We start from the raw sequence: 56804 nt of genomic DNA on the forward strand, positions 1-56804 counted from the left end.
CCGTTGGAGAGGGTGAAGGCCAGCTGCGAGATGGGGTTAGCCCCCGCCTCGGCAATGTGGTAGCCGCTGATGGAGACCGAGTAATAGTTCCGCACCTTCTGCTCGATGAAGTACTGCTGGATGTCACCCATCATCCGGAGGGCGAACTCGGTGGAGAAGATGCAGGTGTTCTGCCCCTGGTCCTCCTTGAGGATGTCGGCCTGCACCGTGCCGCGCACCGTCTGGAGGGTACAGCTCCTGATCTCAGCGTACTCGGCGCCGCTGGGCGTGCGGCCGTTCTTCTCCCGGAACGCGGCCACCTGCTGCTCGATGGCGGCGTTGAAGAAGAAGGCCAGCATCATGGGGGCCGGGCCGTTGATGGTGATGGAGACGCTGGTATTGGGGGCGCAGAGGTCGAAGCCGGCGTAGAGCTTCTGCATGTCCTCCACGGTGCAGATGGAGACGCCGCTCTCGCCCACCTTGCCGTAGATGTCGGGGGGATAGTCAGGGTCCTCACCGTAGAGGGTGACGCTGTCGAAGGCGGTGGAGAGCCGCTTGGCGTCGTCGTCTTTGCAGAGGTAGTGGAAGCGGCGGTTGGTCCGCTCCGGAGACCCCTCGCCGGCGAACTGGCGCTTGGGGTCTTCCTCGGCCCGCTTGAAGGGGAAGACCCCGGCGGTGTAGGGGAAGAGTCCCGGTGCGTTTTCCAGCATGGACCAGCGGACGACCTCACCCCAATCGGCAAAATCGGGGAGGCAGACCTTGGGAATCCGGGTGCCGGAGAGGGTGGTGGTGTAGAGGTCGCTGCGAATCTCCTTGTCCCGTACCTTCGTCACCAGCTGATCCTGGCGGTAGGTTTCCTTCAGGCAGGGCCAGTCGGCGAGGATCTTTTTCGGTTCCTCGTGGAGCTTTGCCTCGTGGAGGGCGATCTGCCTCTCCAGTTCCCCCGTGGCCGGCGAATCGCCCACCACTTCCTTCGCCCCCTGCAGTTGGAAGAGCCGCCGGGCAACGCCGGCTTGCTCCTGCACCCGTTTCCGGTAGCCGCGCACCGTCTGCACGATCTCTCCCAGGTAGTGGATCCGGTCCGGCGGGATGATGTACTGCTTGAGGCTCTCCTTCTCGGTGATGACCAGGTTCGACTGGAATCCCGAGCCCGTTTTGGTGTTCAGGGTTTCCATGAGGGCCCGGTAGAGGACGTTGGTGCCGGGGTCGTTGAACTGGGCCGCGATGGTGCCGAACACCGGCAGCTCTTCGTCGGCCGCCTCGAAGAGGTTGCGGTTGCGCCGGTACTGCTTGCGCACGTTGCGCAGGGCATCCTCGGCCCCCTTGCGCTCGAACTTGTTGAGGGCGATGAGATCGGCGAAGTCGAGCATGTCGATCTTCTCCAGTTGGGTCGGAGCGCCGAACTCGCAGGTCATGACGTAGAGGGAGACATCGGCGATCTCCACGATCCGGGCATCCCCCTGACCGATGCCGCTGGTCTCCACGATGACGAGGTCGAAGCCGGCGGCCTTCACCACGTCGATGGCGTCCTTGATGGCTGCCGACAGCTCCGAGTGGGAATCGCGGGTGGCCAGGGAGCGCATGTAGACCTTGCTGGTGTTGATGGCGTTCATCCGGATCCGGTCCCCCAGGAGTGCGCCACCGGTCCGTTGGCGACTCGGGTCCACCGCCAGAATGGCGACGCTCTTCTCCGGGAAATCCCGCAGGAACCGGCGCACCAGCTCGTCGGTGAGGGAGCTCTTGCCGGCGCCGCCCGTACCCGTGACCCCCACCACCGGGGCGGGGCGGGCCATGGTCCTGATCCTCTCCCGCAGGGGGCCGTAGCCGCCGGAATGGTCGTGAACATCCTGCTCCGCCAGGGTGATGAGGGTGTTGACGGCCCGGATATCCTGGTGCTGGAGCTTGTCGATCTCTTCGTCGATGTTCCGCTGGGGCGCGAAATCGCACTCCTTGAGCATGAAGTTGATCATCCCCTGGAGCCCCATGCGTCGGCCGTCCTCGGGGGAAAAAATCTTGGAGATGCCGTAGGACTCCAGTTCCCGGATCTCGTCCGGGATGATGACCCCGCCGCCGCCGCCGAATATCCGCACCTGCTCCGCACCCCGCTCCCGCAGCTGGTCCTTGATGTACTTGAAGAACTCCAGATGCCCCCCCTGGTAGCAGGAGACGGCGATCCCCTGGGCATCCTCCTGGATGGCGGCGGTGACGATCTCGTCCACGGAGCGGTTGTGCCCCAGGTGGATAACCTCGGCCCCGGAGGCCTGCAGTATACGGCGGATGATGTTGGTGGAGGCGTCGTGACCGTCGAAGAGGCTCGTGGCGGTGACGAAGCGGACCTTGTGGGTGGTTTTGCAGGGTTCAGCTGCGGCGGTATGCATGGATAGACCTCCCAGTTTATTTTTCGACCACAAACTCCCAGGCGCACCAGAAGGCGTCGGGGTGTGCATCTGGCGGACAGGCGATGCAGGATGTCCTGATGCGCGGGTCAACGGTTCTTGCGAATTCGGCGTACTCAACGAGGCCGACGCTCTTGCAGGGAAAATCCGGCAGTCCTTTTCGTTTGCGGGCCGACTGGACCCGGCAGTCGAGCATCCTGAAGACGACCCGATCGTCGCTCTGCTCGATGACATCCTGCAGGTTGAGCCGCGCGTACAGGCGGTGCTTGAGGCACTCCACCAGGGCCGGGATGCCGCCGCCGGGCTGAATCCCGAGGCGCTCCATGATCCGCTTCGCCTCGATGACCGTGAAGTAGCGCCATGCTTCGGTATCCGCATCGATGGCCACGTCGATCCCGTAGCGCTTTTCCACCGCCTGGAACCAGAGGCCGTCGTGGGCGAGCCAGTTCTTGGCGTCATCGACGATGATCCGTATCAGCTCTTCCTTGCTCAGCCCCTGCAGGAGCTGTATTCCCTCGTCGCCGGCACCGATGGGTGCCACGCTGTATCGTTTAAAGTCAGTCTCTGAGCTCATTTGAACACCCCATTACGTTTACGTACGATGTTTATTGTGGGTCGGAAAAACCCCGCGCCAGAGCGCGGGGGTGGACAGCCTAGTGATCCGAAGCCTTAGCTATGCCGAGGCCGGTAATCTTGCCACGAGACGAGCAGATTTATTTCTGAATTTATTTGAAACATACATCTGCTTTACGTTCATGTCAACATTATTTAAAACACTTTTATATAATTACATGAAGTGGCTTGAGAACGCGGTTTCTACGGTAATATGTATATTAGTCGGATTCACGGGAATTGACAGGCAGGGGTAATTGGCGTATTGAATGGTTAATAATTCACGTAAAGGGGAGAAACTATGGCTCCCGAACAAGAAGCCGAGCAGTTGATTACGATTGGTGAAGTGGCAAGAATGCTGGATTTGACCACCAGGACCCTCAGGTACTGGGAGGAGATGGGGGTCATCGAGGCCTCACACCGTTCTGAGGGAGGAAACCGTCTCTATACGCCGTACATGGTCCGACGGATGAAGTTCATCATCAAGCTCAAGGAGTTAGGCCTGACGATCAAGGAGATGCAGGAACTCGGCGCGGCGTACGGCGAGGCAAGGAAGACGGAAAACATGATACCGCGCCTGGTCGAAATACTGGACAGTCATATCAACAAGGTCGATGAAAAGATGGCGAATCTTGCTTCCCTTCGTAAGGATATTGTTGATTATCGTCATCGTATGATCGAGAAATTCAATTTCAGCAAAAAATGACCTCTTGCGGCATAGTCCTTAATGTACTCCTTGAAGTCTTGCGAGCCAGGGTGGTATTACCACTCTCGCCATGTTCTGCACCTCCATCCAAACGTTTCGTCGCGTTGAAGCTACAGGTTATCGTGTCGTCCCGGAGTGTTCATGAAGATATGGATTGATGCGGATGCATGCCCGAGGGTTATCAAGGAGATCGTCTTCAGGGCCTCGGAACGGCTCAGGATTCCAGTCTGTCTGGTGGCCAACAAGAATCTCGCCAAGCACGCAACAAACCTGGTCGAATCCATTGTGGTTGGGGAGGGGTTCGATGTTGCCGATGACTACATAGCAGATCATGCTGCCCCCGAAGACCTGGTGATTACCGCGGACATACCGCTGGCTGCCCGAATCGTCGCCATCGGAGGAGTAGCATTGGATCCCCGTGGGGAACTCTACACCGAGGAGAACGTGGGAGAGCGGCTCTCCATGCGGGATCTGATGATGGAACTCCGGGAGGGAGGCCTCGTGCAGGGGGGGCCTTCCCAGTTCAGCCTGACTGACCGTCAACGGTTTGCTTCATCTCTTGATCGCCTGCTTACCCGGCTGATCAGAGATAAGCGGCCAGTATCCTAGAGAGGCATCTTTTCGCAATGGCACTGCCATCGACTATCTACAAAGCGTCCCTTCAGCTTTCGGACATTGACCGCGGCGTTTACGAATCACTGCAGGCAACGGTTGCCAAGCACCCGTCGGAGACCGACGAGCGGCTTGTGGCGAGATTGCTGGCGTGGGCCATCTTCCACGAACCGGAGTTGAGTTTCACGAAGGGGCTCTGTGTGGGTGAGGAGCCGGATCTCTGGGTGAAAGGGCCCGATGGGCGGGTCCGCTTCTGGGTCGAGGTGGGGCTGCCGGAATCCGACCGCATCATCAAGGCGAGCCGCCACACGGAAAAGGTAGCTCTGCTTGCGTGCGGCAGGGCGCTTGCCAACTGGGACCAGCAGCACCTTCCCCGGTTGACGGGGCTTCCCAACCTTACGGTTGTCAGCCTGGATCAGGCGTTCATCACTACACTGGCAGCGCGGCTGGAACGCTCGATCACCTGGTCAGTGACCATCACCGAGGGAACGGTGTATCTGGAAGTTGACGGCGTTACCCACGAAACCGGCATCCGGATCAAAACAGGGGCCTTGCTGTAGGGTAGTCGTCTGAGAAAGAGGATTCCATGAATCACATAAAGCTCGGTACCACCAATATCTCGATCTTCCCACTCGTGTTCGGCACGCTTCCCCTGGGTCCTCTGCAGGCTGGGCTCTCCCCGTCTGAAGGGGGCCGCCTCATCCGCCATGCCCTGGAGCACGGGGTTACCATGATCGACACCGCGACGCTCTATGATACCTACCCCCATGTGCGGGAAGGAATCGCCGGCTGGCAGGGGGACGTCACGATCGTCACCAAGACTCACGCCAACGACGGACCCACGGCTAGAGCCCATGTGGAGAGGGGGCTGCGGGAGTTGGGGCGGGAGCGGCTCGACATCGTCCACCTCCATGGCGCCCGGGTGGCCGATCCGTTTACCGACAGGGCCGACGTGCTGGCGGAACTGCTGCGGATGAAGGATGAGGGGAAGATCGGCCATGTGGGGCTCTCGTCCCACTACATCTGCGCTATCCGGAAGGCGGCTGACCACCCTGAGATCGAGGTTATCCACCCACTCATCAACCGGACCGGCATGGGAATCCTCGACGGCAGCGCGGCGGAGATGGCGGAGGCCATTGCCGCCTGTGCTAGGGCAGGGAAGGGGGTCTATGCCATGAAGGCGCTGGCGGGAGGGAACCTGATCGCCGAGGCCCGCGCGAGCCTCGCGTACGTGCGGGGTCTTGAAGGGGTCCACGGGGTGGCCATCGGCATGCTCTCCGAGGCGGAGGTGGAGGCGAACATCGCCCTCTTTTCCGGCAACGCCCCCGAGGACGTAGTATGGCGGCAGCTCGAAAGCCGCCGCCGGAAGCTGCGGATCATGGAAAACTTCTGCAAGGGGTGCGGCGGTTGTGTCGATGCCTGCGCCAGCGGAGCACTCACGGTCGTCAACGGCAAGGCGGTCCTCGACGAAGCCGCCTGCATCCTCTGCGGTTACTGCGCCGCTTCCTGTCCCGAATTCATCATCCGGGTGGTCTGACAGTCTCCTCGCTTGCGCATGTCTGTCCGGTCCTTGCTGGTGTGCGGCGGTTATGCTGACGGGAAATTCCGCGTCAGGTGGAGCCGGATCAGGTCTTCGAACTCCGCCTCCCGGTCCCCCTTGTAGACCATTGACGATCCGATCTCGGCGGCGAGAATGGCCGAGAGGTACTTCTGGGGAAGCCGGGCAAGGCGCCGGCGGAACCGGGGCTCATCGGCGATGATCCTGGGCAGGTGCGCCAGTACCGCTCGGCGGAAGATGGGCTGGAGCGCGAGCCCAGGACGCCCCTGGAAGAATCTGAAGAGACGCGCATAGTTCGCGTTGATCTCGGTGCTGAGCGAATCGGATATCTCTGTGCAGAGAAGCCCCGGCTGCTCGCGGCGGCGCCTGAGGATGAGCCGCGCCTCGTCGCCGGCACGCTTTTCAAGGATCTGGAGCACATCGGCTACGTAGCGCTCCTTGTGCTCCAGAAACTCCTTCTCCGAGAAGAGCAGGTTGGCGATGATCTCGTAGGATGAGGAGATGACGCCGCACTTGTTGGCCGAGGCGTCGCGCATGATGCTGATCCCCCTCTTCTGGAGTTCGATCCTGGCCGCCGGTGTTATGAATGAGTTGGCCCCCTCCACGATGGCCCGGGCCGACGGCGTGCCGTCGGCAAGAAAAAAGCGTTCCCAGTTGTCCTTGTCGATGGTCTCGGGACGGCCGCCGGCGGGAATGAAAAGATCAGCCGGGACCGTGAAGACCAGCTCCCCGTACTCCTTGGAGAACTCATCCAGGGAAATCCACTCCTCAACAAGCCCCCTGTCGGTTTTCTCCACTCGGCGGAAAAGTTCCCTCAGTCCTTCGCGGCGGCTTCCGGTCCGGAAAAGCATGAACCCGCCGGAATGAAGCGCCGCCGGGTCGAAGCCGTCCAGATCCTGCTTCAGGAGGATGCGCCCCAACTCCCCGTGATCGGCGCCTGCCGGATCGCAGACCGCCGCGGTGCCGTCAAGGATGAGGGCGATGTTCACCTTCGGCGAGCGCTTCAGAAGAATCCGCAAGGCATTGCCGGCCACGTCGCCGTTGGGGCCACCGGTGAGCTTGAGGGTGAACGGGTCTTTGCGGATGTCTATCCCCAGCTCCTTCATGGTAATCTCGGCGAACTTCACGACCCCCGTGGAGGTCACGCCGTACTCCTTGTGATTGATCCCCACCTTCTTGCTCGACATGATTCCGATGCCGAGCATATAGCCCCGTCGCTTCGACATGGCGGCGATGGTCTCGATCATGGTGTCGTGCATGTTCTCGTCAGGTCCCAGCTCGATCGGCTCGTCCTCCCGGTAGTAGTCCACCACGGCCGGATGCTTGGCCACCCCGTTTTCGGTGGTGAAGATGTCGAGGAAGGCGCCGGTGATGCCGAACTGGAGCTTGTAGAGCCGCCAGGTCTCCACCTCCCGTTCCCGTTCACGCTCCCGCATCAGGTCCGAGGCGTCCAGAAGCGTCACCAGTTTCGATCCCCCCTCGTAGATGTCCTTGTTCTTCAGGTGCTGGGTGTGGGCCAGGACAAAATTTTCGCGGAAAAGGGTGTTGGCATTGGTGACGAGATCGTCAGCGGTGCGGCAGATGACGGTGCGCCAGCCGCCCCGGGCGATGTCGGAGAAGCCGATGTGGTAACCGAAGCCGTAGCGGCTGTAGAAGAAGGTGATCCGGAACGGCATGGCCGGCGGCAGATCGGCGGTGAAGTCGGTACCAAGCTCGGCAAGGTAGGCCGGGTCGAGCCGGAAAGCCAAGGCCTGCTTCTCCCGTACGAAAAAGTTTGTCTTCAGGGTGTGGGTTATGAAGGCAAGGCAGCAACGGAAGATGGTTCGCCGCACTTCGTCCAGGTAGCGGTGGCCGGAGTTGTATTCCGTTACCTCGCGCCGGGTATCGGCGAGGATCTTCTCGTGGTCGGCGTCCCGCTCCTCCACGGCCGGATCGAAGCGGGCGCGGAAGAGCCCGGCCAACTGGAGCGCGATTTCCGGGTGCGCCAGGAACGCGTCGCGCACATCGTCGAGACCGAAACGGTCGGGCTGGTTGTGGGCCAGGTTCGAGTGGCAGAAGGCAATGAAGGCGTTGGTAAGGGTAGCGTCCTCGCCGCTCATGAGGCCGGTGGTGACGAACTCCCGATAGGCGTGGGAGCGGGTTGCCAGGAGCTGGGTGTTGGAGAGTTCTCCTTCGAGCCGGCTGAAGGCCTCCGATCCCCTGGCGAGCACGCCGCCGTCGCGGCGTCGCACGTAAAAAGTGCCGAGGAAGTAGGGGTGGACACCGTTGCTGATGGTAAGGCAGTAGGCCCGGTTCACGCCGAGTCCGAGGCGGTTGAAGACCTCCATTATCTGGAGGAGGAAGTCTTTCTGGGGCGGGTTCCCCACAGCGAAGAAAACCCGCGATTCATGACTGGTACCGCTCTTCTCCATCTCTTCCACGTCCAGATAGAGGCCGCCGCGGCGATTTCCCTCCTGGTAGAGGCGAAGCGCCTGGGCCACCCGGCGCGGGGGCGAGATCCGGACGTAGTTCGCATTGTTAAGCCAGAGGATGCGGAGCAGCCGGTCGAAATCGGCCATGTCGAAGTCGGGGTAGTACTTGCGCAACGCCGCAGCCACCGTTCGCCTGATGCCGATCGGTGTCTCCCCGTCCTTGCCGGCGAGGATCTCCTCGTTGCCCCTGCGGTCAAACTCGAAGCGCTGGATCTCTAGGTTCTGGTCCAGACCCGGGATCGGATCGTCCGAGTGGGCGATCATGGCGTAGGATATCTCCCGCTCATGGATGTGGCGCAGGGTATCGTAGAGAGTGCCGGGCTGGTTGACAATCGCCAGGATAAGGGCCTTTTCCCGGTCGGCCAGGATAAGCCGCCGGTTGTGCCGCAGCGTCCCGAGCTCTCGGGTCAATAGTCCCAGGGCCTCCGGTTCGTCCTTCATGGCAATGAAGAAGTAGGGGTTCAGTTGTTCCCGAAGCCAGAGGCGGTTTTCTGCCCGCTCCGCACTCTGGGGTTTTGAGGCTGCCGATGCCGCGGTCATGGTTTCGAACTCCTTCCGTTGTTCGTCGGTAGCGCCCGTAGTGAGCGCAGCCACATGGTATCAGTATACATGGTTTCAGGGGAAGAGGCATTCACGGGACAGCTTCGAGCGACGGGATCGGAATTCCAGGAGGGATGAAGGGGCGGTGAAATGGGAAAGGCCGCAAAATGCGGCCTTTCCCTTGTTGCGCAGAATGTCGGCCGAATCTCAGATGGCCGAATTGTGTTCATTTACCTCATAGGGGTCGTATGGCGCCTTGTCATTGGCGACATGGGACGCTGCCGTCTGGTGCATCAGTTGATGCAGGGCGGCAATGGCCTGGGATATGTTCTGTCCCACCCTTGCGTCATGATTGAGCGCATAGGCCTTTTCCATGGCCTGCAGCGCCGTTCCGAGGTAATACCTCGGCAGTTGGTCGGAATCAAGCATGTTGTTGCCTCCCTTTCCGTTTCGGCATCCCTGTGGGCCGATACAGGTTCAGATATCCCAGTTTGCGATCTTCATGGTGCCGTTCTTGGCCAGGTTCACCTGCATCTTGAAGACCCGGTCAAGGAGCTGCGGTTCGTGGCCGGCTTTGCGGGCCAAACACTCTTTCGTCGCGATTTCGAGGTACTCCCGGAGCAGCGGCTTGTAGTCCGGGTGGGCGCACTTGTCGATGATGAGCTTGGCGCGGCTTTTCGGATCGAGTCCCCTCAGGTCGGCAAGCCCCTGCTCCGTGACCAGCACGTCGAGGTCGTGCTCGGTGTGGTCAACGTGCGGCACGTGCGGCACCACGCAGGTGATGCCGGTCGGGTCGGTCTTGCTGGGGCGGGCCGACGGCGTGTGCATGATGGAGAGATAGGCGTTGCGCAGGAAGTCGCCGGAGCCGCCGATGCCGTTAATCATCCGGGTTCCCCCCACGAGGGTGGAGTTGGCGTGGGCGTAGATGTCGAATTCCACGGGGGTGTTCATGGCGATGCAACCCAGGCGCCGGATCGGCTCGGGGTGGTTGGCGATGGAGAGAGGACGCATGATCACCTTGTTGCTGTACTTCTCCCAGTTGCCATAGAAGCGCTTGAAGCCATCCACCGAGAAGGAGAGGGAGACCGTGGAGGCGAAATCCAGTTTCCCCGAATCGAAGAGGTCGAGCATGGTGTCCTGCAGCACCTCGGTCCAGACCTTGAGACCCGAGAACGGTCCCTTGGCCAAGCCACCGATGACGGCGTTGGCGATGGAACCCACGCCAGACTGGAGCGGCAGGAGGTTTTTCGGCAGGCGGCCTTCCTTTACCTCGAACTGGAAGAAGTCGAGGATGTTGTTGGCGATGGCCGCGGAGGTGTCGTCCTGCTCGCTGAAGGCACGGCCGTTGTCGGGGTGCTGCGATTCGACGATGGCGACGATTTTGTCGGTGTCGATCCGGACATAGGGCGAGCCGGCACGGTCGTCAACCCGGCTGAGGAGGTAGGGGAGGCGGTTGGGGGGATTGACCGGGTCGACGATGTCGTGGAGCCCTTCGTAATTCGGGATGGCGGTGTTGATCTCGATGATGATCCGGTCGGCAATCTGCACGATCTCCGGCACGGCGCCGCAGGAAGCGGTCAGGACGAGGCCGCCGTCCTCGGTGATGGCGGAGCATTCGATGATGCCGATGTCGAGACGGCCGCCATTGTCCTTGGTGTAGAAGCCGTAGCCCAAGTCTTGGGCGAACATGGAGAGGTGCTTGTCCCCCATGCGGATGCGCCCTTCGTTGATGCCGGCCTGGATGTTTTTGCCGGTTTGGTAGGGCCAGCGGCGGTCGATCATGTCAAGGGATGCCCAGCGGTCTTCGGTCTCGACGCCGACGGAGGCGCCGATGAAGAGGTTGAATCTCATCTTCCCCTGAAGCTGGTTCTTCTCCACGTAATCCGCAAGGGCGATGGGTATTGCTTTCGGGTAGCCGGCAGGGGTGAAGCCTGACCAGCCGAGATTCATCCCGTGCTTGAACAGGGGGATGACCTCTTCGACCTTCCTGATTCTGTCGTGCAGACTCTTTCTTCTTATCCTGTTGAGCAATTCAGACATCTACTTACATCCTCCTTCTCCTGGATATTGGTGCCTGGCGTATCAGTGTGAGTGCTGTGCCGGCCCTGAAATCGACAATTGAATGACTGAAAACAAACGTTCGTTCGATACCCATCATAACAGACACGACGATTACGGCGCAATAATTTATGCAGATGTCGTGTCAATTAAATTGGCTTTAGAAAGGGACTTTGCTACTCTTTGCGGCACTCACATCAACACGGGTAGGGAGTGAAATGACAAGACCGGACTGCCGCAGCAAATTGATGGAAGTGGGGACACAGCTCTTTGCCGAACGGGGATTGAACGGCGTCAGCATCAGGGAGCTGTCCCACGGGGCCGGGGCCAGCATCTCCATGGTTTCCTACTATTTCGGCGGGAAGGAAGGGCTGTATTCGGCGGTGTTGCAGGAGCAGTTTGCCTGCTTTGACCAGATCGGGGAAATCATGGAGCAGCATGCAGGCCCCGTGGACAAGATCGAGGCCTACATCCGCTGGACCATCCAGCGGCACCGGAACAACCCCTATCTGCTCCGGTTCTACACCAGCGAACTCACCAACCCAACCTCCTACTTCCCCCGGATCGTTGCGCCGGCAATCGGCAAGGTCATACGGATTCTCGTGAAGGTTGTCGAGGAAGGGATCCGCGAGGGGGTGTTCAGGCAGGATGCCCACGCCGTCAATGCGGCGCTGGCCCTTGCGGGCATGGTCAACTACTATTTTCTCAGTACCCTTGCCACTGAAGATCTCATCAGCCATTCACCCGAGCAGGATGAGCAACTTATTCACCAGTACCGGGAGATTTTCACGCGTGGCATATTGGCTCCCGCACCGTAGGCTGTAGAGAATCACCGCCAGCGGGTTCTGAGCCGGGTCAGTTCGCGGCCGTCGGCCGAGGCTATCCGGTGGATGACAAGAATCCCGTTGTCGTCTTCGGTGTAGGCGCAGCATACGGTTACTTCTTCTCCTGCCAGTGCTTCGGCCCGGTAGCCGATCTCAAGGGAAACCAGTTTGTGGCGCTCCGCCACTTCGTTGGGTACGTCGTCGAGGGCCCAACCGGCATAGACCATGTGGTTAACGTGGTGGTTCAGGTCCAGGTCCGAACGCCGCACCCTGAAGCGTTCCTCGGCCTGGCTTTCTTTGAGCGCGGGGAGCGGCGCGAAGTCGTCGTCAATGGCACGCCGTGGCGTGAGAGGGTAGGGGGGATGACGGTCGACCCGCACCGGCCGCCGGGTTTTGAAGTCGATGACCGCCCACGACGTGGTGGCGCGGGCCATGACAGCCCCCGTCCGGTCCAGCAGCTCGAACTCGCGGCAGGTAAAGCGCCCTTCCCGTAGCGAAGGCCAGGTTCGCACCGTCATCTCATTTCGTACCCTCGGATAACGTTCGATGCTGAGATGGACCCGGGACAACACCCAGGTGAGCCCTTCGGCCATAAGTGACCTGACCGACCCCCCCAGGAGTGTCATGTGCTCCGATGCCGCTTCCTGCAGGTAACCGAGAAGTGTCACGGGGCTTACGAAGCCATGGGGGTCCACGTCGAAGGAGCGGATGGTGAAGGAGGTTTCGAAGATTGAGTTTTCCGTTTTCATAGTGCTCTTTTTCTAGCAGATTCCCTTTGCTCATTCCACCGCTTTTCGCCCCAGTTTGCCCCGCGACCCGAATGCGGTAGACTGTATAACCTGATTGATATTGATTTCCTGGAGGTTGTCATGGAAGAGAAAACCTGGACCCCGGCAGAACTGCTGCAACTCTCCGGGGGCTACTGGAGTGCCTGCGCGCTTCATGCCGCCGTAGCCCTCGATGTGGTGACCCCCCTGGCAGGCGAGACGCTTACCGCTGCCGAGGTGGCCGGGCGTCTCGCCATTGACGTTCGTGGCGTTGCCATGCTCCTCGACGCCCTGGCGGCCATGGCCCTGGTACATAAGCGGGAAGACCGCTACGAAGCCGCACCGTTTGCGACCCGGTATCTCGCCAAGAGTTCGCCGGAGTATCTGGGGTACATCATCATGCATCATCATCACCTCATGGCGGGATGGTCGCAACTCGACGAGGCGGTGCGGCGGGGAGCCCCGGTGCGGGAGAGCGCTTCCCATGGCGACGATGAGGGGGCGCGGGAGAGCTTCCTCATGGGAATGTTCAACCTGGCCATGCAGAGCGCGCCGAAGGTGGTCCCCCTCATTGACCTCACCGGCCGCAAACGCTTGCTGGATCTTGGGGGAGGACCCGGTACCTGGGCAATCCACTTCTGTCTCCAGAATCCGGGTTTGGACGCGATTGTCTATGATCTTCCCACCACCCGCCGCTTTGCCGAGGAGACCGTCGCCCGCTTCGGACTTGCGGATCGGGTAGGGTTCGTGGCTGGGGATTTCCTCGGAAACGATACTCCGAAGGGCTTCGACGTGGTCTGGCTTTCCCAGATCCTCCACGCCTATGGCCCGGACCAGTGCGCCGTGATCCTGGAGAAGGCGGTGGCGGCCCTGGAACCGGGAGGACTTCTCCTCGTACAGGAGTTCATTCTGGACGACACCAGATCCGGTCCCCTCTTTCCGGCGCTCTTTTCCCTGAATATGCTCGTGGGAACCACAGCCGGGCAGTCTTATTCCGAAGGCGAACTCTCTTCCATGCTGGCTGCAGCCGGTCTCCGTGACGTGAGGCGCCTGCCGCTGGAATTGCCGAACGGTGCCGGGATCATTGCCGGGATTGTTCAGCAATGATAGGTATTTTTGTCCATTGGCATCCATTGGTGAATAAATATCTAAAGTCTTTTCATTCAGCCGCCGATACCTATTATTAAGCAGTTAGATAATCACCCGTATGGCGAAGGGGGCGGTGTGGAAGAGGCAGTTTACAAGTTCCCGTTTCTCTCTGTGGCGCAGGTCCATTCTTTTTCAATGGACCGCCCCGTTTCCATTATTTTCGGACCGGACAACATGTACTGGGTGGTTCCCGACGCCGTTGCCCGAGAACTTCATCGCCTCGGCTATCAATTCTGCCAGTGACGATTGCTGTATCCATGTTTAGCCGTTGACTTGCCCTGTTCATTGACGTTAGAATCCGGCCGTTGAACCTGGCCGGATATCCTGAACCTGCCCCAGGTATGCCACAGCACCTGGGGTTTTTGTTTGCACAAATGAGCGAAAAACCAGTCACCATAGTGCCGTGTCCACGCTGCCGGAAGGAAACTCCCTGGCAGGGAAACCCCTTCCGACCCTTCTGCTCCGAGCGGTGCAAGACCATGGATCTTGCCGCCTGGGCCGATGAAGAATACCGCATCGCCAGTGAGGATACCCCTGGCAATGATGAATCTGACGATAACCCGTAAAGGAGTTCTCATGTCCAACATACGTCTCCGCTTCGCACCGAGCCCCACCGGTTATCTCCACGTTGGTGGGGCACGTACCGCGCTTTTCAACTGGCTCCTGTCCCGCAAGGAAAAAGGGACTTTCATCCTCCGCATCGAGGACACCGACGTGGCCCGTTCCACTCAGGAATCGGTGGACGCCATCCTTCAGGGGATGGCCTGGCTTGGCCTCGGCTGGGACGAAGGTCCCTTCTACCAGTCGGAGCGTTTTCCCGTCTACAAGGAGTTCGTGGAGAAGCTCGTGGCCGAGGGTAAGGCATACCGTTGCTACTGCACCCCCGAGGAACTGGAGGCCAAGCGGGAGCTGGCCATGAAGGAGGGGCGCAAGCCCAAGTATGACGGTACCTGTCGCAACGGAGTGGAGGAGCCCGGGGATAAGCCGCACGTAATCCGTTTCAAGGCGCCCCACGAAGGGGTAACGGTCTTCGATGACCTCATCAAGGGGCGGATTGCCTTCAATAACGACGAACTGGACGACCTCATCATCCAGCGCAGTGACGGCACCCCCACCTACAACTTCGTTGTGGTTATCGACGACGCCACCATGGGGATAACCACCGTTATCCGGGGCGATGACCATATCAACAACACCCCTCGCCAGATTCTTCTCTACGAGGCCCTTGGCTATCCCGTGCCCCGCTTCGCCCACGTGCCGATGATCCTCGGCGCCGACAAGACCCGTCTCTCCAAGCGCCACGGCGCCACGAGCGTCATGGCCTACCGGGACATGGGATTCCTTCCCGAGGCCATGGTCAACTACCTGGTGCGGCTCGGCTGGAGCCACGGCGACCAGGAGATCTTCAGCCGGGAGGAACTCATCGAGAAGTTTTCCATCGAGGCGGTGGGGAAATCTGCCGGAGTATTCAATCCTGACAAGCTCCTCTGGCTCAACCATCACTACATCAAGGAGAGCGCTCCCGAACGGCTGGCGGAGCTTTTAGTCCCCTTCATGAAGGAGCGTGGCATCGATCCCGAGTCAGGGCCGGGCCTTTCCCTCGTGGTGAAGACCCTCCAGGAGCGTTCCCGGACCCTCGTGGAGATGGCTGACGGCGCGATTTTTTACTACCGGGGCGATTTTGCCTATGACGAACAGGCCGCAGCCAAGTACCTGGTTCCCGACGCGGCGCCGCTACTCACCGCGTTGGCGGAGAAGCTCGAGGCGCTCGCCGATTTCAGCCAGGCAGGCATAGAGTCTCTGTTCAAGGAGTTCATCGCTGAAAAGGGGATCAAGCTGGGGCAGGTGGGACCGGCGGTTCGTGTCTCCCTCTGTGGCGGCACCGCATCCCCTGGCATCTACGAGGTAATCGAGGCCCTGGGGAAAGAAGAGGCCCTGCGGAGGCTGCGCCGCGCCGTGGCTTTTATCGGGTAACGCGGGAATCCTCACAGGTCATGGGCGAAAATCAAAGGGGCGGCACGATATGATTTCGTGTCGCCCCTTTTTTCGGTTAGGTGGTTACTTGTGACGCTTTGTCAGCTCGAAGGCCCGCTTGACCCGAGTAACAATTCTGATCGGTTGGACCGGTTTGGCGATGAAGTCCAGGAAACCGGCCTCCAACGCCCGTTGTTCATCTTCGCCGGTGGCCTTGGAGGTGATGAGGATGACGGGAATGTCGGCGGTGGCCGGGTTTGCGCGCAGAGCACGCAGGAGGCCGAAGCCATCCATGCGCGGCATGGTTGCGTCGGTTAGAATCATGTCGGGTTTTTCGGTCACGGCCGACTTGAGTCCGTCAACCCCGTCATGGGTCACCAGAACGTCGTACCCTTCTTTCAGAAGCGCCACCTGAATGATGGTAGCCACGGGGAGGGTATCTTCCACCACGAGGACTTTCTGTCGTTGCACGTCCTTCATCTTGCCATGGAGGTAGTGCTTCTCTATGGCGGTCAAAAGCTCCTGCCGCGTGGCAAGGATCGGCACCACTTTGAGCCGGTGCTTCTTGGCCAGGAAATCGACGGTGTCCTGATCAAAGGGATCGTTCAGGGCCAGGGCCAGCATGTTCTCTTTCAGTTTGAGGGGAAAAACAAGCCGCTGTACCGCCATGTCCTGGGGGACGAGGGAGAGCAGCTCCGGCGGAAATGCGTAATCGACAAACCCCTTCACCGTTTTGATGCCGAGTTGCTTCGACAGAGCATCGATCAGTTCCTCACCAGTGATGACCCCCATCTCCTCGAGAACCTGACCAAGTCGTTTGCCGCTCCCCTTCTGGCGCTCCAGGGCCCGCTCAATGGTCTTGACGGTTATGATTCCCGCCTCCACCAGCAGGTCGCCCAGTTGCTTTTTCTGTACCATCAGCAATTCCCTTCACTTCCGGAGATTTGAGAGCTGGATCGCGAACTTCCTGCCATAGTGGCGTATTGACGGAAAACTACACTCATTATATCGGACGCTTTCCCAAATACTTTAGCCAAACAGTAAGAAATTATTCAACTATTCGAATCGGCGTAAAAAAGGCCCCGAAACGGGGCCTTGATAAGGTGACGGGGGGAGAAGATCAGCGCACATGATCCTCTGGATAGGCACCGATTTTGTGAATGGAGAGGTCGGCACCGGCAAACTCCTCCTCGTCCGAGAGTCTGATGCCAACGGTCTTGGAAAGAACGGTGTAGACGAGGAACCCGTTCGCAAGGGCGAAGAGGATGGCGGCGACCGTGCCAAGCAATTGGGAAATGAATGATATGCCACCAATGCCGCCGAGAAGAGGCTGGCCGAAGATCCCGGCGGCAATGCCTCCCCAGGAGCCGATGATGCCGTGAAGGGGCCAGACGCCGAGAACGTCGTCGATCTTGAGTCGCTCCTGCTCGATCTGGAAACCGTAGACGAAGATAACGGAGGCGATAGCGCCGGTAGCGAAGGCCCCCAGAGGGTGCATGATGTCGCTTCCCGCGCAGACGGCGATGAGTCCTGCCAGGGCGCCGTTATGAATGAAACCCGGGTCGTTTTTCCCTGCAAGGAGGGCCGCCAGCACGCCACCAACCATGGCCAGAAGGGAGTTCACCGCAACGAGGCCCGATATCTTGTCCAGGTGGCCGGCGCTCATGACGTTGAAACCGAACCATCCCACCGCCAGGATCCAGGAACCGAGGGCCAGGAAGGGGATGTTGCTGATGGGGATAGGGTGGGATTTACCCCTGATGTACCTTCCCATGCGGGGGCCGAGGGTAAGGACTGCGGGGAGGGCAAGCCAGCCACCCATGGAATGGACCACCACCGAACCGGCGTAGTCATGGAATTCAGCGCCGCCGATACTCTTGAAGAACCCCTGAAGAATTGAAGCGTTCTTTCCCCAGATGAGAGATTCGAAGATGGGATAGGTCAGTGCAGCGAAAAGGGCGCCAGCGAAGACCTGGGGCCAGAACTTGGCCCGTTCGGCAATTCCTCCCGAGATTATGGCCGGGATGCAGGCGGAAAAGCAGAGGAGGAAAAAGTAGTGAACGAGGTCGTACCCCTGGGTGGCTCCCATGAGGTCGCCGGCCGGTACGAGGAAGGATATTCCGTAGGCGATGGGGAAGCCGACCATGAAATACGCGATGGTGGAGACTGACCAGTCGGTCAGGATTTTTACAAACGCGTTGACCTGATTCTTCTTGCGGACTGTTCCCACTTCGAGGAAGGCGAAACCGGCGTGCATTGCAAACACCATGACGGCGCCGAGCATGAGGAAGAGGACATCGGTGCTGTTCTTGAGACCTGTCGCCATCGACAGCTGATCCATGGGCATACCTCCGTTGGCATGTGGTTCGGCCCCCCATTCTCCCGTCGTCGGGAAGGGCCGTTTTCCCTTTAGCAACCTCTTTGCCAATAGTCTAACCCGTTGAAATTGCGCACAAGAAGGTGCACTGAGCGTTTCGAAAGCAATGGTGCTGTCTGTTTATTCATCACCCATGCCCGGGGAATGGGCTGTCTTTGGGCAAATTTGGAGTTGACGCTCGTGTGTCTACGTTGTAAAGTCGCGGCATTAAAAGAAAATCATGCATAACACCGTTGTGACCGGGATGCCGATTGCCTGCCAAGACCGCCCTCATATACTCGAACGACTTCAGCCGGTTCAGTTACGGTGACGACCATCCGTTCAAGATCCAGCGCTTCATTCTTGCCCGCGAGCTCATGGGCATGCTGGGACTCACGGAGTTGCCCGGCGCTTGTATCCATGACTGCCCGCGTGCGGACGAGGCATCCCTTCTCACGTTTCATTCCCCGGACTATCTGCAACGGCTCCGGGAATTCAGCGATTCCGACGAACCCCGCGCTGACTTCCGGTATGGCCTGGGAGATCTGGACAACCCGGTCTTCAAGGGATTCTATGACTGGGCAGTACTCGGCGTCGGAGGGACCATGGAGGCCGCCCGACTCGTGACCGAGGAGGGGTACGACATCGCCTTTACCATGGCAGGGGGGTGGCACCACGCCCACCGGAGCAAAGCATCGGGTTTCTCCTACCTGAACGACGCGGTTGTCGCCATCAACACGCTTGTTGCGAAGGGATTGCGGGTTGCGTACCTGGACATCGACGCCCACCACGGCGACGGGGTTCAGGAGGCCTTTTACGATACCGACCAGGTCCTGACCGTCTCTATCCACGAGAGCGGCATCTATTTTTTCCCCGGCACCGGCTTCGAGGACGAGATCGGTAGGGGGCAGGGGAGGGGATACTCGGTGAATGTTCCCCTCGTGGCCCACACCGACGACGCTCTGTTCATGAAGGCCTTTGACGAAGTGGCCTATCCCCTGATCGCCGCCTACAACCCCGATGTTCTGGTAACCCAGCTCGGCGTCGACACCTTTCGTACCGACCCCCTCACGCGCCTCGAAATAACCACCCACAGCTACACCTATATCCTGCGCAAGCTGAAGGCGCTGAAAATTCCGTGGGTGGCAGTTGGCGGCGGCGGATATAACATGATCAACGTTGCCCGGGGATGGACCCTTGCCTGGGGGATCATGAACGGCGTGGAACTGCCGCCGAAGCTGCCGGCCCAATTCGTGGATATGATCGCGCCCATGGGACATCCGAACCGGATGCTTCTTGACGCCATGCACTGGGCAGAGGAGGATGACCGGAACCGGGCCCTTGACGCGGTGGAGAGGAGTATCGCTGCCATTCGGGAAACGGTCTTTCCCGTGATTATCGGAAATTATGCCGCGGCTGCCGGGGAATAGTGCACTCGTTGACGCTGCCGGACGGGTGCTCCACTCCCTTCGGGAGATCAATTTCCTATCTCCGGTGGAGCGTGAGCGATTCTACGTCGACATACTTCCTCCGCGGCTCTTTGCGTACCTTGGCATCTCGCCGCAAAACCTCTGCGGCGCCGACGGCCTGAGGCGCATCAAGGTCATCGCCCCGGAGGGGATAGGGATTGCGCGGATCGAGGTCAAGGCGCACCCGGCAGACACAGACACAGCCTTTTTTCTGGAACTGGCAGACACCCACTACGGCCAGATGGAGCTTTCATTCTGCATCATCGCCGATCCTGAAGCGCCCCGCTATTACGTGGACAAGGACGCAGCGGGGCGAGACAACTGCTTTACGACCCTGGGCCGCAATATCCCCGAGGAACTCAGGGCCATGGAGGCGGGTCTCTTCCCGAACCAGACGAGACGGGGACTCCACCTTTTCGGGGAGTTCTTCCCCATCTTCGAGCGGTTCGTGGATTCCCTCGGTATGGAGATGATAGTGGCGGAGCCCCTGACCTACGACAATGCCATCCGCTATGAAAAGTACGGTTTCGACTACATAACCGGAAAGCGGCTCATGCTGGAAATAGACCAGGAGTTCCGCCGGGGCGGAATCCTTTTCGGGCGGCTCGACGGTTCTAACCCGTTTCGGATGCCAGGTGCTGAGCGTACGGTGCGGGGGAGGAGTTGGGCCATCCACGACGGGATCATGGACGAACCCTGGGACGAGGTGCGGATCTACAAGACGGTTGGAGAACATGCTGGAATCGACACCTTTCCCGACAGAAACAATGAAGGAGGACACCCCTGACATGCACGCGCAAACGAAAGACCTCACCCCCATCAAGGGAATTCGCTACTATTACCCCCACGATGATGCCGTTCTGGTTTTCAAGGACGAGAAGGAGCGGATACCTTACGGCGGCATGCCGGTGCCGCTGCTGGAGGAGGACTTCGCCAGGCTGGACGGAGAGCCATCCTACGATGAGGTTGGCCGTGGGGTTTACCAGGCCCTTCGGAGCAATCCCGACTGCATCCTCTGCGACAAATATGCGGCACTCCTCAGGGACGCCTATCCCCACTACCTGGCCGAGTTGGCCAGCAATGCCATCATGATCGACAGCAAGGACGTGGAAGTTCCTTATCTCGACCGCAAGATCGCCTGCCTGAAGGTTCTTGCCCTTCTGGAGCCGCAAAATCCGGCTCTCCCCCTTGAGATCGGCAGGGTCTTTCTTGATCGGGGGATGCGGCTTTCGGCCCTCCATCTTTCCACCGTCAGCATCTATCGGGCCGAGCACTTCCTCAACCGGGCCCATACCCTCGCACCGGACGACCGCAACATCAATCGTTACCTGGGAGAGGCGTACTACCTTCTCGGCAAGTACGACGAGGCGGTCGGTTTCTGGCGAAAGGCCGCGACAACTGACGAGCCGGAAGCGGAGCGGCTGCGGGAGCGCGTTGAACGGATTAGCGCCGGGAAAGTTCCCCTGATTCCCCCTGTTGATTATCTGGAAGCAATCGGAGCGGCCTTTGCATGTAACCAGACCGGAGAGTACGAAGAGTCTATTGCCATTCTTCAGGATATCCTGATGGATCCGGTATTTAGCGAGGAGTTTCCCATTCCTGAGATTCACTGCGTCATCGGTAAGGGATTCACGGCCCTCGACATGCCGAAGTACGCCGAGGCGGAATTTCGCCAGGCCCTTGTGATTGATCCGGCTCACGAGGAGGCCCGAGCTCTCCTTGCCACGATCGCTGCTGCGTAGTTAGGGGTGCCCATGTTCGGCTTCAGCATTGCAGACTGGATTTTCATTGGCCTGGTGATGGCAACGATCTTTGCCTGTGTTGCCATCAGCGACATGCGGAGGAAATAACACTGATGCGTGCGGATATTCGGTATGGAAGGTAGCGAAATGACGGATGAGCATGACGAGCGACGACCATTGGGGCTGGTGCTCCTTACCGGGCTCTATCTCTTCTTTTTTGTCGTGACAGTGTCCACGTATGGCAGTCCGTTTCCGTTTCTCGGCAGGATTTACCTCGGGACGGTTGCCAAGGCACTTATCTTTGTCGACAGCCTTGTCTGCCTCTATCTCTTTCTCGGGCTCATGAAACGGCAAAACATGACCTGGTACCTGCTTATCTGCTACAACCTGTTCGAGGTAATCAACACAATCGTTAACCTGACCTTTATCACGCCGGCAGAATTGGAGCGGGTCATCGGAGAACGGATCGACCAGGAGGCGCTCATGGTCAACAACATCGCGAGCGCCCTGGCGATTCTGCTCCTGACCCAGTATATCTACCGGCACAAGCATTACTTCACGAACTCTCGGAAGTATCTCTTCTGACAGGGATTTGACCGGCGCATGCCGAGGTGGGTACCCCGGTATCTGCCGGTCAGATGTGGGCGGCTAAACGTTTTACGGGAGGATAGACGTGTTTTTGAAGTCATTGATGGAGCCAAAGGAGGAAGGTGGGCTTTTCCAGAAGCTCATGCACGGCCTTGCCGGTTCCATCTTCCATGGCGAACAGGCGAATTCCCGGATTGACCTGAGCGATACCCGCGGAGTATCGATCAGGGTCGAGAACCTCAATAAACATTTTGGCGACAAACACGTGCTCAGGGATGTGAACCTGGAGATTCGCTCCGGCGAAACATTCGCCATCATCGGTCCATCGGGAACCGGCAAGAGCGTTCTGCTCCGGCATATCGTCAAACTTGTGCGCCCTGACAGCGGCGAGATTTATATCGACGGGCACCCCATCTTTGCCGCCAATGGCGAGGAAACGACCGCCAATTACCGTTACAGCATGGTCTTTCAGTCATCGGCCCTGTTCAACTCCCTTACCGTGGGAGAGAACGTGGGACTGTGGCTGCGGGAGAAGCGCGTTTGCAAGGAACAGCGGATCGGGGAGATGATCCGCGAGAAACTGGCCATGGTGGGGCTTGAAGGGACTGAAGGGCTCAAAACCTCAGAACTTTCGGGTGGTATGAAAAAGCGTGTCGCCATTGCGCGGTCCCTGGCCATGAATCCAGACCTGATTCTCTATGACGAGCCCACGGCAGAGTTGGATCCGGTTACCACCGACGAGTTGGCAAATACGATTATCAGACTCAAGGAAACGACGAAAAACACCACCGTCATCGTGACTCACGATCTCAATTTCGCCCTCTATGTTGCCGACCGGATCGCCATGATGCACGGGGGAACCATCGTTGGAGCCGGGACTCCTGCCGAGATAAAGGCGAGCGAAAACCCTATAATCAAGGGATTCGTCTATACGACTACCAAAGGGATCAAGGGGTGAGCGCCACTTTGCTGGTTTCCGGCGTACCCGGTCAGGGCAGGAATCCATGAATATGCTCAACACAATTAGTGGTATTTTCACTGCTGCCGTCGTGACGACGGGTGCCCTTCTGCTCTCATCCTGCGCTGAGCTCAAGCAGGACCGTCCCCTGCTGCCGGTCCGCGAATACGAGCGGATGATCGTGGGGCGCCTCGACGCCGAGTATGTGGGAACCGACAACTGCGTCTCCAAATGCCACAAGCACGAGAAGATTGCCGATGATTTCAGGCACAGTCTGCACGGCGAGCAGATAAAACCGGAGACCGGCCTTCCGCTCGTCAACTGCGAGTCGTGTCATGGCCCGGGAAGTCTTGCCATAGAGAAACTCGGCGATAACGTGGAAGAAAATGACGAAAAAAAGGTGAAGTGCGACACAAGCACGTTCCTTGACATCCACAATCTCCCGACACCAGCCCAGTCACTCATCTGCCTCAAATGCCACGCGGCCGCCTCGTCGCCGACCCTGGCCCACTGGACCGGAAGCGTTCATGCCCTGAACGACGTTGGCTGCTTTGACTGCCACAAACTCCACCGAAGCCCCCGCCAGAAGGTGACCAGGGAGGAGACCGCAGAGCTCTGTTATGGCTGCCATACGGAGATCAAAGCCGAGAACAGCCTCTTTTCCCACCATCCGATCAGGGAGAAGAAGATTGCCTGCACTGACTGCCATGATCCCCATGGCTCCGTGCAACCCCATCTCCTCAAGGGAAGCACCCCCAAGGAGCTCTGTACCCGTTGCCACATGGAGAAGCAGGGGCCCTTCGCCTTCGAGCACGGCGATGTGACCGAGAATTGCGCCACCTGCCACTCACCACACGGTTCGGTCAACAACCATCTCCTCAATGCCGCCATGCCGTTTCTCTGCCTCCAGTGCCACGGGGGGCATGTGGTTACGTTGATGCCGAATGATCCTGTAGACAAGCGTCTGTTCAACAACCGCTGTACCGACTGTCACTCACAGATCCATGGTACCGACATACCGGCGGGGGCCAATAATAATAGGGGCAACTTCCTCCGGTAGGCGGAATCAAGGCAACCGTAAGGAGTTTGTATTGTGATAAGGCGGGGATACATTGCAAGATTCGTGATGATGGTGGTGTGTCTTTGGACTGCGACGGCCGTTGCGGCGGGAAACGACGAGGCCGTTTCAGACAGCGGAACTACTGGTCAGCCACCCGCCGTCGAGGATGTGGCCGAAGAGCAGACCTTCGAGGAACCCCACGAGCAACCCCTCCAGGGCATGGAGATCGAGACCCATCGCATTGCGGAGGCTTCAGTCGGCTACCGCTTTGTCGGCACCAGCGACAACGGCGTCAGGGCTGCTGAGTACGACTATCTTCATTCGAGCCTTGCGGGTGGAGCGCGCTTTTCGCATCTTGGCAAGGATCTGAAGCTCGATGTGGACGGCGCCTTTCTCAATACCGAGGACTACTTCGCCAACCTCATGGCCGATTACGGCGGGTACTACCGGCTGACCGCGCGGACCGAATCGCTCTTCCACAACCTGGATCATGTGCCGAGAGATTTGAACATTTTCGATGATCCTGATCGTGAAGCCCGTTACGGCGTCAACACAAGACAAGACACGATCCAGTTTCGCTACAAACTCCACGATTACCCTATCCATTTGAATCTGAGCCACTGGCTCATTGACCGGGAAGGTACGCAGCAGCGCCGCTATGCTGATTTTTCATTTGAAGATTACTATCACAATATCCTTATCCTGACTGAGCCTCCTATTGTTCCCGGGTCAAAACTCTATTTCAGGTCACGCAGTGTTAAGCAGGTATCCTCCGAAGGGACGGCTGGCTTCGACGCCCATCTGGGGCCGGTCAACGTCGTCTATTCCTTCCTCTTCAGAGAGTTTGACAACGGGGAGTCAACGCCTATTCAAGACTACAAAGCGTTGACAGGCCCTACGGAGCACAACGAGGATCCGGAAAGTCGCTACCATTCCCACACCGTCAAGCTTTACACGTCTCCGGCAGGGGGGATTACCGGTGCAGCCTCCTATACGTATGGCAGGAGGGAAAATCTTTCTTCGCTGACGTCGGTTGTCGGAGCTGCTAATGTCAAGGACACAATCCAGAATGCAGCGGGCGATTTCACTTACTCTCCCTGCGCGTGGTTCACGACAGCCATCAAATACCGACATCTCACTATCGATCGCGATACACCGTCAACACTGTTTATTCCCTCTCTGTCGACCCAGACGGTAACACTCCGCCAGGGTATTGATACGCGAAAGGACACCATTTCGGCAAACCTGACCATCCGGCCCAATATGCTCATGAGCGTCAACGGCGAATATCAGGGTGTCTTTCAGCACCGCAGCAACACCGGAACGACAGATCCCAATACGATGTGGAATCTTCCCGAGGATTCCGATACCCATAAGGGAATCCTGACGGTACTGTTCCGCCCCATCAAGGGGTTTCGACTCAGGGGACTTTACGAGTACACCACCACCAGCCATCCCCTCTACGATTCCGACCCCGAACAGAAACATGAGGGGAGACTTCTCGCCACCTACACGAATTCCAGCCGATGGGGCGCGTCGGCAAACTATCGAATTGCCCGGGAATGGAACGATCGCATCTCCCGGACCACTCACCCTGAACTCCCCGATAGCCCCGAGACCTACGTTCTTCCTCGCGACCGGAATTTCGTGCATGCGTCCGTCGGCTTCTGGGTAAGCCCCATCGACCGGTTCACGGTAAGCGGCAATTTCGGCTACTTGCGGACCAGGGCTGAACAGGCAATCCTCTTTGCCACCGTTTTCAATGGTATGAATGCCGCAACCGAATATGTCTCCCAGGGCGAAATCTATTCCGTCAACGCCGCATACCATGCCTCCGAGAAACTCGATCTCTCCCTTGCGTATCAGCTGGTCCATTCCCGCTCGACGTTCAAGCCTGGCAGCACTACCTCGGACGGTACTCCTACCGACGGAATCAGTGAGCTTTCGCGGATAAAGACCGTGGAACATTCCCTGTCGGCCCGCGCTGACTACCGGCTAATGAAGCATTTTGGCTGTTCGTTGGATTATACTTACCGTGCATACGACAATCGGTTGTCTTCCGAAGGTGACGGAGCGGTTCATGAGGTTACCGCCCTACTAAAGACTTCGTGGTAATATTTTTATGTGGCAACGCACCCTGATACTGAAACGACTCATATATATTCTGCCGGTGTTGATTTTTGCAGTCTGCGCTACACCTGCGTCCGCGGCGAGAAAGTTCGTGGCGGCTGTCCTTACCAGCGACATGCCGCGGTACAAGGAGGCCTACCGTGCCTTCGTCAAGGGACTTGCCGCCAAGGGATACGGAGAAGGTGAGGTGGAATTTGTGACCCAGACTCCGAACCCGGACCCCATCTCCTGGGCCAACAGCGTCAGAAAATTCAGCGCCCTTGCCCCTGATATCCTTGTCACTTTCGGTGCGCCTGCCACAATTTCGGCCACACAGGAAGTCCTCAGGATGCCGATCGTGTTCGTGGACGTGTACGGCCCGGTGGAAACGGGCATTTCGCGAAGCATGACGAAAGCAGGAGGAAATCTGTGCGGCGTCAGCTCCAAGGTGCCCATGACCACACTCATCAAGGCTATGATGGCCATACGTCCCGTCAAGACCCTTGGTATTCTTTATAACAGCAGGGAGCGCGGTTCCTATGTCCAGATGCAGGAGATCAAACGTCTGGCCGCTCAACAAGGATTTGCGGTGTTAGAGGCGAACGTGCCGGTTGCTTCCGGTCTCGACGCGGCATTAACCCATGTGCTGTCAAAATCCGATTGTCTCTTTGTCTCCGAGAGTTCCGTTGTGAACCGGGGGATGGATAAAGTAATGCGCAAGGCCATGAGTGCCAAGGTTCCGGTCATTTCTCTCGCACCTGAAGCGGCTGGGAAGGGGGCTCTGGTATCCCTGGAGGTGAGCCCCACGGAACAGGGACAACTGGCTGCCAACCACGTGGCCAAGATTCTTTCGGGAATGAAACCGGGAGATCTTCCGATTCTTACGCCCCGCAAAGTCGATCTTGTAATCAATCTGGGAAGCGCGAAATCCCTTGACCTTCAGGTTCCGTTCCGTGTATTGAGTCTTGCCACGAAGGTGATCAAGTGATTCTGCGTGATAATGGGTTGGTGTGCCGATAGAGGTATTGATGGGAAAGATTCTGATCGTTGATGACGATAAGGCGTTTACGCAATTTCTCAAACGATATATTAATCAGCATTATCCAGTACTCAAGGTACAGATCTGCACGAGTCCGGTCCGAGCCCTTCCGATAATTAGCAAGGGTGATGTTGATCTGCTTCTGGTTGACTATGAAATGCCGGTACTCGACGGGGATAAGGTCGTCAAGTACGCATGTGAAGTAGGGATGGACAAGAGCAGGATAATTGTACTTTCCAGCCGTGACGCGGATTTTCTCCATGAGCATTTCCCCCTGGGAACCTGTCTCGCAGTGATGAACAAGTACGAAACACGGCAGAAGGCCGTGCTCGACATGGTATTCAGTTCACTCCAGCGCAAGGCGGCGGGGAGATAAGGTCAATTCCGTGCAGGAGGATCTGCCGATGGGAGCAAAAGAGATTACGGTTGTTTTTTACCGTCAGAATCACCTGAGAGACAACTGGAAAGTGGATCTCGACGGTGTTGAGGCGGAACGTTTCTTCGGTAAGCTGGAGGGAGACCTCTCACGTGCCGGGGTCGTACTGAAGAGATCCCGCAACGAAGCCTTTACCATAGACATCAACAGCTATGCCGACCTGTTGAATGCGGTAAGAATTTCCTCACCCACTGATGGCTTCGGTAGCGTCTGCATCGGGCACATAATCGGGCAAAGCCAGAACCTCGACCTTATGGACGACATCCGACGTGCCGTGATGAGAATCGCCTTTGCGCCGGAGACTGTTCCTCCAGAGGACCATAACCGGAAGGTATGCCACAACTGCGGTTGTGGCTGTTGAGCACTATGCTGAGTCAGTCCTGGAGCGGTGTCACAGGCACAATGCTTGCGGAGAGGGTGCCGTCTTCAAATGAAAGAAGAGCAAAGCTCGGTTTGCTGAATCCCTTTTTGAGGCAACCGGGGTTAACGTAGAGTATTCCATCGATCGTGGTGACGGTGGGGATGTGCGTATGGCCATAGAGTACCACATCGGCCTTCTCTTCGGCAGCCCTCGTGGTAAGCTTGTCCAAACCTCCCTTCACGCCGTAACGGTCGCCGTGGGTGAGGAGAAACTTCATTCCTGCAAGCGACAACAAGGATTCCCGGGGGGAGTCTGTCGAGAAGTCGCAGTTACCGAGAACCTTGATGACGGTTTTACCGCACAACAACTCCAGAAAAATGGCATCATCGGTCTCGTCGCCCAGGTGAAAGATGTGGTCCACGTCGCCAGCCAGGTCGAAGGCGCGGGCGAGAAGGGCATGGTTGCCGTGGCTATCTGAAAAAATAGCTATTTTCATTTTTTTATTGTAACAAACACCCCCTCACAGTCAAAAAGAATATTGCCCTCAATCCATGTCCGTAATCGGTTGAAGTTTCCGCAGCCGTATGAGGAGGACGATCCTGACGCTCAGTCCCTCTGGAGAATCCCATGAAGAAAAACCATATAGTGATCGGCGTGATGATCGTGGCTGCCCTTGCCCTTCTTTTCACCCTTTCGATCCAGATTGCGCGGCTGATTTTGGGAGATGGACCCATGGTGAGTTCCGGCGAGGGGGTCGGGTATGTGGAGGTCAAGGGACCCATCCTGGAATCCGAGGAAATCGTCAAACAACTCAGCGAAATGCGGAAAAAGACCAATGTGAAAGCGGTCGTCCTGCGGATTGAGTCCCCCGGCGGGGTCATCGGTCCGTCCCAGGAGATTTACGAAGCGGTGAAAAAGCTCGCTAAGACCAAGAAGGTCGTGGTTTCCATGGGGAGCGTGGCCGCATCTGGAGGGTACCATATTGCCATCCCCGCCGCGGTCATCTATGCCAATCCCGGCACCATAACCGGGAGTATCGGCGTATTGATGAAACTTGCCAATGTCGAGGGCCTGATGGACAAGGTGGGGATGAAGGCTTTTACCCTCAAGAGCGGTAAGTTCAAGGACGCAGGCTCACCGGTACGTGCCTTAACCGATGAGGACAGGGCGCTGCTTCAGGGAGTAATCGACAATCTTCACGCCCAGTTTGTGAAGGCCGTCGCCGAGGCGCGGAAACTTCCGGTCGAGGAGGTCAGGCGTCTCGCGGACGGGCGGGTGTATACCGGCGAGCAGGCTGTGTCGCTCAAACTCGTTGACCGGCTCGGGACCCTTGAGGATGCCGTTGAGGAGGCGGGTCGCCTGGCAGGAATCAAGGGTGAGCCGACATTGCTGATGCCACCGAAAAAACGGAAGCATCTCAGGGATTATCTGCTGGAAGAAGCATCGGGCTTCTTTCGGGAGACAGTGCGGCGCGAGGGGGGATTCAGCGTCAACTACGAGCTTGATCCGGCCGTGGGCAATGGAGGTCATTGACGGTATGGCGGGGCGCCATACCACTCACCAGGTTCTGAAAGCGCCTGAGTCGATGTGAACAAATCCCGAGCTGGGGTAGAAACCGACACCGCCCATGTGGAGGTCGACGGCAGCCTCCCGAATGCTGGCAATGCTCTTGCCGGGAATGGAGATGTCGATGGCCCTGCCGGCAAGATGGAGGCTATGCTGGGCGACTCCGTGGCCGTTCTCCCGCAGCAGGTTATTGTAGAGGGGCGAACGGTAGGCCGAGATGATGTGTATCTCGTTGTTGCCGCCGAACTTCTTGTCGACGAGATTGAGGAACTCAAGGGTGTTGACGTCCATCTCGGTCACTTCATTGGTGTAGTGGCACCGGAGAATCCAGTTGAGGGTGTTGAGGGAGTCGAGATCGTAATTTCCGGCTGCATCCCGGAAGGCCAGGGCAATTCGTTCACGGGTATGAGTGTTGAAGAGGGAAAGCTGTCCAGGGGGTAGGAGTTCCGGTGTTGACACGAAACGTCCGAATGCCGATCCCACCCCCATGAGCGTAAGTGCTCCTGTAAGGGTGGCCTTTAGAAAGTTTCTTCTGTTCAACATCTTGAAATCCATTGGCTTTTACCTGCCTTTATTCGAGTGCTGCGGGAAAACGAAGTCCTATTCGTACCAAAAACGGGTCTTGTGTGTCAACCGTTTCGGTCCCTTGCGGCCTGCAGTGGCCGCCGAATGGGTCAATTACCGGAACGTATGCCATTGATAAAGCAAAAGGAAGGCCAATCGCCTTCCTTTTGTGAATTTTACAGGAAATTTACACTCCGTGCCTCAGCGGGGCATGGGGCAGTAAAGGTTGCCGTAGGGGCGGCGGCTTAGGGGAAGAACCTTCACGAACTCTTCCTTGGCCACGTCTGCGTAGTCGATGCTGAAATCGTTGCAGTATTCCTTCAAATACCCTTCCAGCTCAAGCCGATCCTCATCGGTAAGCTCGAACACACCGACCTCTCGTGAGAGTTTCGTTTCGTCCACGCCCCCCCGCACAAAGATGGTGCCGCCGTGCATGCCGGTGCCGAAGCGAAAGCCGTGCTTCGGTTTCTCCGGCTCGTCGCTGAACAGGTCGAGAAGGATGAGTACCCCTCCAGCCATGTACTCGCCAAAGAAGTCACCAGCCTTGCCGCCGGCGATCAGAACCGGCTTGTTGGACTCGTAGGACTTCATGTGGATGCCGACCCGGTATCCCACGTCCTTGCGAATGTGGACCCGCCCACCGCGCATGCCGTACCCGAGCACGTCACCGGCGTGGCCGTGGACGATGACCTTGCCCGCATTCATGGTGTTGCCGATGTTGTCCTGAGCGTTGTCGTTCACGACGATAGTGGCGCCGTTCATGAACGCAGCCAGGTCGTTGCCGGGAACGCCGTTGATGGTAATGGTGACCGGCCTGTTGATGCCGTCGCCGATGAAGTACTGGCCGTTCACGTTGTCGAGGACAATCTCCGTGGCCCCTGCGGCCACTGCCTTACGGATTTTCTGGTTCAGGTCCCGGTAGTAGAGACCTTGAGCGTCAATTTTTGTCATAGAAACCTCTCCTGAAGAGGCCAGGCAAGGGAAAAGGAGTTCTCTGGTTCCCGGTCCCCGGTTCCTGGTCCCGGATGTTAAATTACTCCCGGCTGCATCTTGGCGATGACCGGCTCTCCGCCGCGGGGCGCCCAGACCTTATCGGGTTTGGGACATATCTCGCGGATTGCCGCCTCCTCGGAGGCCATGTAGACGAAGTCGTCCTTGGTGGCACAGACCAGGGGACGGAGCTTCACCCGGTCATTGAGGCCGATAAGCCCTTCATTGCTGGCAAAGAGGATGGCGAAGGGGCCGTTGAGCAAGGCGCTGCCGTAACACTGGCGGATGGCGGTAAGAAGCTGTCGCTCGTCTTCGGGAAGGGCGTCGATGATGTCCCAGAAAGGGGAGGCCATGGCCAGGCTCGCCAACTCCGGGGTGAGACCGTGCTTGCGGATCAGGAGGTCGAGGGTGTAGGCCACGACCTCGGTGTCGGTCAGCATGGTGCAGAGGTAGCCGTACATCTCCAGGTACCGCTTGTTGATGCCGTAGGACGAGATCTCGCCGTTATGGACAATGGACCAGTCCAGCAGCGTAAAGGGGTGAGCGCCGCCCCACCAGCCCGGGGTATTGGTCGGAAAGCGGTTGTGGGCGGTCCAGATGTATCCCTTGTATTCTTCGAGCCGGAAGAAGTCGGCGATCTCCTCGGGATAGCCGACCCCCTTGAAGGCCCCCATGTTTTTGCCGGAGGAGACAACGAAGGCTCCTTCGATACCGTTATTGATCCCCATGACGTGTCGGACGATGACGTCCTCGTCGGTCATGTTCTGAAACTCGATAGCCTCGTTGTACTCGGTTGTCTGGAGGGGCTTCACGAAGTAACGTTTGAAGGCCGGCGGATTGGCGATGGCCGGGGTACGACGGGTTGGGATCTCTTCGTGATGTTCGATGTAGAAGTGCTGCTCCAGATATTCCTCGGTGAGCTGTTGCGCCATTCCACTCTCGTACATGAGGTGGAAGGCGTAGAAATCCTTGAACTCAGGATAGATGCCGTAGGCTGCGAAGCCGCCGCCGAGGCCGTTTCCCCGGTCGTGCATGAGGGCGATGGACTTGATGATGACACTCCCCTCGACCAGGTTGCCGGCGGTGGAGATGAAGCCGGTCAGGCCGCAGTTGGAGATGTCTTTCTGGAAGTAGTGGGTCGGTTTCAATTCTCTGGTCATGTCAAAACCTCGATCTGGTCGTCGCGAAACGGTGCCGGGTCAATGCCCGACGGCCCTGGCCTGTTCGTCAGCTCCCGTCACTTTGCCGACGGGGGCGAAGAGGGTGGAGCGAATCTCCCGGGGGAGATTGACAAAGCCGAAGTCGGGGGTGAGGAGCTGGTCCTTGAAAGGGCTTACCTCGATCCGGTCGCGGATAAGACCGGCAAAGATGCCGGCCCGGTCCACGGCCCCCACGAGGACGGCGCCGGCCAGGATACCGTCCTTGAGGACGATCTTTCTGTACTGGTAGTTCTCCAGATCCTGATAGGTGAGGATCTCGTATTCCTTGGGCTCCACCGGGTTCGTGATCCCCATGGAGATGGTGGATACCTTGAAGAGTTCGATGGTGTTCATGGCAATGCCGCCTTGGTACCCCTTTGAACCGCCCGCCATGGTTACCCCGGCGATGTCCCCCTGGATGTAGGCGTCGGGCCAGATGGGCATCGGGTTCTTGACGCCGGAGAAGAAGTCCTTTGCCTCGGCCACGTCGCCGGCGGCGAAGACCCCCTTCACGTTGGTCTCCATCAGGTCGTCGACCACGATGCCCCGGTTCACCTCCACGCCGCTTCCCTTGAGGAATCCGGCTGCGGGGCGCACCCCGATGGCGACGACAACCGTGTCGCAGGGGATGAAGTCGCCCGACTTCAGGGTTACGCCGGTGATGGCGGCACCGTCACCCTCGATCCGCACCACCGTGTCTTCGGTGATGACGTCGATGCCGTTGGCCTTCATCTTCTTGGCCACTACCCGCCCGGCGGGGCGGTCAAAGGCAGCGGAGAGGATCCGGTCGGCCAGTTCCACGATGGTGATTTTTTTATCGAGAAGATGGAGTCCTTCTGCGGCCTTGAGGCCGATGAGGCCACCGCCAATGACCACTACCTTCTCGATATCGTCGGCAATCCCCTTGAGTTTCGCCGCGTCGTCCCAGGTGGTGAAGGTGAAGATCCGGTCCTTGCCGGCCATTCCCTCGATGGGAGGAACGAAGGGGTCACCGCCGGTCGCAACGAGAAGCCTGTCGTAGGCGATCACGTCACCTCCGGCGATGGTCACCTTGTTGTTTGCCGTGTCGACGCCCACCACTTCCGCATTGAGGAGGAGGTTGACCCGGTTCTTCTCGTAGAAGTCCTCCGGCAGGTAGGCCATCCGCTTTTCCGTGATGAGGCCGCCGAGGAGGTAGGAGATGAGGGGGCGGCCGTAGGCCACGTGGCGCTCCCGCGAGATGACGGTGATGTTCCCCTGCTGGTCGATGCTTCTGATACCCCGGATGGCGCCCACGGCAGCCACGGAGTTTCCAATGATCACATAGTTCATTTCTGGCTCCCCTCCTTGTAGACGAGTGCCCGGTTGGGGCAGGCATCGACGCAGGCCGGGCTGGTGCGGTCCGGGCAGAGGTCGCACTTGTTGGCCTTCTTCTTCGTGAGGTTGCGCTGCACGGCGCCGTAGGGGCAGGCCATGACGCAGGACCAGCAACCGACGCACTGCTCGGTGTCGATCCGGACCACGCCCTTGTCGTTCTTCTGGATGGCGCCGGAGATGCAGGCCCGCAGGCAGTCGGGCTCGTCGCAGTGGCGGCAGGTGGTGGAGAAGGAGACGACTCCTCCGTCCCACTCCTCGACGGTGCAGCGGGAAATGGGACGATTCTCCTCGTGGAGAAATGCCTTGACCGGGTTTTTGGACTGGGAGTGCTCGGTGATGCACGCCACCTCACAGAGGTGGCAGCCGATGCAGACGTCTTCGATCATATAGATGCGCTTCATACCTTATTCTCCAGCGGGCATGACGCCCAGGATGTTCATGTCTTTCTCGGTGAGGCCAAGGGCGCGGAGCTTGTAACGGTTGCCCCGCAGCGACTCCAGGGCGTTGAGCCCCATGCCGCCAAGGATTTCCTTCATCTCGTGGCCCCAGGCGTGGACCAGGTCCACCAACCGCTCGGCACCCAGTTCGGGGTTGAGGCGCTTGGCGAGGTACGGGTTGTTGGTGGTGATCCCCCAAGGACACTTGCCGGTGTAGCAGCGCTGACAGAGGGTGCATCCAAGGGCCAGGAGCGTCGAGGTTCCCATGTTGATGGCGTCGGCACCCAAGGCGATGGCCTTGATGGCGTCGCCAGAGGAGCGAACCCCGCCACCCACCACGATGGATACCTGGTTCCTGATCCCCTCGTCCCGGAGCCGTGCGTCAACGGCGGCCAGGGCCAACTCCATGGGGATGCCGACGTTATCGCGGATCACCTGGGGCGCCGCGCCGGTTCCCCCTCGGAAACCGTCGATGGTGATGATGTCGGCGCCGGCCCGGGCCACGCCCGAGGCGATGGCCGCCACGTGGTGGACCGCGGCGATCTTCACCGACACCGGCTTCGTGTAGTTGGTGGCTTCCTTGAGGGCGAAGATCAGTTGGCGCAAATCTTCGATGGAGTAAATGTCATGGTGTGGCGCCGGCGATATGGCGTCAGCCCCGGCTGGGATCATCCGGGTTTCGGAAATCTGATCGTTAACCTTCTCGCCGGGGAGGTGGCCGCCAATCCCCGGCTTTGCCCCCTGGCCCACCTTGATCTCGATGGCGACGCCGGCATTTAGATAGGCTTCGCTCACACCGAAGCGTCCCGAGGCCACCTGTACCATGACGTTGCTGCCGTACTGGTAGAGGTCTTTATGAAGCCCCCCCTCGCCGGTGTTGTAGAGGGTGCCCAGTTCCTTGGCTGCCATGGCCATGGCCTTATGGGCGTTGAGGTTGAGAGCCCCGTAGCTCATGGCGGAGAAGATGAAAGGGTACTCCATCTTGATCTGGGGGGTAAGCTTTGTGGCGAGCTTGGGCTTGCCGGTCTGCTCGTCGCGAACCACCTCGATGGAGTGAGGCTTCTTCCCCAGGTAGGTCCGCAGCTCCATGGGCTCCCGAAGGGGGTCGATGGAGGGGTTGGTCACCTGGGAGGCGTCCAGCAGCATGTGATCCCAGTAGATGGGGTATTTGGCCGGGTTTCCCATGGCGGCCAGGAGAATCCCCCCCGTGTCGGCCTGGGCGTAGAGGTTGCGGATGTGGGCGTTGGACCACGATTCGTTCCGCTTGAACACCTCTTCGTTGCTCCGTATGGTGATGGCGCCGGTGGGGCAGAGGGCCGAGCAACGGCGGCAGCCGATGCAGAGGGTGTTGTCCTCGGTCAGGGCGTCGGCCGTAGCCTCATAGGTGTGGACCTCGTAGGCGCACTGGCGGACGCAGACCTTGCAGCGGATGCATGTGGCGTCGTTGCGGTCGATGATGAATTCGTTGAACGATTCCGTGACAGATTTGTAGAGCACCGTGGAACCTCCTGAAAGCGGGTGCGCGAGTGGGTGGATACTCTCGCGCCTCGTGGCTTACAGGTTATACAAGAGGCGTACCAGTTTTGTGGTTTCTGATGTTATTGATGTCAATGTCTTGAAATTGCACGTAATTGTATGTGTATTGAAGAGCTTGTCGATGTGGGAGGGCGCTTGAATTAGTTGCGGCTTATGGGGTTGGAGTGGCGGAGTGTAGAAAAGGGATGCTGTTGGATTACATTGTTTGCACACTGACCGGTTGGGCCGATGGTCCTACAAAATGAAGATTACCGGAGTGGTCAGCGCCAGGGGAAGAGCGTGCGATATTTCCGGATCTCCTGCTCGAAGGTTTGTTCGATCTCCCCCTTTGGGCTGTTCAGTCTGTAATAGACAAGAGCAAAGGCAATGGCGCCGAGAAGAAGAATGATGCAAGCGGCTGTTGCTGATCGCAACAACCGCCTGCGGCGGGAGTAAGCCGCATACTCAAGGGAAGAGATACTGACGGTTCCGCCCTGATGGTCACGAAGCCGATCCAACTGCTCGAGTGAGATAAACCTGATTACTGAGTCGCGGTCCCGTTCGTCGATGCAGAGGAAATGGAGGGCGGTGCTGAACAGCGGGGGAGCCCCTTCCTTGGTGCGAAGGGGGTCCACATGGACCACCTCCGCAATGATCGGCACAATCTTGAGATCTTCAAGGGGAAGGTAGAGTTCCATTGACAGGAGAGTGCCTGTTTGAAATTTATCCCGGGTTCGGATTCTGATGCCCGAGCCGCTCAGATTGGCCGCCAGTGGAACTGCTCTGGACGGCTCAGTGACAGGAGATGTTTCCCTATCGGTCGATAAATGGGCGGCATTGTCCGTGGATTGTTGTGCCGGATACCGTTTTGCTCGCCACCTTTCCTGCAGTTGCTCGGGAGTTGCGTCGAGGTCCAACTGATACCGAACCGGAATATAGGTCTCGATGCGGTAGTATTCACGCATTTCATCGGGGATGACGTTGCCTATCAACCGGGCGGTTACCTGTGAGCCGTCCCGTTCAGCTACAATGATGGCACGGCTGCAGTAGGCGTTACCATCCTTCCCCGTGTGGATGTCGACAAAAGTTCCTGTTTCTGCCCTGACGTCTTCGGGAAGAGCATCACGTGAAATCTGTAACGTGATGAGATCTTCTTCCTGCAGGGTGATGATCGCGCCATCGCGGAACGGTTTATTTTGCCCGCGGGGGAAGCGGACCTCAACCCGGAGTCCGGCAGCGAAATGCTTCTGGTAATCGGAGAACTCTTCTTTCATGGTGCTTCCATGGCTTCAGGATTGAATGAGTTCGTTGAGTTCTTTGAGAAGTTTTTCCAGATCGGTCTTGTGGACGCCGGCGCCGTGCTCAAGCTCTTCGTAATCGGCCACCTGGCATTCATGGCAATCGAGGCCGTACTTTTCAAATATCTTCAGGGATTGGGGATAGGTGCGGATGATGTCGCCGATTCTCATGGATTTCGTGATCATCGCCTACTCCTTTGTTGAGGCTTGAGCCCTGTTTTCCGCCATTCCTGAACTCAAGATACATACTATACTCATCGGCAGGTTGGGCGGATGCTTTAGGTTATCGTCTCTTCGTGCGGTTGAATATGAAAAAAGGCGAGGTAGTACCTGAGTATTCCCCGCCTTCTTCCGTTGAAGGGTAGCGTCCGCTCTAGCTCAGGTCTATCTGGGTTTTGAGAACTTATCCCTGAGGGCCTCCCGCACCAGGGGAGGGACCAGACCGTCGATGGGGCCGTTCAGGGAACTTACTTCCTTGACGATGGATGACGACAGGTATCCGTAGGGAACCGATGTCATCATGAAGAGCGTTTCAACATTCTGGGAGATGCTTCTATTCATCTGGGCGATCTGGAATTCGTATTCGAAATCGGATATTGCCCGAAGCCCTCGGATGATGACCGTTGCGTTTTGGGAGAGGACGTAATCTACCAGAAGACCGTCGAAAGTGTCAACGCGCGCCCTGACGTTGTCCGCCAGCACACGCTGGATCATGTCGACCCGTTCATCAATGGAAAAGAGGGAGTTCTTTGCCGAATTACGGGCCACGGCAACGATGATTTCGTCGAAGATGCGCAACCCCCGGTCAATGATGTCAAGATGACCGTAGGTGATGGGGTCGAAGGAGCCGGGATAGACGGCAACTTTTCTAGGCATGGTCGTCAGGAGTCCCTTTCTGGAAAAAAGTGAGGGCGGTGTCGCCGTAAACCCTCCGGTCGAACTGCTGCAATGAACCGAATCTTTCAGGAAAAACTTCTCTCGAATCCGATTCAGATACAATGATTGTTTCCCTGGTGACAAACGGTGCTGAGGCCAAGATGCCGAGGACCTTTTCAGCCAAACCCTGCCGATAGGGAGGATCGAGGAAAATGATGGTGAACGGTGCAATATTTTCGTTAAGACATTGCAGTGCTGAAGCTGCGTCTTTTAGGATAACCCTGCCTCTGTCTGTGAGATTGAGTTGGGTGAGGTTCTGCCGGATAATGGCGGCCGACTCCCGGTGACTGTCGACGAATATTGCCTCGCTGCACCCCCGGCTCAGGGCCTCGATGCCGAGATTGCCGGTTCCGGCGAAGACGTCGAGAACTCTCAGTCCCTCCAGGTTCCCCAGAAGGGAGGTGAGAATGCTGAACAATGCCTCCTTGACCCGATCCGCAGTGGGGCGTACCCGTTCGCCCCGCGGGGCGGCAAGGCGGCGTCCCCGCGCGGTTCCGCCGATGACTCTCACCGGGGCTTCCCGATGGAGGCGGCCAGGCGGGAGGCGCTTCCCTTGGCGTGGAACGCCTGAAGAAACTCCTTGGCTTCGCGGTATGCCATGTCAAGAATCTGCTTTGCATTCTCCTCGGGGATCGCGTCGATCTCGGATTTGAATACTTTTGTGGCGAATTTTATGTCCTTGCCGTTCTCCCGTGCCCAGTGGCGCATGGCGTCCATGAGGTCGAGGGGAAGCCCTGCATGGGCCACGTTTTGCCAGAGGGTGCCGATGTTTCCCTTGCGGATACCATAGTTGGCCAGTTTGCCCACGAGCCTCAGGGGAGTTCCGGTAATACCGTGCTGTACCAATCCCGCAAGGCCGAGGCGAACGGCGGCGTCGTAGATTTCCCTTGTCCGGTCCAGATCGATCCTGATCATCTCGCCGTCCAGGTAATTTCCCCGCTTGGAGCCGTTATCAATGGCAAGGAGTTGGGGATGAATCCCTTTTTTCACGAGACAGGACAAAAATTCTTCAGTTTCCTCCACCGTGGTCAGGTTCGATTCAACTCCCGCCCGCTTGACTTCACCCAGTTCCACTTCAAGGCCGTACCCCTCGTTCTCAACTGTTGAAGCCAGTTCAGCGGTGATGCGAATGTTGTCCGGCAAGGGATTGAAAGATGCATCGATGGCGAAGGAAGTATAACCCGCTTCGATCTGCCCCTCGATGAGAAGCCGGGCGCGCTCCTGCTCTTCGGGAGAGGTGTTCTGGACGGTGGTGTGGTCGCCGTGGATGATGAACGGTTTTGTGAATTTGTACCGTTCGGCGCATTCGATTACCGTGTCGAAAAATACCTGTGGGGTCTGACCGGTATAGCCTCCATCGAGTCCCCCTTCGGTGCGGGTCAGCTCGAAGGCGATCACGGCATCGAGTTCCTCGGCGGCCTTCATGATGCCGGGAATGACATGTTTGATCCGTGGGTTGCAGGCCATGAGGATCAAACTTTCGTTTTTGAGAGCGGAGAACAAGTCGCGACCATTGAGAAGGCAGATTCGCGACTGTGACCCGATCTTATTGCGGATTCGCGGAGGAACCAATTCGAGGAGATCATTTATCATAATGTTCAGTATGTAATCCTGGCAAAAAGTTGACATTCTTAAAAAAGGCTTAGAAATTTAGCATGATACGCCAATTGTAGTCAATGGATATCTTTTCGCCATTGACACCCCCGGGAAGCGACATTAGAGTTGGGCGGAATGGGAGGAGAGGGGATATGACTGAAGGAGTTGAGGGACGTTCCCAGGAGCGCTCCGATCTGGCCGGCTTTGCGGCGCGAAGTGCTGAATCCCGTGGCAGGAAGTATCAGGAAGCATTTCGTGACCATCGCCCTGCCTTTGAGCGGGACCGGGACAGAATTATCCACTGCGCGGCATTTCGTCGTCTGGAATACAAGACCCAGGTGTTCGTCAATCATGAAGGGGACTACTATCGTACCCGGCTCACCCACTCCCTTGAAGTGGCCCAGATAGGGAAGGCTATCGCCCGGCGATTGGGGGTGAACGAGGAATTGACCGAGGCGTTGGCCCTTGCCCATGACCTGGGACATACTCCCTTCGGCCACACGGGAGAAGAGGTCCTGAATCGCCTTATGGAGGGGTTCGGCGGCTTTGAGCACAACCTTCAGTCGTTTCGGGTGGTAGACGAGTTGGAGGAGAGGTACCCTGGCTTCAATGGTCTCAATCTTTCATGGGAGGTGCTCGAGGGGATCGTCAAGCATTCTTCTCCCTATGACCGGCCGGTGGGGGTGATCGACAGGTTCCTTCCCGGCGTGGTGCCGACCATTGAGGCGCAGATCATCAATTATGCCGACGAGATTGCCTACAATAATCACGACATCGACGACGGGCTCAAATCCGGTTTCATAACCCTTGACCAACTCGATGGCGTGGAGCTTTGGCGGGAGGTTCACGAGGGAATAGCCAGGGCTTATCCTGATATCGATCCGGAGCGGCGTAAGCTTCAGACCATCAGTGCCCTTATCGGTGTTTTCATCAAGGATCTGACCACCACTAGCCTGGAAAACGTTCAACGCCTTCGCATCACTTCTCTGGATGATCTGCGAAGGATTAACCGTCCAGTGGTGGCCTTTAGCCCTGCCACGGCTGAAAAAAATCGTAAGCTCAAAGGGTTTCTTTTTGAAAACCTCTACCGTCACTATAGGGTTGAGCGGATGCGGGTGAAAGCCGAGCGCTATCTGCGTCAGCTCTTCGAATCCTACGTGAAGCACCCGACGCTTTTACCGCGCAAATATCAGAAAAAAATGGAGATCCTGGGACGTGAGCGGGTCGTGTGCGACTATATAGCCGGAATGACAGACCGCTTCGCTCTCGATGAATTCAAGCGTCTTTTTGAGCCGTATGAAAGAGTTTGATCACATAACGGCCTGTTATCACAGAAGAATAGGGGTATATTCTTGACTTGTCGCCGCTATTGGGTTAGTGCTGTAGAAAAATGCATTGATAGACGATAATACTCAACCATTCGCGAGAATGGGGCGGAAAGCCTATAGGGTCTCATGCAGACAGCCGGGTTGCCGAAATATCATTTTAGAATGATGCGGCCCCGGCTTTTTTGCGTCCAGCCACCTTGGGTGCTATAGTGGTCAAGGTAATCTTATCGAGAAAGGAAATTCTTTATGAAAAAATTTCTTACGGTCCTACCTTTGTTTTTTGCAACGGTGTCCCCGTCGTTTGCTGCTTCCGACGTTGGTTTTGACGTGAATATCAACGTCGGAAACCGCTCTGGTGTTGTGATTCCGGCCCCCCCGGCGGTAGTGGTCCCGGCTCCGCGGGTTGTGATTGAGGAACCCCCGCTTTTTATTGCACCTCCTCGTCTCGGTTTCTATGTTGGTGTCGATATCCCCTACGATATTTTTTACATCTCCGGTCGTTACTATCTCTGGCAAGATAATTACTGGTACCGTGCGCCCAGCTACGGGGGACCATGGACCGTGGTCAATCACAGAAACCTCCCCCCCGGACTCCGCAAACACAAACTGGAGCGGATTCGTTACTACCGCGATGACGAGTATCGAGTATACAGCCATGAACATGATCATTATCGGGGCAAACATTTCAAGCCGGGGAAAGAGTACAAGGAGCGCTACAAGGAGGAGCGGAAGCGGGAAAAGCGCGAATATAAACACCATGGCGAGGAAAAGGGTCATGGGCACGGGCACGACGACTGAAACTGAAGTTGTCAGCGCCTGATCGAGATAAGATAAAAAAAGCCCGGAGAAATCCGGGCTTTTTTTCTGGTCATGGAATGGATGCGTTACTTCCCCTTGGGAAGCTCCAGTTTCGGTTCCTCGGCCTTGCGGTAAAGCAGGAAAGTTCTCCCGAGCACCTGGGCGACCTCTGCGCCACAGGCTTTCGCCAACTCGTCGGCCACCTCGTGACGGTCCATTATGCAGCTTTCGAGAATCTTCACCTTGATGAGTTCGTGATGCTCGAGTGCTTCGCTGGTTTCGCGCACGAGGGGAGTGGAGATTTCTCCTTTGCCAACTGTAATTACGGGATTGAGGCTGTGCCCCATCCCACGAAGAAAGCGTTTCTGTTTTCCGGTCAGCATGCTGGTTCCTTTAATTGTGGTTGTTCGAGCTGCCGGACGTATAGCATGAATCAAACGGCAAGGCAACGCAGGTACGCTCGTTAATTCCTTGATTCCGGCTAATGCCGGCCCGGGCCAAGGCATGAGCCCTCTGGTTACTGCAGCACCACAGCGCTGATCGTGTTCAGGAGCAGTTCCTTTTTGATCGGTTTGGCAAGGTGCGTTGTGCAACCGGCTTCCCGTGCCCTGAGATAATCGCTGCGTTCAGGACCGGCCGTGAGAGCAACGACGGGCACCGGCGTCCGGTCATGCGTTCGCTCCCATTCCCGGATCTTCCTCGTGGCCGAAAGGCCATCCATGACCGGCATCTGAATGTCCATGATAATTACGTCATAGTTGCTGGAAGTGAACTTCTTCAACGCCTCTTCTCCGTTATGGGCCATATCGACGGCATGGGAGGTGGTTCCGAGAAAGGCGCCGAGAAGCATTCGTATTTCCGCGGCGTCTTCTGCCAGAAGAATCCGAAGGCTCCGTTCCGGCAGACTCTTTGATTTTCTGCGTTCTACTGCGGAGGAGAGAAGGGGGGGCGTAACTCCCAGTCGGGCGTTGAACACGAAAGAAGTTCCCTTTCCCTCCTTGCTCGTCACTCTGATCGTGCCCCCCATCAAGCCGACAAGCCTCTTGGCGATGTTTAGTCCAAGCCCTGTTCCTCCATAGGTGCGGAACGTAGCCGGAGATGCCTGGGCGTATCGCTCGAAAATTTCTTCGAGCTTGTCACCGGGAATGCCGATCCCCGTATCCTGAATGGTGAAGATGAGCTGCATTTCCTGGGAAGCCAACGATGATGCTTCCGGTTCAACGGTGATGATGATCTTCCCCTGTTCGGTAAACTTGATGGCATTACCGGCCAGATTGAGGATCACCTGCTGAAGGCGCTTCGGATCACCGACAAGTTGGGCAGGAATGTCGGGTGACAGGTGATATTCCAGTTCAAGACCTTTTCTGCCCGCCTGCCAGGCGATAAGTTGTGCCGTTCTTTCGAGCAGTTCCCGAAACGGAAATTCAATTTGGTCAAGGTGAATACGTCCTGCGTCAAGCCGTGAGTTGTCAAGAAGATCATTGACAAGAGAAAGAAGAAATTCGCCTGCATGATTGAAGGCATTCAGGTATTCAGTCTGTTTCTTGTCGAGGGGGGTTTCGCGGAGCAATTCGACGGCACCGGTCAGCATTTGTATTTGAGAGCGGATTTCATGACTCACCAGGGCGAGAAGATCTTCTTTTGAGTGGCAGGCAGCTTCGGCTGAAACCTTGGCTCGCTTGAGATCCCGTTCGATATTTTTCCTCTCGGCCAGTTCCGCCTTCAATTCGACGAGAAGATGTTCGAGTTCAACGATTCGATCGGCATCCGTTACGGCTGTCGTTCCGGTCTGGGTCACGGTCGGTGTTCCTCTCGACGCACTGTATTTAGCTTGTAATGGATGAGCCGGCTCTTTATGCCGGTGGCAGCAAATCGCCAAATCAATAATGACGCCTAATCTTGACATTTGTATATCACAGCTCCAGGGGCTCGGCAATCGCAGAAGTGGCGGAGAATTAATGCTGGATGTATCCGGAGAATACCCTTTACAAAATCTCCCTCTTTCGGCTATTGTTCTACGGTTACACTCATTTAACGACAAGGTGTCTATGAAGATCGAAAATATCCGCAATTTTTCAATAATTGCTCATATCGACCACGGCAAGTCCACCCTTGCAGACCGGCTCCTGGAGTATACCGGTGCCCTTTCCGAGCGAGAGAGGCAGGATCAGTTCCTCGACAAGATGGATCTGGAGCGGGAGCGCGGGATAACCATCAAGGCCCAGACCGTCCGCCTGAATTACCGGGCCGACGACGGGAAGGATTACGTGCTGAACCTGATCGATACGCCGGGACATGTGGACTTCACCTACGAAGTTTCCCGCTCTCTCGCTGCCTGCGAGGGGGGACTTCTGGTGGTGGATGCCTCTCAGGGGGTTGAGGCCCAGACCCTCGCCAATGTCTATCTGGCCATCGACAACAACCTTGAGGTCTTTCCCGTTCTGAACAAAATCGACCTCCCGGCGGCGGAACCGGAGCGGGTCAAGCACGAGATCGAGGAGATCATCGGCCTGGACGCCCACGATGCGGTGCTTGCCAGCGCCAAAGAAGGGATCGGGACCCGGGAGATCCTGGAAGAGATCGTAAAAAAGATCCCTCCCCCGGAGGGAGACCCGGCCGCGCCGCTCAAGGCTCTGCTCTTTGATTCGTGGTATGACCAGTACCAGGGAGTCATTATTCTGGCGAGGCTCATCGATGGCATCCTCAAGAAGGGTGATAAGATCCAGCTCGTCTCCACCGGACGTAGCTACGAGGCCCTTAAAGTTGGTGTTTTCGCCCCGGTGATGCGGGAGGTGCCCCAGTTGTCGGCCGGTGAGGTCGGCTTTGTCATTGCCGGCATCAAGGACGTTGCCGACGCCAAGATCGGCGATACCGTCACCCATACCCTCAAGCCCTGTACGACCCCCCTCGGCGGTTTCAAGGAAGTGAAGCCCATGGTCTTCTCGGGGCTCTACCCCATCGACACTTCGCAATACGAACAGCTTCGCGATGCGTTGGCCAAACTCAAACTCAATGATTCCTCCTTCTCCTACGAGCCGGAGACATCACTGGCGCTGGGATTCGGCTTCCGGTGCGGCTTTCTGGGGCTTCTCCACATGGAGATCATCCAGGAGCGGCTGGAGCGGGAGTTCAATCTCGACCTCATCACCACCGCGCCAACGGTCGTTTACAGGGTCCACCGGATCAAAGGCGACATGATCTCCATCGAGAGTGCCAACCAACTCCCCCCGACCCAGGAGATCGACTATGTAGAGGAGCCGTTCATCCTTGCCTCCATCCACACCCCCAATGAGTTCGTCGGCGGAATTCTTGCCCTGTGCGAGGAGAAGCGCGGGGTGCAGCGGGAGATCAAGTACCTGACCCCGACGCGGGTCATGATCATCTACGAACTCCCCCTGAACGAGGTGGTGCTCGACTTTTACGACCGGCTCAAGTCCATCACCAAGGGGTATGCCTCCCTTGATTACGAGCATCTGGACTACCGCCGGAGCGAGCTCGTGCGGATGAACATTATGATCAACGGCGAAGTGGTGGACGCACTCTCGCTCATCATTCACAGGGACAAGGCATACTACCGGGGGCGGGACCTCGTCTCCAAGATGAAGGAACTGATCCCCCGCCAGATGTTCGAGGTAGCCATCCAGGCGGCCATCGGCACCAAAGTCATTGCCCGGGAAACCGTCAAGGCCCTGCGCAAGGATGTTCTCGCCAAGTGCTATGGCGGCGACATCACCCGCAAACGGAAACTCCTCGAAAAGCAGAAGGAAGGGAAGAAACGGATGAAGAACGTGGGAAACGTGGAGTTGCCCCAGGAGGCATTTCTCGCCATTCTCAAGGTGGAAGAGTAAGGGTTTGCCCATAGAACATTCACCGAAAAGGAACCGCAATGGACTACAAAAATTCTCAATACGGATCGAACAACGCCATGGGCGAAAGGCCGGCAGCAGAGGAACCGCAGGTCAAGAAAAAGCATATCGTTCGGGAATATGCCGAGTCGATCATTATCGCTGTTATCCTTGCTCTCATCATCCGTACGTTCGTGGTGCAGGCGTTCAAGATCCCCTCCGGATCCATGGAGGACACCCTTGCCATCGGTGATCATATTCTCGTCTGCAAGTTCATCTACGGCACCAAGATTCCCTTTACCGACATGAAAATTGCCCCGATCCGGGAGCCGAAGCGGGGTGATGTCATTGTATTCGAGTATCCAGAAGATCCGAGCAAGGACTTCATCAAGCGCGTCATCGGTGTTCCTGGTGATGAAATCAGGGTCATTATGAAGACGGTTTATGTCAACGGAAAGCCCTACAAGATTCCCCAGGAAGTTCACAAGGAGAACGAAGTTATTGCTGCTGCCCAGAATCCGCGGGACAACTTCGGTCCCGTCACGGTGCCGGCCGGCTCCTACTTCGTCATGGGTGACAACAGGGACCGCTCCTACGACAGCCGCTTCTGGGGATTCGTGAAAAGCGAGCAGATCAAGGGACTTGCATTCATCAAGTATTGGTCGTGGGACCGCGATAATATGCGTGTCCGTTGGAAGAGCATCGGTGACCTGATTCACTGAAATTGACCTTGACACCCTCCGTAACGGGGTGATAAACTTCGAAAAATTTTTGCCGACACACAAACAAACTTTGCCTTTTAAATTAGCCCCGAGAGGTTAGAAAAGGTGCCGATGACAGACTCGTACCATACAGTCTTACTGAGCCTTTTCGCGTCGTGCGGAAGGGCTCTTTTCGTGCCTGCCGGCGGAGTCGGCGACAAGGCCCTGTGAGCGAAAGGAGGGACGAGGTGGCTGAAGAGAAGACGACCATACTGGATGGGGTTGGCGTGAAACGGGCACTGACCCGCATCGCCCATGAAATTCTCGAGCGGAACAAGGGGGTTGCCGACCTGGTTCTCGTTGGAATCAGGACCGGGGGAGTCCACCTGGCCCGGGAGCTGTCGTCCCGGCTTGAAGAGATCGAAGGAGGGAAAGTGTCGGTGGGCGAGGTTGACATTACCCTCTACCGCGACGATTTCAAAGGGCACGCCGTTCATCTGCCGGTGGGGAAGACCGATATCCCGTTCACCGTGGAAAAGAAAAAGGTAATTCTCGTGGATGATGTGCTCTTCACCGGTCGGACCATCCGCGCCGCCATGGATGCCATCATGGATCATGGCAGGCCCGGCAGCATCCAACTGGCGGTCCTCATCGACAGGGGACACCGGGAACTCCCCATCAGGGCTGATTTTGTCGGGCGCAACGTCCCCACGAGCCGCAGGGAGAAGATCACGGTCCAGTTCGATGCCGATGCCAAGCCGGTGGAAGTGGTTCTGGAAAAGTGATTTGCGTCGGGGGCAACCCAGGCGGTTACTTTTGACAGGGCAGGCACGGGGCCTGGCCCTACGCGAGATGGGGGGAAGCGATGGGATTCAAGCACAAGGACATCATAGCGCTGAAAGACCTCAGCAAGGATGAGATTGAACTGCTGATCTCGACCGCCGAAAACATGCGGGAGATCAACAGCCGCGATATCAAGAAGGTGCCGACCCTGCGCGGCAAGACCATCATCAATTTGTTCTACGAGTCATCGACCCGTACCCGTACCTCCTTCGAGATCGCGGGAAAGCGGCTGTCGGCCGACACCGTCAACATTACCGCATCCACGAGTTCGGCAACCAAGGGGGAGACGCTCCTCGATACCGCAAAAAACCTGGAAGCGATGAAACCGGACATCGTCGTCATGCGCCACGCCGTTTCCGGCTCCCACTACTTCCTGGCCAAACGGCTCTCCTGCTCCATCATCAACGCCGGTGACGGCGCCCATGAGCACCCCTCCCAGGGGCTTCTCGACATGCTGACCATCAAGGACCGCTACGGCCGGCTTGACGGACTCAAGGTGGCCATTGTCGGCGATATCACCCATAGCCGGGTGGCACGCTCCGATATCGCAGGTTTCACCATGATGGGATCCCGGGTGTTTCTGGCGGGGCCTCCCACCATGATGCCTCCGGGGGTGGAGCGGCTCGGCAACGTCACTGTCTGCGCCACCATGAAGGAAGCGATCCAGGATGCCGACGTAATCATAATGCTCCGCATCCAGCAGGAGCGGCAGGGGAAAACCCTGATACCCAATACCCGTGAGTATTCCCGCTATTACGGCCTTAACCCCGAAAACCTCAAGTGGGCGAAACCCGGCGCCATGGTCATGCACCCCGGCCCCATCAACCGCGGTGTGGAACTCTCTTCCTACGTGGCGGACGGCGCCAATTCCCACGTTCTCAAGCAGGTGGAAAACGGCGTGGCGGTGCGGATGGCGATGCTCTATCACGTGAGCGGGGGAACGCTGGTTACGGAGTGATTCAATGCTTGTAGGGGCGAATCTCGTATTCGCCCGTTTTGGGCGATCACAAGGATCGTCCCTACACCAGGACGCGAGGTGATCCATGAATTTGTTGATACAGGGAGGGCGGGTAATCGACCCGTCGCAGGGAATTGATGAAGTGCTCGATATACTCGTCGAGAACGGGGCCGTCAAAGAGCTGGGCAAAGGGGTGAAGGCACCCTCCGGAACCGAAACCATCGACGCTTCCGGCCTCATAGTAACGCCGGGACTCATCGACATGCACGTTCACCTTCGGGACCCGGGCCACGAGTACAAGGAAGACATCGTCAGCGGCACAAAGGCGGCAGCGGCCGGCGGGTTCACTTCGGTGGCCTGCATGCCCAACACCAAGCCGGTAAACGACAACAAGGCGGTGACCAGCTACATTATCGCCAAGGCCAAGGCAGAAGGATCAGTCAACGTCTTCCCGGTGGGCTCCATCACCCAGGGGTCCAAAGGCGAGCTTCTCTCCGAGATGGGCGAGCTGAAGGAATCGGGTTGCGTGGCCGTTTCCGATGACGGGCATCCGGTGACGAACTCGGAGCTCATGCGCCGGGCACTGGAGTATGCCAAGGGAATGGGGATCATGGTCATCTCCCATGCCGAGGACCTGTCACTGGTGGGGGCAGGGGTCATGAACGAGGGGTTCGTCTCCACTGAGTTGGGCCTCAAGGGGATTCCGTGGGCCGCCGAAGACGCGGCAACCGCCCGCGACGTCTACCTGGCCGAGTTCACCGATTCTCCGCTCCACATCGCCCATGTTTCCACCAAGGGGTCCCTCCGCATCATCCGCAATGCCAAGGCCCGGGGCGTGAAGGTCACCTGTGAAACCGCGCCACATTATTTCAGCCTTACCGATGATGCGGTGCGGGGTTACGACACCAATGCCAAGATGAACCCGCCGCTTCGCACGGCCGATGACGTGACAGCGGTAAAGGAGGCATTGAAGGACGGAACCATCGATGCCATCGCCACCGACCATGCTCCCCACCATATCGACGAAAAGGACGTGGAGTTCAACGAAGCCCTGAACGGCATCGTCGGGCTGGAGACCTCTCTGCCGCTGTCGCTCAGGCTGGTGGAAGAGGGGGTTTTAACCCTTCCGGCACTGGTGGAAAAAATGACATGCAACCCAGCAAAAATCCTCGGGATTGACCGAGGAACCCTGAAGCCTGCTTCTGTTGCCGACATCACCGTCATTGATCCGAAGGCTACGTGGACGGTGGATGCCGACAAGCTCGCCAGCAAATCCAAGAACTCTCCCTTCCTCGGGTGGGAGGTGAAGGGGGCCGCGGCGTTCACCATAGTCGGCGGCAAGGTTGTTTACCGAAGGGGTTGAACCTTTGTTCTGAAGCACGGGGCGCGGCAAGCAGCGCCTCTATCGATAACCGAACGACAGGAGTAAGTTCATGAAAGCAGTCCTAGCGCTCGCCGACGGGCGCGTTTTTGAAGGGAAATCGTTCGGAGCCACCGGCGAGGCGACTGGCGAGGTGGTCTTCAATACCGCCATGACCGGCTACCAGGAGGTTTTGACCGATCCCTCCTATCGGGGGCAGATGGTCACTATGACCTACACCCAGATGGGCAACACCGGCATTAATCCGGAGGATATCGAGAGCAAGCAGCTCTACCTCTCGGGTTTCATCGTCAAAGAGTACCACGACTGCTACTCCAACTGGCGGGCCACCATGAGCCTTGACGCCTATCTGAAGGAGAACGGCGTGGTGGGGATCCAGGGGCTCGACACCCGGGCACTCACCAGACATCTGCGGGACAAGGGGGCCCAGAACGGGATCATCTCTACCGTCGATTTCGACCACGAGAGCCTCGTAAAGAAAGCACGGGCCGTGCCGAGCATGGCCGGTCTCGACCTCGCCTCCGGCGTCACCTGCGATAAGCCCTACCATTGGACCGAAAAGCTCTGGGACCTGGAGGCAGGGTATAACGCTGCAAAACAGGAAGACTTGAAGTACAAGGTGGTGGCCTACGATTTCGGCATCAAGTACAACATCCTCCGCTGCCTCGTCTCGGCCGGCTGCGACGTGACTGTTGTCCCCGCCACCTTCCCGGCGGAGGAGGCCCTGGCCATGAACCCTGACGGTATCTTCCTCAGCAACGGTCCCGGCGATCCGGAGCCCATGACCACCGTCATCGAGAACATCAGGAAATTCGTGGGCAAGAAGCCCATCTTCGGCATCTGCCTCGGCCACCAGCTCCTGGGGCTTGCCCTCGGCGGCAAGACTATGAAACTCAAGTTCGGCAACCACGGCTCCAACCTGCCGGTCATGGATATGGATACCCGGAAGGTTGAAATAACCGCCCAGAACCATGGCTTCTCAGTGGACATTGTGTCACTGGGACATGCCTGCGAGTTGGCCCACGAGAACCTGAACGACCAGACCGTGGAGGGGATGAAGCACAAGGATCTCCCCATCTTCTCGGTCCAGCACCACCCGGAGGCATCGCCCGGTCCCCATGACTCCCACTATCTGTTCGGGCGGTTCGTGGAACTGATGGAGAAGCATACATCGTAGGGGCGCAATTCATTGCGCCCTGAGCGTGATCAATCACGCCCCTACAAAACCATGCGGTACATAGATCTTTATCAATCAGGCGAATTGCTGAAGCGGGTCAGGGAGGCTTACGCTCGGCTCCGCTCCTGCGACCTCTGTCCCCACGACTGCCGGGTGAACCGGCTGACCGGTGAGATCGGCGTCTGCCGGGCAGGGTGGCGGCCTCGGATCGCCTCGGCCAACGTTCACCATGGCGAAGAGCCCCCCATTTCGGGCTCACAGGGGTCGGGGACGATCTTTCTCTCCTGGTGCAGCCTCCACTGCCGGTTCTGCCAGAACTTCCCCATCAGCCAACAGGGGAACGGGACGGATCTGACGACACGACTATTGGCGGAGCGGATGCTCGGGCTTCAGAAACGCGGGGTGCACAACATCAACTTCGTCACTCCGACCCATTTCCTGCCGCAGATTCTGGCAGCCCTCTGGCTGGCGATCCCCTGCGGGTTCCGGCTCCCCATCGTCTGGAACTCCAGCGGCTACGAGAAGATAGATGCCCTCCAACTCTTGGACGGGGTCGTGGACATCTACCTGCCGGACATGAAATACGTGGCGGAAGAGCCGGCGGTCCGGTTCTCCTCGGCCCCCGGATACCGGGAGGTGAACCGGCAGGCGGTTACCGAGATGCTCCGCCAGGTGGGACAGCTGAAGCTGGACGACGTGGGGGTCGCGGTACGCGGTCTCATCATCCGTCACCTGGTGCTGCCGGAGGGGGCGGCCAGCAGCGGCGAGACCCTGCGCTGGATCGCCGCGAACTTGGGTAGCGAGACCCACATCGCCTTGATGAACCAGTTTTTCCCGGCCCACCGGGCTGCCGAGACGCCGGGTATCCACCGCAAGGTCACTGACGAGGAGTACGACGAAGCGGTGGAGGCCCTGGAGGAAGCCGGTCTGGAGAACGGCTGGGTGCAGGATTGACATGCGAACGATTGTTTTGCTGGCGCTTTCCAATATCTTCATGACCTTTGCCTGGTATGCGCACCTGAAGAACCTGAGGGCCGCCCCCTGGTACATCGCCGTGGCGGTCAGCTGGGGAATTGCCTTCTTCGAGTATCTGATCCAAGTGCCGGCCAACCGGATGGGGTACGGCACCTTCAGTCTGGGGCAGCTCAAAATCATGCAGGAGGTCATCACCCTGGCGGTCTTTGTCCCCTTTGCCGTCTACTACATGGGACAGCCCTTGAAGCTCGACTATCTCTGGGCCGGATGTTGTCTGGCCGGAGCCGTCTTTTTCATATTTCGCGGATAGATCCATTCGTTAACGACGATACAATCAGCAAGGAGTTGCAATGCCCAAACGTACCGACATCAAAAAGATCCTCATCATCGGCGCTGGCCCCATCGTCATCGGCCAAGCGTGCGAGTTCGACTACTCCGGCACCCAGGCGTGCAAGGCGTTGAAGGAAGAAGGTTTCGAGGTGGTGCTGCTGAACAGCAACCCGGCCACCATCATGACCGACCCCGATTTTGCCGACCGAACCTACGTGGAACCGGTTACTCCTGACGTACTGGCCAAGATCATCGAGAAGGAGCGCCCCGACGCGGTTCTCCCCACGCTCGGCGGCCAGACTGCCCTGAACACCGCTGTGGCCGTGGCCGAGAACGGGACCCTGGAGAAGTTTGGGGTTGAGTTGATCGGGGCCAAGCTTCCGGCCATCAAGAAGGCCGAGGACCGGACCCTCTTCAAGGAGGCCATGGAAAAGATCGGCCTTTCGGTTCCCCGTTCTGGCCTGGCCCACAACTACACCGAGGCCATGGAGGTGATCAAGACGGTCGGCTTTCCGGCCATCATCCGCCCCTCCTTCACCCTGGGGGGAACCGGCGGCGGCATTGCCTACAACATGGAAGAGTACGAGAAGATGGCCATGGGGGGCATCGACGCCTCCCCCACCGACGAGATTCTCGTGGAAGAATCGGTCATCGGCTGGAAGGAGTACGAGCTGGAGGTGATGAGGGACACCGCTGACAACGTGGTGATCATCTGCTCCATCGAGAACTTAGATCCCATGGGGGTCCACACCGGCGACTCCATCACCGTGGCTCCGGCCCAGACCCTCACCGACAAGGAGTACCAGATCCTCCGCGACGCGGCCCTGAAGATCATCCGTGAGATCGGCGTGGATACCGGCGGCTCCAATATCCAGTTCGGCATCAACCCCCGCAACGGCCGCCTTGTGGTCATCGAGATGAACCCGCGGGTCTCCCGTTCCTCTGCCCTGGCCTCCAAGGCCACCGGCTTCCCCATCGCCAAGATCGCGGCGAAGCTGGCCGTTGGTTACACTCTGGACGAGATCCGCAACGATATCACCCGCGAGACCCCGGCATGCTTCGAGCCGACCATCGACTACGTGGTGACCAAGATCCCCCGTTTTACCTTTGAGAAGTTCCCGGCCGCCGACGCGACGCTCACCACCCAGATGAAATCGGTGGGGGAGGTCATGGCCATCGGCCGCACCTTCAAGGAGTCGTTCCAGAAGGCGCTCCGTTCCCTGGAAATCGGCTCGGCCGGGTTCGAGTCGCGGCTCTTTACCAACGGCGATACCCGCCGGGCCCTGACCGCCAAGGAACAGCAGCTTGTCAATGACAAGCTGCGGGTTCCCAACTGGGAGCGGCTCTGGTACCTGGGGGATGCTTTCCGCTGCGGCATGAGCATCGACGAGATCTTCCAGCTCACCGCCATAGATCCCTGGTTCCTCCACAATATCAAGCAGATCATCGAGAAAGAAGAGGATCTGCGGACGGTCGATGTGGCGGCGGAAGCCAGGGAAAACCTGGCTGCCATCGTCCGTGAGGCCAAGCAATACGGCTTTTCCGACAAGATGCTCGGCCGTTTCTGGGGGAAGAACGACGAGGAGATCCGTCAACTGCGCCTCTCTCTCGGCGTGAAGCCAGTGTTCAAGCGGGTCGATACCTGCGCCGCCGAGTTCGTGGCCTATACCCCGTACCTCTACTCCACCTACGAGGAGGAGTGCGAGGCCGAGGTGACCGACCGGAAGAAGATCATGATTCTTGGCGGCGGTCCCAACCGTATCGGCCAGGGGATTGAGTTCGACTACTGCTGCGTCCACGGGGTTTTCGCCCTTGGGGAAGACGGCTACGAGACCATCATGGTTAACTGCAACCCGGAGACGGTATCCACCGACTATGACACCTCCGACCGTCTCTACTTCGAGCCCCTCACCTACGAGGACGTCCTCTCCATCGTCGATCTGGAGAAGCCCCATGGGGTCATCGTCCAGTTCGGCGGCCAGACACCACTTAAGCTGTCTGTTGCCCTGGAGAAGGCCGGGGTTCCCATTATCGGCACCTCTCCCGACGCTATCGACCGGGCCGAGGACCGGGAGCGGTTCCAGGAGATGCTCCACAAGCTGAACCTCCTGCAGCCGGAGAACGGCACCGCCCGTTCCTTCGAAGAAGCGGAAGAGGTGGCCAACCGGATCGGCTACCCCGTGGTGGTGCGCCCCTCCTACGTTCTCGGCGGCCGGGCCATGGAGATCGTCTACGACGTGGATAACCTGCGCCGTTACATGACCACCGCCGTCCAGGCGTCGCCGGAGCACCCGATCCTCATCGACAAATTCCTGGATAAGGCCATCGAGATCGACGTGGATGCCCTCTGCGACGGAACCGAGGTGGTCATCGGCGGGATCATGGAGCACATAGAGGAGGCCGGCATCCACTCGGGCGACTCAGCCTGCTGTCTGCCGCCCCATTCAATTTCGCCGGAACTGGTGGAGGAGATCAGGCGCCAGACCACCGTCATGGCACTGGAGCTGAACGTCAAGGGGCTCATGAACGTTCAGTATGCCATTAAGGACGGGACCATCTACATCCTTGAGGTGAACCCCCGGGCCTCCCGGACAGCACCTTTCGTCTCCAAAGCCACGGGGCGCCCCCTGGCCAAGATCGCGGCCCGGATCATGGCCGGCAAGACCCTGAAGGAGCTGGACGTTGCCGGCGACATCGTGCCGAAGCACATGTCGGTCAAGGAAGCGGTTTTCCCCTTCGTGAAGTTCCCCGGTGTTGACACTATCCTCGGACCGGAGATGAAGTCCACCGGTGAGGTCATGGGGATCGGTTCCGATTTCGCCACCGCATTCGCCAAGGCGCAGCTCGGCGCCAACGTGAAGCTTCCCCGGTCGGGGAAGGTTTTCATCAGCCTCCACGATGCCGACAAGAAACATATTGTCGACTCAGCCAAAAAACTCTATAATGCCGGTTTTAGATTGGTTGCTACGCGGGGTACCGCCGCCTACCTTAAGGAGAAGGGGTTGGAGGTGGAGGTGATCAACAAGGTGCTCGAAGGACGGCCTCACATCGTGGACGCCATCAAGAGCGGCCAGATCTGCATGGTGCTCAACACCACCCAAGGGGCCCAGTCGGTAGCCGATTCCTTCTCCATCCGGCGCGAGTCTCTCATGCACAACGTGGCTTATTTCACCACCGTTGCCGGAGCAAATGCGGCTGCGGAGGGGATCGTCGCCATGATCAACGGCTCGCTGGACGTGAAACCGTTGCAGGAATACCTGGCCTGAGCCAGGCGGAGAAGTTGCCGAAGGAGGTTACTCTCCGGAATTCAATCTGACGGAATGTACCAACGGGGCGGCCAAACGGCTGCCCCGCGATTTTCATAGAGGAGCAGTGAGTACGATGTCCTATTCAGTACCCATGACAAAAGAGAGTTACGATTCCCTTCAGGAAGAGCTCAAGCGTCTAATCCGCGAGGAGCGGCCCCGCGTGATCCAGGATATTGCCGAGGCCCGCAGCCACGGCGACCTTTCGGAGAACGCCGAGTACGACGCCGCCAAGAACCGCCAGGCGTTCATCGAGGGACGCATTCAGGAACTCCAGGGAAAGCTTGCCCGTGCCCACGTGGTTGATCTTTCCGGCCTGAAGCCCGACAAGGTGGTTTTCGGCGCCACCGTCACCCTCTACGACACCACCAGCGAGGAAGAGGTAACCTACAAGATCGTCGGCGAAGAGGAGGCTGACATCAAGCTGGGGAAGATCTCGTGCACCTCGCCGGTCGGCAAGGCCCTCATCGGCCACAAGCTCGACGACAGCGTCAAAATCAAGGTGCCGTCGGGGTCTGTCAAGGAATACGAGATCATCGACATCAAATACATCTGATTTTTCGTCACTAACCGTTCAACAAGGAAAGGAAATGCAATGAGCCAGCAATTCACCAAGGATATGACCTTTGCCCAGGCCCTCCAGGCCAATCCCGAAGTGGCCAAGGTGCTTCGCAAGTACAATCTTGGCTGCATCGGCTGCATGGGTGCCCAGAACGAGTCCCTCGAGCAGGGGTGCAGCGCCCATGGTCTCGATGTCAACGAGGTTCTGAAAGACCTGAACGCTATCGGCCAGTAAACCTATGCCGCAAGGGCGAAGGGGGAAACCTCTTCGCCCTTCGTCTATCCGCAGCGAGGAGCCATGCCGGTTGTTACTCTTGCCGAGAACGGTCAGCTAGCCATACCCGACGACCTCCTGAAGGATCTGGGAATCAAGCCGGGCGATCCGGTCTTACTGGAGAAGACAGCGGGCGGCATCCTCCTGTCCCGTCATGCCTCTCCTTCTCCTGGTGCGGTCCAGAGCCGACTCCATGAGTCCATCAACCGCAAGAACCTGGAAACTCCCATTCAGTTCATAAAAGGGGTCGGTCCGAAGCTGGCGGAGACCCTTGGCAAGAAGGGGATTGCCACGGTGGAGGATGCCCTCTATCTTCTTCCCAACCGTTACGAGGACCGCCGCCAAGTGGTGCCCATTGCAAGGCTTTGCCCCGGAGTGACGAGTGTCTTTTTCGGCGAGGTGATTACCGCTGACGTGGTGAGCACCAAGGGGGGGCGTCGCTTCTTCGAAGTGGTGGTGCGGGATGCAAGCGGCACCATCTCCTTCAAATGGTTCAATTTTAATCCCGCCTTTCTCAAGAAGACCTGGAAGGAGGGGAGGCGGGGCATATTTACCGGACTGGTCTCTCAGTTTGGACTCCAGCGCGAGGTGCATCATCCGGACGCCGAATGGCTGGCCGAGGGAGAAACGGTGGCATCTGTCATGGCCCGGGATCCGGTCAGTTTCGGCCGCGTGGTGCCGGTCTACCCCCTCACCGAGGGACTCCACCAGAAGACTCTGCGGAAGGTAATGAAAGGGGTAGTGGACCAGTATGCGTCCTGCGTGGAGAGCGCCTTGCCGCTGGAAGTGACGGGGCGCCAGGGACTCCTGCCCCTCTCTGACGCGCTCCGACGAGTCCACTTTCCCGACGGCGATGCCGATCCCCGGGGGCTTGAGGAAGGAAAGGATCCCGCCAATCGCACCCTGGTTTTCGACGAGTTCTTTTTCCTTGAGCTGGGGCTGGCCATGAAAAAACGTGGCGTAACCCTCGAATCGGGAATCGCCTTCACTGTCAGCCACACTTACACGAAGCCGCTCCTGAAACTCCTCCCCTTCTCGCTGACCGGGGCCCAGCGGCGGGTCCTGGCCGAGATCAAGGAGGATATGATGGCTCCGCACCCCATGCAC

General features: G+C 58.1%; 56 protein-coding genes and 1 riboswitch (2 of these 57 cut by a window edge). Of the genes, 34 read left to right on the forward strand and 22 right to left on the reverse strand.

The window, feature by feature from the left end; genetic code table 11:
- Both icmF and KJB29_RS03610 read right to left on the reverse strand, forming a co-directional pair.
- A protein-coding gene (gene icmF, locus KJB29_RS03605) for a fused isobutyryl-CoA mutase/GTPase IcmF (RefSeq protein WP_215733428.1) crosses the window boundary here: on the reverse strand, positions 1-2357 show its 5' portion. It extends 892 nt beyond the left edge of the window; the window shows 2357 of its 3249 coding nt (coding positions 1-2357); the start codon lies at positions 2355-2357; its stop codon lies beyond the left edge, outside the window.
- A gap of 16 nt (positions 2358-2373) precedes the next feature.
- Positions 2374-2949, reverse strand: a complete 576-nt coding sequence (locus KJB29_RS03610; protein WP_215733429.1) for a DUF6125 family protein — start codon at positions 2947-2949, stop codon at positions 2374-2376.
- Positions 2950-3288: 339 nt separating this feature from the next.
- Here KJB29_RS03610 and KJB29_RS03615 point away from each other — a divergent pair, with 339 nt between their 5' ends.
- The 4 genes from KJB29_RS03615 to KJB29_RS03630 all read left to right on the forward strand — a co-directional run bounded on the left by KJB29_RS03615 (position 3289) and on the right by KJB29_RS03630 (position 5842).
- Complete coding sequence (locus KJB29_RS03615; RefSeq protein ID WP_215733430.1) at positions 3289-3693, forward strand: helix-turn-helix domain-containing protein; 405 nt, start codon at positions 3289-3291, stop codon at positions 3691-3693.
- A gap of 141 nt (positions 3694-3834) precedes the next feature.
- On the forward strand, positions 3835-4302 hold the full coding sequence (locus KJB29_RS03620) for a YaiI/YqxD family protein (protein WP_215733431.1): 468 nt from the start codon (positions 3835-3837) through the stop codon (positions 4300-4302).
- A 17-nt stretch (positions 4303-4319) separates the two neighbouring features.
- Positions 4320-4865: a YaeQ family protein gene (locus KJB29_RS03625; RefSeq protein WP_215733432.1), complete on the forward strand. Its 546-nt coding sequence runs from the start codon at positions 4320-4322 to the stop codon at positions 4863-4865.
- 26 nt (positions 4866-4891) lie between these two features.
- Complete coding sequence (locus KJB29_RS03630) at positions 4892-5842, forward strand: aldo/keto reductase (RefSeq protein ID WP_215733433.1); 951 nt, start codon at positions 4892-4894, stop codon at positions 5840-5842.
- 50 nt (positions 5843-5892) lie between these two features.
- On the opposite strand, the gene KJB29_RS03635 is transcribed toward KJB29_RS03630, so the two are convergent.
- The 3 genes from KJB29_RS03635 to scpC all read right to left on the reverse strand — a co-directional run bounded on the left by KJB29_RS03635 (position 5893) and on the right by scpC (position 10914).
- A complete protein-coding gene (locus tag KJB29_RS03635; protein ID WP_215733434.1) occupies positions 5893-8874 on the reverse strand; it encodes an NAD-glutamate dehydrogenase domain-containing protein in 2982 nt (993 codons plus the stop codon).
- Positions 8875-9081: 207 nt separating this feature from the next.
- Positions 9082-9303: a hypothetical protein gene (locus tag KJB29_RS03640; protein WP_215733435.1), complete on the reverse strand. Its 222-nt coding sequence runs from the start codon at positions 9301-9303 to the stop codon at positions 9082-9084.
- Between the two features lie 48 nt (positions 9304-9351).
- Positions 9352-10914 carry a succinyl-CoA:acetate CoA-transferase ScpC gene (scpC, locus tag KJB29_RS03645; RefSeq protein ID WP_215733436.1) on the reverse strand — a complete coding sequence of 521 codons (1563 nt, stop codon included), beginning with the start codon at positions 10912-10914 and terminating at the stop codon, positions 9352-9354.
- Positions 10915-11150: 236 nt separating this feature from the next.
- Here scpC and KJB29_RS03650 point away from each other — a divergent pair, with 236 nt between their 5' ends.
- Positions 11151-11750 carry a TetR/AcrR family transcriptional regulator gene (locus KJB29_RS03650; protein WP_215733437.1) on the forward strand — a complete coding sequence of 200 codons (600 nt, stop codon included), beginning with the start codon at positions 11151-11153 and terminating at the stop codon, positions 11748-11750.
- Between the two features lie 11 nt (positions 11751-11761).
- Here the strand turns inward: KJB29_RS03650 and KJB29_RS03655 are convergent, their stop codons facing one another.
- Complete coding sequence (locus tag KJB29_RS03655) at positions 11762-12505, reverse strand: acyl-[acyl-carrier-protein] thioesterase (protein WP_215733438.1); 744 nt, start codon at positions 12503-12505, stop codon at positions 11762-11764.
- A 120-nt stretch (positions 12506-12625) separates the two neighbouring features.
- On the opposite strand from KJB29_RS03655, the gene KJB29_RS03660 reads away from it, so the two are divergent.
- The 4 genes from KJB29_RS03660 to gltX all read left to right on the forward strand — a co-directional run bounded on the left by KJB29_RS03660 (position 12626) and on the right by gltX (position 15646).
- A complete protein-coding gene (locus tag KJB29_RS03660) occupies positions 12626-13630 on the forward strand; it encodes a methyltransferase (protein ID WP_215733439.1) in 1005 nt (334 codons plus the stop codon).
- A gap of 117 nt (positions 13631-13747) precedes the next feature.
- Positions 13748-13915, forward strand: coding sequence for a hypothetical protein (locus KJB29_RS03665; RefSeq protein WP_215733440.1), 168 nt, complete (start codon positions 13748-13750; stop codon positions 13913-13915).
- Between the two features lie 131 nt (positions 13916-14046).
- The gene (locus KJB29_RS03670; protein WP_215733441.1) at positions 14047-14238 is read left to right on the forward strand and encodes a DNA gyrase inhibitor YacG; all 192 of its coding nucleotides are present in this window, start codon (positions 14047-14049) and stop codon (positions 14236-14238) included.
- Between the two features lie 10 nt (positions 14239-14248).
- On the forward strand, positions 14249-15646 hold the full coding sequence (gene gltX / locus KJB29_RS03675) for a glutamate--tRNA ligase (protein ID WP_215733442.1): 1398 nt from the start codon (positions 14249-14251) through the stop codon (positions 15644-15646).
- Positions 15647-15730: 84 nt separating this feature from the next.
- Here the strand turns inward: gltX and KJB29_RS03680 are convergent, their stop codons facing one another.
- Both KJB29_RS03680 and KJB29_RS03685 read right to left on the reverse strand, forming a co-directional pair.
- The gene (locus KJB29_RS03680) at positions 15731-16564 is read right to left on the reverse strand and encodes a response regulator (RefSeq protein WP_215733443.1); all 834 of its coding nucleotides are present in this window, start codon (positions 16562-16564) and stop codon (positions 15731-15733) included.
- 202 nt (positions 16565-16766) lie between these two features.
- The gene (locus tag KJB29_RS03685) at positions 16767-17987 is read right to left on the reverse strand and encodes an ammonium transporter (protein ID WP_215733444.1); all 1221 of its coding nucleotides are present in this window, start codon (positions 17985-17987) and stop codon (positions 16767-16769) included.
- A 287-nt stretch (positions 17988-18274) separates the two neighbouring features.
- On the opposite strand from KJB29_RS03685, the gene KJB29_RS03690 reads away from it, so the two are divergent.
- From KJB29_RS03690 to KJB29_RS03735, 10 genes are all read left to right on the forward strand, one after another.
- On the forward strand, positions 18275-19432 hold the full coding sequence (locus tag KJB29_RS03690) for an acetoin utilization protein AcuC (RefSeq protein WP_215733445.1): 1158 nt from the start codon (positions 18275-18277) through the stop codon (positions 19430-19432).
- Entirely contained in the window at positions 19410-20258 is an 849-nt protein-coding gene (locus KJB29_RS03695; RefSeq protein WP_215733446.1) for a hypothetical protein, read from the forward strand. Before KJB29_RS03690 ends, KJB29_RS03695 begins: the two co-directional genes overlap by 23 nt.
- Position 20259: 1 nt before the next feature.
- Positions 20260-21213, forward strand: coding sequence for a tetratricopeptide repeat protein (locus KJB29_RS03700; RefSeq protein WP_215733447.1), 954 nt, complete (start codon positions 20260-20262; stop codon positions 21211-21213).
- A 132-nt stretch (positions 21214-21345) separates the two neighbouring features.
- Positions 21346-21798 carry a hypothetical protein gene (locus KJB29_RS03705; protein ID WP_238379005.1) on the forward strand — a complete coding sequence of 151 codons (453 nt, stop codon included), beginning with the start codon at positions 21346-21348 and terminating at the stop codon, positions 21796-21798.
- 106 nt (positions 21799-21904) lie between these two features.
- Positions 21905-22759 (forward strand): ABC transporter ATP-binding protein, encoded by an 855-nt coding sequence (locus KJB29_RS03710; RefSeq protein ID WP_215733709.1) that lies wholly within the window; start codon positions 21905-21907, stop codon positions 22757-22759.
- 52 nt (positions 22760-22811) lie between these two features.
- A complete protein-coding gene (locus KJB29_RS03715) occupies positions 22812-23819 on the forward strand; it encodes a DmsE family decaheme c-type cytochrome (RefSeq protein WP_004513360.1) in 1008 nt (335 codons plus the stop codon).
- Positions 23820-23852: 33 nt separating this feature from the next.
- Positions 23853-25934, forward strand: a complete 2082-nt coding sequence (locus KJB29_RS03720; RefSeq protein ID WP_343213533.1) for an MtrB/PioB family outer membrane beta-barrel protein — start codon at positions 23853-23855, stop codon at positions 25932-25934.
- Positions 25935-26040: 106 nt separating this feature from the next.
- Positions 26041-26916, forward strand: a complete 876-nt coding sequence (locus tag KJB29_RS03725; protein WP_215733448.1) for an ABC transporter substrate-binding protein — start codon at positions 26041-26043, stop codon at positions 26914-26916.
- A 40-nt stretch (positions 26917-26956) separates the two neighbouring features.
- On the forward strand, positions 26957-27343 hold the full coding sequence (locus KJB29_RS03730) for a response regulator transcription factor (RefSeq protein WP_215733449.1): 387 nt from the start codon (positions 26957-26959) through the stop codon (positions 27341-27343).
- Positions 27344-27371: 28 nt separating this feature from the next.
- On the forward strand, positions 27372-27764 hold the full coding sequence (locus KJB29_RS03735; protein WP_215733450.1) for a hypothetical protein: 393 nt from the start codon (positions 27372-27374) through the stop codon (positions 27762-27764).
- 13 nt (positions 27765-27777) lie between these two features.
- Here KJB29_RS03735 and KJB29_RS03740 read toward each other — a convergent pair whose 3' ends face one another.
- A complete protein-coding gene (locus KJB29_RS03740) occupies positions 27778-28260 on the reverse strand; it encodes a metallophosphoesterase family protein (protein WP_215733451.1) in 483 nt (160 codons plus the stop codon).
- A gap of 131 nt (positions 28261-28391) precedes the next feature.
- On the opposite strand from KJB29_RS03740, the gene sppA reads away from it, so the two are divergent.
- A complete protein-coding gene (gene sppA / locus KJB29_RS03745; RefSeq protein WP_215733452.1) occupies positions 28392-29297 on the forward strand; it encodes a signal peptide peptidase SppA in 906 nt (301 codons plus the stop codon).
- Positions 29298-29321: 24 nt separating this feature from the next.
- Here the strand turns inward: sppA and KJB29_RS03750 are convergent, their stop codons facing one another.
- The 11 genes from KJB29_RS03750 to KJB29_RS03800 all read right to left on the reverse strand — a co-directional run bounded on the left by KJB29_RS03750 (position 29322) and on the right by KJB29_RS03800 (position 39254).
- Positions 29322-29819 (reverse strand): YcbK family protein, encoded by a 498-nt coding sequence (locus KJB29_RS03750; RefSeq protein WP_309298925.1) that lies wholly within the window; start codon positions 29817-29819, stop codon positions 29322-29324.
- Between the two features lie 276 nt (positions 29820-30095).
- The gene (locus KJB29_RS03755; RefSeq protein WP_215733454.1) at positions 30096-30845 is read right to left on the reverse strand and encodes a GltB/FmdC/FwdC-like GXGXG domain-containing protein; all 750 of its coding nucleotides are present in this window, start codon (positions 30843-30845) and stop codon (positions 30096-30098) included.
- A gap of 77 nt (positions 30846-30922) precedes the next feature.
- The gene (locus tag KJB29_RS03760) at positions 30923-32044 is read right to left on the reverse strand and encodes a class II glutamine amidotransferase (RefSeq protein ID WP_215733455.1); all 1122 of its coding nucleotides are present in this window, start codon (positions 32042-32044) and stop codon (positions 30923-30925) included.
- Positions 32045-32083: 39 nt separating this feature from the next.
- Complete coding sequence (locus tag KJB29_RS03765) at positions 32084-33394, reverse strand: NAD(P)/FAD-dependent oxidoreductase (RefSeq protein WP_215733456.1); 1311 nt, start codon at positions 33392-33394, stop codon at positions 32084-32086.
- Entirely contained in the window at positions 33391-33840 is a 450-nt protein-coding gene (locus tag KJB29_RS03770; protein ID WP_215733457.1) for a 4Fe-4S dicluster domain-containing protein, read from the reverse strand. Before KJB29_RS03770 ends, KJB29_RS03765 begins: the two co-directional genes overlap by 4 nt.
- Positions 33841-33843: 3 nt before the next feature.
- Positions 33844-35373 carry a glutamate synthase-related protein gene (locus KJB29_RS03775; RefSeq protein WP_215733458.1) on the reverse strand — a complete coding sequence of 510 codons (1530 nt, stop codon included), beginning with the start codon at positions 35371-35373 and terminating at the stop codon, positions 33844-33846.
- Between the two features lie 299 nt (positions 35374-35672).
- Positions 35673-36665, reverse strand: a complete 993-nt coding sequence (locus tag KJB29_RS03780) for a PilZ-like domain-containing protein (RefSeq protein WP_215733459.1) — start codon at positions 36663-36665, stop codon at positions 35673-35675.
- Positions 36666-36680: 15 nt separating this feature from the next.
- Positions 36681-36875, reverse strand: a complete 195-nt coding sequence (locus tag KJB29_RS03785) for a DUF1858 domain-containing protein (protein WP_215733460.1) — start codon at positions 36873-36875, stop codon at positions 36681-36683.
- A gap of 198 nt (positions 36876-37073) precedes the next feature.
- Positions 37074-37565, reverse strand: coding sequence for a pantetheine-phosphate adenylyltransferase (coaD, locus tag KJB29_RS03790; protein WP_215733461.1), 492 nt, complete (start codon positions 37563-37565; stop codon positions 37074-37076).
- Positions 37558-38136 (reverse strand): 16S rRNA (guanine(966)-N(2))-methyltransferase RsmD, encoded by a 579-nt coding sequence (rsmD, locus tag KJB29_RS03795; RefSeq protein WP_215733462.1) that lies wholly within the window; start codon positions 38134-38136, stop codon positions 37558-37560. Before rsmD ends, coaD begins: the two co-directional genes overlap by 8 nt.
- Complete coding sequence (locus KJB29_RS03800; protein ID WP_343213534.1) at positions 38133-39254, reverse strand: class II fructose-bisphosphate aldolase; 1122 nt, start codon at positions 39252-39254, stop codon at positions 38133-38135. The genes rsmD and KJB29_RS03800 overlap by 4 nt, the downstream gene beginning before the upstream one ends.
- A 119-nt stretch (positions 39255-39373) precedes the next feature.
- On the opposite strand from KJB29_RS03800, the gene KJB29_RS03805 reads away from it, so the two are divergent.
- On the forward strand, positions 39374-40531 hold the full coding sequence (locus KJB29_RS03805) for a deoxyguanosinetriphosphate triphosphohydrolase (protein ID WP_215733464.1): 1158 nt from the start codon (positions 39374-39376) through the stop codon (positions 40529-40531).
- Positions 40532-40621: 90 nt separating this feature from the next.
- A riboswitch (cyclic di-GMP riboswitch) is annotated at positions 40622-40698 on the forward strand.
- 97 nt (positions 40699-40795) lie between these two features.
- Positions 40796-41347, forward strand: coding sequence for a YXWGXW repeat-containing protein (locus KJB29_RS03810; protein ID WP_004513341.1), 552 nt, complete (start codon positions 40796-40798; stop codon positions 41345-41347).
- 86 nt (positions 41348-41433) lie between these two features.
- On the opposite strand, the gene yhbY is transcribed toward KJB29_RS03810, so the two are convergent.
- Positions 41434-41730 carry a ribosome assembly RNA-binding protein YhbY gene (yhbY, locus tag KJB29_RS03815; protein WP_004513340.1) on the reverse strand — a complete coding sequence of 99 codons (297 nt, stop codon included), beginning with the start codon at positions 41728-41730 and terminating at the stop codon, positions 41434-41436.
- 134 nt (positions 41731-41864) lie between these two features.
- Positions 41865-43145, reverse strand: coding sequence for an ATP-binding protein (locus tag KJB29_RS03820; protein WP_049756792.1), 1281 nt, complete (start codon positions 43143-43145; stop codon positions 41865-41867).
- 250 nt (positions 43146-43395) lie between these two features.
- Here KJB29_RS03820 and lepA point away from each other — a divergent pair, with 250 nt between their 5' ends.
- The 12 genes from lepA to recG form a co-directional block, all read left to right on the forward strand.
- On the forward strand, positions 43396-45195 hold the full coding sequence (gene lepA / locus KJB29_RS03825; RefSeq protein WP_215733465.1) for a translation elongation factor 4: 1800 nt from the start codon (positions 43396-43398) through the stop codon (positions 45193-45195).
- A gap of 38 nt (positions 45196-45233) precedes the next feature.
- Entirely contained in the window at positions 45234-45914 is a 681-nt protein-coding gene (lepB, locus tag KJB29_RS03830) for a signal peptidase I (RefSeq protein WP_004513336.1), read from the forward strand.
- Positions 45915-46141: 227 nt separating this feature from the next.
- Entirely contained in the window at positions 46142-46678 is a 537-nt protein-coding gene (gene pyrR, locus KJB29_RS03835; RefSeq protein WP_004513335.1) for a bifunctional pyr operon transcriptional regulator/uracil phosphoribosyltransferase PyrR, read from the forward strand.
- An 80-nt stretch (positions 46679-46758) separates the two neighbouring features.
- On the forward strand, positions 46759-47694 hold the full coding sequence (locus KJB29_RS03840) for an aspartate carbamoyltransferase catalytic subunit (RefSeq protein ID WP_215733466.1): 936 nt from the start codon (positions 46759-46761) through the stop codon (positions 47692-47694).
- An 85-nt stretch (positions 47695-47779) separates the two neighbouring features.
- Positions 47780-49057: a dihydroorotase gene (locus KJB29_RS03845; RefSeq protein ID WP_215733467.1), complete on the forward strand. Its 1278-nt coding sequence runs from the start codon at positions 47780-47782 to the stop codon at positions 49055-49057.
- A gap of 70 nt (positions 49058-49127) precedes the next feature.
- Positions 49128-50252: a glutamine-hydrolyzing carbamoyl-phosphate synthase small subunit gene (carA, locus tag KJB29_RS03850; protein WP_215733468.1), complete on the forward strand. Its 1125-nt coding sequence runs from the start codon at positions 49128-49130 to the stop codon at positions 50250-50252.
- A 51-nt stretch (positions 50253-50303) separates the two neighbouring features.
- Positions 50304-51206, forward strand: coding sequence for a radical SAM protein (locus tag KJB29_RS03855; protein WP_215733711.1), 903 nt, complete (start codon positions 50304-50306; stop codon positions 51204-51206).
- Between the two features lies 1 nt (position 51207).
- Positions 51208-51537 carry a DMT family protein gene (locus KJB29_RS03860; RefSeq protein ID WP_215733469.1) on the forward strand — a complete coding sequence of 110 codons (330 nt, stop codon included), beginning with the start codon at positions 51208-51210 and terminating at the stop codon, positions 51535-51537.
- A 40-nt stretch (positions 51538-51577) separates the two neighbouring features.
- On the forward strand, positions 51578-54823 hold the full coding sequence (gene carB / locus KJB29_RS03865; protein WP_215733470.1) for a carbamoyl-phosphate synthase large subunit: 3246 nt from the start codon (positions 51578-51580) through the stop codon (positions 54821-54823).
- Positions 54824-54938: 115 nt separating this feature from the next.
- Positions 54939-55418, forward strand: coding sequence for a transcription elongation factor GreA (greA, locus tag KJB29_RS03870; RefSeq protein WP_004513328.1), 480 nt, complete (start codon positions 54939-54941; stop codon positions 55416-55418).
- A gap of 39 nt (positions 55419-55457) precedes the next feature.
- Positions 55458-55658 (forward strand): DUF1858 domain-containing protein, encoded by a 201-nt coding sequence (locus KJB29_RS03875; RefSeq protein WP_004513327.1) that lies wholly within the window; start codon positions 55458-55460, stop codon positions 55656-55658.
- 63 nt (positions 55659-55721) lie between these two features.
- A protein-coding gene (gene recG, locus KJB29_RS03880) for an ATP-dependent DNA helicase RecG (protein WP_215733471.1) crosses the window boundary here: on the forward strand, positions 55722-56804 show its start. 1221 nt of this gene lie beyond the right edge of the window; only the first 1083 of its 2304 coding nucleotides appear in the window; its start codon is at positions 55722-55724; its stop codon lies beyond the right edge, outside the window.

The organism is Geobacter grbiciae, from assembly GCF_018531165.1.
Lineage (GTDB): Bacteria > Desulfobacterota > Desulfuromonadia > Geobacterales > Geobacteraceae > Geobacter > Geobacter metallireducens.

Coding starts and splice junctions, on each gene's coding strand:
- KJB29_RS03710 (WP_215733709.1), top strand. CDS start 21,905: ATGGAGCCAAAGGAGGAAGGTGGGCTTTTCCAGAAGCTCATGCACGGC.
- KJB29_RS03800 (WP_343213534.1), bottom strand. CDS start 39,254: ATGTCAACTTTTTGCCAGGATTACATACTGAACATTATGATAAATGAT.
- KJB29_RS03640 (WP_215733435.1), bottom strand. CDS start 9,303: ATGCTTGATTCCGACCAACTGCCGAGGTATTACCTCGGAACGGCGCTG.
- KJB29_RS03785 (WP_215733460.1), bottom strand. CDS start 36,875: ATGATCACGAAATCCATGAGAATCGGCGACATCATCCGCACCTATCCC.
- KJB29_RS03805 (WP_215733464.1), top strand. CDS start 39,374: ATGACTGAAGGAGTTGAGGGACGTTCCCAGGAGCGCTCCGATCTGGCC.
- carB (WP_215733470.1), top strand. CDS start 51,578: ATGCCCAAACGTACCGACATCAAAAAGATCCTCATCATCGGCGCTGGC.
- KJB29_RS03610 (WP_215733429.1), bottom strand. CDS start 2,949: ATGAGCTCAGAGACTGACTTTAAACGATACAGCGTGGCACCCATCGGT.
- KJB29_RS03680 (WP_215733443.1), bottom strand. CDS start 16,564: ATGGTACAGAAAAAGCAACTGGGCGACCTGCTGGTGGAGGCGGGAATC.
- KJB29_RS03750 (WP_309298925.1), bottom strand. CDS start 29,819: ATGGGGGTGGGATCGGCATTCGGACGTTTCGTGTCAACACCGGAACTC.
- KJB29_RS03715 (WP_004513360.1), top strand. CDS start 22,812: ATGCTCAACACAATTAGTGGTATTTTCACTGCTGCCGTCGTGACGACG.
- lepA (WP_215733465.1), top strand. CDS start 43,396: ATGAAGATCGAAAATATCCGCAATTTTTCAATAATTGCTCATATCGAC.
- KJB29_RS03810 (WP_004513341.1), top strand. CDS start 40,796: ATGAAAAAATTTCTTACGGTCCTACCTTTGTTTTTTGCAACGGTGTCC.
- KJB29_RS03780 (WP_215733459.1), bottom strand. CDS start 36,665: ATGAAAGAAGAGTTCTCCGATTACCAGAAGCATTTCGCTGCCGGACTC.
- KJB29_RS03730 (WP_215733449.1), top strand. CDS start 26,957: ATGGGAAAGATTCTGATCGTTGATGACGATAAGGCGTTTACGCAATTT.
- KJB29_RS03770 (WP_215733457.1), bottom strand. CDS start 33,840: ATGAAGCGCATCTATATGATCGAAGACGTCTGCATCGGCTGCCACCTC.
- KJB29_RS03660 (WP_215733439.1), top strand. CDS start 12,626: ATGGAAGAGAAAACCTGGACCCCGGCAGAACTGCTGCAACTCTCCGGG.
- KJB29_RS03695 (WP_215733446.1), top strand. CDS start 19,410: ATGCCGCGGCTGCCGGGGAATAGTGCACTCGTTGACGCTGCCGGACGG.
- KJB29_RS03860 (WP_215733469.1), top strand. CDS start 51,208: ATGCGAACGATTGTTTTGCTGGCGCTTTCCAATATCTTCATGACCTTT.
- KJB29_RS03740 (WP_215733451.1), bottom strand. CDS start 28,260: ATGAAAATAGCTATTTTTTCAGATAGCCACGGCAACCATGCCCTTCTC.
- KJB29_RS03735 (WP_215733450.1), top strand. CDS start 27,372: ATGGGAGCAAAAGAGATTACGGTTGTTTTTTACCGTCAGAATCACCTG.
- lepB (WP_004513336.1), top strand. CDS start 45,234: ATGGACTACAAAAATTCTCAATACGGATCGAACAACGCCATGGGCGAA.
- KJB29_RS03635 (WP_215733434.1), bottom strand. CDS start 8,874: ATGACCGCGGCATCGGCAGCCTCAAAACCCCAGAGTGCGGAGCGGGCA.
- KJB29_RS03700 (WP_215733447.1), top strand. CDS start 20,260: ATGCACGCGCAAACGAAAGACCTCACCCCCATCAAGGGAATTCGCTAC.
- KJB29_RS03845 (WP_215733467.1), top strand. CDS start 47,780: ATGAATTTGTTGATACAGGGAGGGCGGGTAATCGACCCGTCGCAGGGA.
- greA (WP_004513328.1), top strand. CDS start 54,939: ATGTCCTATTCAGTACCCATGACAAAAGAGAGTTACGATTCCCTTCAG.
- KJB29_RS03705 (WP_238379005.1), top strand. CDS start 21,346: ATGGAAGGTAGCGAAATGACGGATGAGCATGACGAGCGACGACCATTG.
- coaD (WP_215733461.1), bottom strand. CDS start 37,565: ATGCCTAGAAAAGTTGCCGTCTATCCCGGCTCCTTCGACCCCATCACC.
- KJB29_RS03840 (WP_215733466.1), top strand. CDS start 46,759: ATGGGATTCAAGCACAAGGACATCATAGCGCTGAAAGACCTCAGCAAG.
- scpC (WP_215733436.1), bottom strand. CDS start 10,914: ATGTCTGAATTGCTCAACAGGATAAGAAGAAAGAGTCTGCACGACAGA.
- carA (WP_215733468.1), top strand. CDS start 49,128: ATGAAAGCAGTCCTAGCGCTCGCCGACGGGCGCGTTTTTGAAGGGAAA.
- KJB29_RS03760 (WP_215733455.1), bottom strand. CDS start 32,044: ATGACCAGAGAATTGAAACCGACCCACTACTTCCAGAAAGACATCTCC.
- KJB29_RS03655 (WP_215733438.1), bottom strand. CDS start 12,505: ATGAAAACGGAAAACTCAATCTTCGAAACCTCCTTCACCATCCGCTCC.
- KJB29_RS03755 (WP_215733454.1), bottom strand. CDS start 30,845: ATGACAAAAATTGACGCTCAAGGTCTCTACTACCGGGACCTGAACCAG.
- KJB29_RS03620 (WP_215733431.1), top strand. CDS start 3,835: ATGAAGATATGGATTGATGCGGATGCATGCCCGAGGGTTATCAAGGAG.
- KJB29_RS03670 (WP_215733441.1), top strand. CDS start 14,047: ATGAGCGAAAAACCAGTCACCATAGTGCCGTGTCCACGCTGCCGGAAG.
- KJB29_RS03625 (WP_215733432.1), top strand. CDS start 4,320: ATGGCACTGCCATCGACTATCTACAAAGCGTCCCTTCAGCTTTCGGAC.
- KJB29_RS03615 (WP_215733430.1), top strand. CDS start 3,289: ATGGCTCCCGAACAAGAAGCCGAGCAGTTGATTACGATTGGTGAAGTG.
- yhbY (WP_004513340.1), bottom strand. CDS start 41,730: ATGCTGACCGGAAAACAGAAACGCTTTCTTCGTGGGATGGGGCACAGC.
- gltX (WP_215733442.1), top strand. CDS start 14,249: ATGTCCAACATACGTCTCCGCTTCGCACCGAGCCCCACCGGTTATCTC.
- KJB29_RS03685 (WP_215733444.1), bottom strand. CDS start 17,987: ATGGATCAGCTGTCGATGGCGACAGGTCTCAAGAACAGCACCGATGTC.
- KJB29_RS03650 (WP_215733437.1), top strand. CDS start 11,151: ATGACAAGACCGGACTGCCGCAGCAAATTGATGGAAGTGGGGACACAG.
- KJB29_RS03875 (WP_004513327.1), top strand. CDS start 55,458: ATGAGCCAGCAATTCACCAAGGATATGACCTTTGCCCAGGCCCTCCAG.
- sppA (WP_215733452.1), top strand. CDS start 28,392: ATGAAGAAAAACCATATAGTGATCGGCGTGATGATCGTGGCTGCCCTT.
- KJB29_RS03765 (WP_215733456.1), bottom strand. CDS start 33,394: ATGAACTATGTGATCATTGGAAACTCCGTGGCTGCCGTGGGCGCCATC.
- KJB29_RS03630 (WP_215733433.1), top strand. CDS start 4,892: ATGAATCACATAAAGCTCGGTACCACCAATATCTCGATCTTCCCACTC.
- KJB29_RS03855 (WP_215733711.1), top strand. CDS start 50,304: ATGCGGTACATAGATCTTTATCAATCAGGCGAATTGCTGAAGCGGGTC.